Below are 56,812 nucleotides of genomic sequence, written 5' to 3'. Positions count from 1 at the left end.
CACCTGCCAAATACTCAGGATTTCTTCCAAGCTGACCTTGATCGAGCTGACCTTGCACAGCAAATAGCCAGTGCGGAAAGCAGCCCAGATAAATAAGATGAAGACACCCCGGTGATACCGGGGTGTTTTTTATACACATCGACTGTTTATCAAACATAACGATTTCATTTCGTTTGTAAATTGAAATTCAATCATTCTATTCGTAATAAAATATGATAGAATATCAACAGAAGAAAGGTGGTCATACGGTGTCAAACGATTATAGCATTCCAAACTTAACATTAGATGAAAGAGATAAACAAATTTTATCCCTATTACACGAGGACGGGCGTATGTCCTATACAGATCTCGGGAAACAAGTCGGTCTTTCACGTGTTGCCGTGCAAGTCCGAATTCAGCAGCTCATTGAAGCAGGTGTCATTGAACGATTTACCGCTGTGATTAACCCCGCGAAGATCGGCATTCATGTTTCTGTCTTCTTTAATGTAGAGGTTGAGCCGAAATTTTTAGAAATGGTAGCCCTTCAGCTTGAGCAGGAAACAGCTGTCACAAGCCTTTACCATATGACAGGACCAAGCAAGCTGCATATGCATGGCATTTTTCAAAATGAACAGGAAATGGAGACATTCCTCACAAAGAAGCTATATCCGCTTGAAGGCGTCGTCAGTGTCGACTGCCAGATGCTCATTAAACGATACAAAAGCCGAATGGGCATGAAATTGTAGACAGGAGTTGAACCATTTGCAATCATATATCGAACTCATCATCGCAATGGTACGAACCGGTATTCTCGGCTTTGGCGGAGGCCCTTCCGTGATACCGCTCATTCGTCATGAAGCGGTGGTGAAATATCAATGGATCAATGATGACGAATTTGGAGAAACACTCGCCATCGCCAATGCATTACCCGGTCCGATCGCCACTAAGATGTCGGCATACCTCGGCTATCGATTAAAAGGGGCATGCGGCGCCATTGTCGCAACAGCTGCTCATATTTTACCGACATGTCTCGCCATGGTGGCACTTGTCACACTTGTCAGCGTCTTAAGCTCCTCACAAATCATTCAAAATATGATTGGCGCTGTGACACCAGTCATTGCCGTTCTATTAGGCATCATGGCATATGATTTTGGGCAAAAAACGCTGAAAGGCTTCGGAATGATCTTCGGTGTCACTCTGTTCCTTCTTGCATTTATCGGCCTTCAGGTGCTATCCATTCATCCAGGAATCATTGTCATCATCTTTTTATGCTATGGCGCCTTTCATTTCAAACTGAAACATCACTGGAATCGAACAAATAAAGAGAAAGGAGTGTCTTCATGATGCTGATTCTCTTTTTATTCTGGGCATTCTTCTTGTCCAACCTGTTAGGCTATGGCGGAGGCCCTGCATCGATCCCGCTCAATTATGAAGAAATCGTCAATCATTTTCATTGGATGACGAACGAAGGATTCTCCAATATGCTTGCTTTAGCCAATGCACTTCCAGGACCAATCGCTACGAAAATTGCGGCATATGTGGGCTATGATGTCATGGGCTGGCCAGGCTTTATCGTAGCACTGCTTGCAACTGTACTTCCCTCCGCTGTTGGATTGATTTTATTACTAAAGCTCATTGACCGCTTTCGCCAATCTCCTGTCGTAAAAGGCATGACCTTATCCGTACAGCCTGTCATTGCCATGATGATGCTTTTATTAACATGGGAAATCGGCGGAGATGCAGTGAAAGCCATTGGCTGGACTCAATCGCTCGCCATTGCTGCCATCTCATTTTTCTTTATGACCAAATTCAAGATGCACCCTGCCTTTCTCATTGTGGCTGCATTTTTATATGGCGGATTCATTCTTCCGCATTAACGTTAAAAACCGATAACATCATCTGTTATCGGTTTTCTTTTACATAAAAATAGGAGAGACGGGCCTGCGTCCAATAGAATGATATTCGACCCCTGCTCGTTCTGCTGCTTCAAGCGTATGGCAGTTTCGACCATCAAAAATGAGCGGCTGGCTCATCCATTTCTTATAGGCCGAGAGCGGAAAAGCCTGTATATCCGCCCACTCTGTTAATATACAGACCGCATTGGCATCCTTTATCGCTTCTTCAATGGTTTGAGCAAAAAAGACTTGATCAGGCAGTTCACGGGCTGCCTTGCGTACGGCAACAGGATCATAGGCCACCAGTTCCGCGCCTAATTGATGGAGCTCATGAGCAATCGGGATCGATGGCGCCTCCCTCATATCATCTGTATTTGGCTTAAAGGACAGACCAAGAAGTGCGATTCGCTTCCCTTCCAGATTAGCCCCCAGCCGCTCCTGAATACTTCGGATAAAACTGGCTTTCTGCTCATTGTTTACTTTGATCACAGCCTTTAACAGCTCAAAATCATGGGACACATGCCCTGCGATTTGGACAAGTGCATTTGTATCCTTTGGAAAACAGGAACCTCCGTAGCCAATGCCCGCCCTGAGAAACGAAGAACCGATCCGCTGATCAAGCCCCATTCCCTGTGCCACCCATTCAACATCAGCACCTGTTTTTTCACAAATCGAGGCAATTTCATTCATAAAGCTGATTTTTGTCGCTAGAAAAGCATTTGATGCGTACTTGATCATTTCTGCACTTTTACGATCTGTTTTCACAACTGGAAGGTGAAAATCAGCATACATGCCCTCTAGCTGGTCTAATACGCCTTTTGTTTCAGCCCCAATCACAAGCCGATCCGCTCTCAATGTATCTGAAATGGCGGACCCTTCCCGTAAAAATTCTGGATTAGATGCGATAGATAACGGCTCATTCCGCCCTAATTCTTGATGAATCAAACGATCGAGTTGATCACCCGTTCCTACAGGCACCGTACTTTTCACCACAAGCACCGCACCTGGCTTCGCTTTTATGCCCATCTCTTTTGCAGCCTGAAACACATACTGCAAATCGGCTTGGCCATCTGCCTGCTGCGGGGTACCGACGGCAATCATTAACACATCAGCCCTCGGGTAGACTGCCGCTCCATTGACATGAAAATGAATTCGTCCTTGCTCAAGATTCCGTTTCAGCAGCTCTTTTACCCCGGGTTCATACATCGGAGGATTTCCCTGCTTCAGCTGCATGACCTTTCGGCGGTCAATATCAATACACGTCACGTCATGTCCTGCCTCCGCTAAACACACACCCGTGACAAGCCCCACATACCCACAGCCTGCAATCGCAATATTCATGACACCATCAGCTCCCCATACCCCTATGCTTATAATGTCATCGTATGCCGGGAGTTTTCTTTCCATTCATAAAAGCATATAAAAACCCCCTGCCGAAACTAGCAGGGGGTCACCTTTATGGAACAAGACCATTTCGAATATGAGCAATCAAATTTTCAAGCATTTCTTTTGTTGTGACATCATTTGAATTTTCACCAATATCATGAGCGTACATCAAAATCTTTAAAAACTCTTCTTGATTTAAACCCTTATTATCCATGTCTGTATCCTTTCGATTCCACTAATTTCATTATTATATGCTGTAAGGTTGGTTTATGCAATACTCTAATACATCATTCGACAGCTTTTAAAATTTATGACCATTTTCATGAAAAACTTTTTTATAAATCACCATTGAGCTATAATAAAAGAATTGGAATCTTTTACTTGGTTAGGAGCGGATCAAATGCTTCAGCACAACTTCAACGAAGAAGAAGTCAAACAAACAGCCGAACAGATCAAAGAACTTCTTCCTGCGACAGATGAAAACAAACAACTCATCAAAAAAGCATTGATTACTTATAGACAGGACAGCGTATATCGTCTCAAGCAAGAGTCTGATACCGAATGGTCAGCTTATGTACATGATGTCGTGGCAGCAAGAGTCCACTTTCATGTGCTGTTTCCAGTGAGAAGCAGCTGCTCATGTCCAGCTGAAGGACTTTGTAAACACATCCTCGCTGTCTTCTTTTCGCTATACGCTCAAGTAGAGAGTGTGACCGGCTTTACAGAAAATTGGTCAGAACAGGATGAGTTACAGCGCAGCAAAGAATTGATTCGACAGCACTTCCAAGTGAAGCGCCCAGACGAACAATCACTCCAAAGCTGGCTGACTTTTTTCCAGGATGAATTTAATCTCTGGCTGAAACGGACACCGAAGCATCAGCAAACACCACAGCATTTGTATTACGGCTATTTATCGATCCTGAAAAAACACGCACCCACTTCACCTGAATTCAAGAGTTTGTATGCGATTCATACGTCCATTGATGTGTGGTTACGGCTCCATGAGCTTATTGACCTCGGCCGGCTCGATGCCGAAAAGGACTTTTATTCCATGAATCCATATGTAGAACAGCTCATGAACACCATTTTTGATTCAGTGGATCATTTGAAGACATACGCCCTTTCCTTTTCCCTCGATCCGTTTCTTGAAAACACACCAACTGCCGTTCGGACACTTCTTCAAATAAGCGGACCTTTCCAGCATGAACGAGTAGCGGTCTTTATGGAGATTTGGGGAACCATATTAAATAGAGGGAAATGGGTCAAAAAAGAAACACAATTACTCAAGAACGCTCAGCAGCAAGAACAAACGGTTGAACGTACCATCGGGCTCATGCACATGGATTATTTGCTCAAAGAAGACGAAAAGCTCTTTCAGCAATTACAGCTGCTCAATGCACATATACTGCCAAATGTGCTCAATTGGCTGATGGATCTCACCAACCGCAAGGACTGGAAACGACTCAAGCTTTGGTATAACGAGATCTCCTATGTATTAGAAGAATATTGCCAGCTGGATCTTTCCTACAGAGAACTGCGAGCAGCCGTCAGTGATTTCTTCTTTTATTTAGATGCGTACTTTAAGCAGACGAAGGATCATCATTTATATGAACGCTACCTCCAAATCTGCATGCCCTATGCTTTTACTGAATATAGTCAGCTTTTATATGCACAGCAGCGATATGCAGAATGGATTGAGATTCACAGCCTTGTTGGTTTCTCCATCAGTGAATTGGAAAAGGAACTGATCAAACAGATTGCAAAAGAGGAGCCTGAAGCGCTCATTCCATCTTACCACCGTGAAATCTCACTGCTTCTCGATCAAAAGAATCGAAGTGCCTATCGAGAGTCTGTGAAAATGCTCAAAAAACTGCGTACGCTTTATCATAAAACGAAAAAAACCGCGATTTGGGAAAGATATGTGAAGCAGCTGCAAGATTCAACGAAACGGCTGCGAGCGTTCCAAGAGGAAATGAAGAAAGGAAAATTAATTGATGACACGCCATAAACAAATTGTCATTCATGCAGAACAAACAGAAGATTTCTCTTTCACCATTTCAGCGCAAGCAGAGGACGGACACCCTGTTCCGCTTAATGAAATGAAAAGACAGCTTTTCCAATGGCACGAATCTTCTTTTTACGGAACGTTCTTAGAAGATGTGAGCTTTATTGGCACACCTGCCTTCCTGTTAAGCCCTTGGATGACCGTTGAACTGCTAGGAAAAAATTCATTTAATACCTTTAGTCACGTGACATTAACGGATGAAACCGAGCCGCTTATGAAAACAGCCTCTACCATTTACGAATTCATCGAGGATGAAGATTTCGTTCCCGATTACGAGGCATGGACAGAAGGTGTACTTCGGTTTAAAGACAAAGAAGGCATATTAGATGGCTATACGGCTGATTGGTTCTCCTTTGCTGTACAGGATTACATTCAATATGATGATGCCCTGCAGCACAAATGGAACCGCATGACTGCACAATCGCCTGCGCTCTCATCCTTTCAAGGGCATTTTTTAGATGAGCAGGATTTTTTGGAGACGATTGGCTGGATTGATGATGAGACACCTTTCACTGTCGGCCTCCGCTTAAATGAGCCGGAATACGACGGGGATGATTGGAAAATCGAATTGTTTTTACGTGATAAGAAAAACAGCGATCTTCACTTCTTTGAAGGCATCCGATCATTAAAAAGATCCTGGCGTCCGTATGAAGAAAAAATCTCACGAGAGCTGGAGCGATTCAGTCAAATTGTTCCTTGGCTCTCTTTCACATCTGGCACGACGCTCATGTCAGAAGAAGAAGCATGGCTCTTCCTATCTGAAGCAAGTGAAACACTTGTGAATATGGGGATTGAGATTCTGCTCCCATCATGGTGGCAAATCGTAAAGGAAAGCACGATGATGCTAAAAGCAAGGATTTCCTCAACACCACGAGGCGAATCGCATGTCGGAATGGATGCCTTAATGGACTTTAATTGGCGCTTTGCGACTAACGGCATCGAGCTGACAGAAGATGAGTTCAACGAGCTTGTTCAAAGTAAACGCCGCCTTGTCAATATTCGCGGGCAATGGATAAAAATAGATCCGACCTTCATCCAGCAAATGAAAAAATGGATGGAGCGTGCCGAAAATGAAGGACTTCACATGTCTGATATCTTGTCACGTGAACTGGCAGATCAAGAGGCATCCTCCGAAGCCATCCCAGAGCTTTTAGATAGTTCGTCATTTGCCCATATTCAATTTGAACTTTCATCTCAATTAAGAGGGCTGGTCCATCAGTTAAATGATACACATGAGCTGCCTTCTTACAAAATGAGTGAGTCCTTTAAAGGCACACTGCGTCCGTATCAGCAGCACGGTGTGAACTGGCTTTTATTTTTAAGATCTCATGGGTTCGGGGCTTGTTTAGCAGATGATATGGGACTTGGAAAAACAATTCAAATGATCGCATATTTCACCTATTTGAAGGAGCAGCAGCAAACGACCGCTCCATCTCTCATCATTGCGCCGACCTCTGTTTTAGGAAACTGGCAACGAGAGCTTGAAACATTTGCACCACATTTGAGTGTCGCCTTGCATTACGGGCCATCACGTCCACAAGGGGAGAACTTTACAAAAGCTTACGAGTCAACAGATATTGTCCTGACGTCTTACGGGCTCTCACATTCTGATCGCGATGAATTAACATCAGCAAAGTGGAATACCATTTGTTTAGACGAAGCCCAGAACATCAAGAATGCCCATACGAAACAATCGAGAGCGATTAGGCAATTAAAAGGGCTGCATCACATTGCCCTCAGCGGAACACCGATGGAGAACCGCTTGACGGAGCTTTGGTCCATTTTCGACTTCGTCAACAAAGGGTATCTCGGCAGCCTGACCAGCTTTCATAAGAAATTCGTTCTTCCGATTGAAAAAGATCGTGAAGAAAAAAGAATTGATCAGCTGCAGCAGCTGATCAAGCCTTTCTTATTAAGACGAACAAAACAAGATGAAGAGGTCGCTCTGAATCTGCCTGAGAAACTAGAAGAAAAAGAATTCATCCCACTATCCGCTGAGCAGGCTTCTTTATATGAGCAGCTCGTCAAGGATACATTTGAACATATGGCTTCATTAACAGGGATGCAGAGGAAAGCCATTATTTTAAGTATGCTCGGCAGACTCAAACAGATTTGCGATCACCCTGCTCTCTATTTAAAAGAAAGCGGGACAGATGTGAAGCTGCTGAAACGTTCATTAAAAATGGATAAATTAGCAGAGCTGTTAAAAGCGATACATGAACAAGGTGAAAGCTGCCTCATCTTTACGCAGTATATTGAAATGGGCAACATGATCAAGCAGCTAGCGGAGAAGATGTTTGGAGAACCTGTTCAATTTTTAAATGGCAGCTTATCAAAACAGGAGCGGGACAAAATGGTGGAACGCTTCCAGAAGAAAGAGTTCAACATCTTAATTCTTTCTTTAAAAGCAGGAGGAACAGGGCTTAACTTAACCGCCGCAAATCATGTCATTCACTACGATAGATGGTGGAATCCTGCTGTGGAAAACCAAGCGACAGACCGTGCTTATCGTATTGGACAAAAACGATTTGTTCACGTCCATAAGATGATTACAACCGGCACAATCGAGGAGAAAATCGATCAAATGCTCGAAACAAAACAAACATTAAATGATCAAATTATCCAAAGTGAAAGCTGGATTACAGAGCTATCGACGAACGAACTAGAAGATTTATTCACATTAAGTGCGGCAGCTCAATCATCTTAATCACAGCAAAAGAGGACTTTTCTCAAGCTTGATGAAAAGTCCTCTTTTTTAATTTCAATTCATGATAGAAGATTGTTAAATTTGCAGCTTTTTCAATGCAGATTTCACGTTCATATACGTATTCAAATCACGGAAGTCCTCTTTCATTTCTCCCATTTTCATCGCAAGATTTGGTTTAATTCCTGTCACAATCAGTTCAGTGCCAGTCATTAAAATCAAATCGTTCAGCTTAAAGATCGCATCTGCCACAAATGAATCCACCTCTAATAAACCAGACAGATCCACAATAAAATAATCATCCTTGGATTGAGAGATATAGGTGGAGACCGTTGAGATGATTTTATCAAATCTTGGCGCTGTTAACGTACCAATGATCGGTAACACAGAGATACCATCCTTCACCGGAACAATAGGGACAGAAATATTGAGCACTTCATCAATCGATTGCTCAAGAAGCTCCTGCTGTTCCTTCTCTTTCGTAACATCTTTTTGCAGACCAACGAAATAAAGACGTTTTCCTTCATTCTCATCAATCCAAAGAGGAGCCACACTTAACTCGTTCCAAAACATTTGTCCAGATTTTTTGTGATTTTTCAGCTGAACAGTGACAGCCTCTTTGTTCTCAATGGCTGTTCTAATTTGCTTTAAAGCGATTTGCTCAGTTTCATCTCCTTGAAGGAAACGACAATTCTTCCCTAGTACTTCTGCTTCTTGATAGCCTGTCATATCTAAAAAGCCCTTGTTCACATATATTAAAGGATTATCAGGTAAAGACGGGTCCGTCACCGTCAGGCCAACCTGAGTATAGTCTAAGGCTTCCTTGATTAAATGAAGATTTTCGGACTTATAAGATTCCAGCGCCATTCGTTTACTCTCCTTAATTTCCTTACAAGCGGGTTATATTCATATTTAAATTATATGATGTTCCACAGCAGGTGTAAATAGAAGTAGTTCTGAATTCCTCTTTTGTAGAATGCGCTTTATCCTATGTGATTTATACAAATACATCCGATTCGTCTATTTCAAAAGATGTCGAATCATATGCGCCACACCATGTTCATCATTTGTTAACGTGACGTGATCAGCTATTTCTTTTATATCCTTTCTTGCATTACCCATCGCAACCCCAAGACCAGCTGCTTGAAGCATCGATTCGTCATTTAAACTGTCTCCTACAGCTGCTGTCTGGCTTAAAGGGACACCAAGCCTTTCTGCCAGCCTTGTTAATGCCTGCCCTTTAGACGCATCCTTTGAACCAATCTCAAAGTTATGATCAGCCGAACTGACCACAGTTAACTCTGAATCATGTCCAAATGTATCCCATCCGGCTTTCAGTCTATCTTGAAAGAAAGAGAAGCCTAAAATGTTGTAAAATGAAAGCTTTTGATCCTCACGAAACAATTCTTCATATGTATCAATATAGGCAAAACCCGACTGGCTGTATTGAACTTCTGCCGCTTGCTTTAGAACACTTTGATCCGTTTCTGGATTTGCACTTTTTAAACGATCCATTTCGATCGCAAGAAGCTCTCTGCCATGATTCGGTGTGAAAATGGCCTCATTCGTAAAGACTTCATAGTAATAGTCACGTTCCTCAAGCCATGATAATATGTGTTTGGCCTTTTCTTCTTGTAAATCAGCTGAGTGATACACTTGTCCACTTGGATCATGAATCACAGCTCCATTTGCACTAATCACCCACGTATTCATACCAAGCTGATCAAAAATAGACTTCACATCAAAATACGCTCTTCCTGTTGAAACGACAACCTCAATCCCGTTCACTGCTGCTTCCTTTAATGCCTGCTCGTTTTCCTGACTCACTTTGTGTTCACTGTTCAATAAAGTACCGTCTAAATCCGTTGCGATTAATTGAATGTTTGTCATCGTTCTCTCCTTTTTTGTCTGCATTTTCAATTGATATACCATTGATCATATCCATCATCATTATGAAATGAGTATCCACTATTCGCAAGGGATGATCGGCTTATCAATGAATAAAAGGGTACCCGGCCATGAAACATGACCGGATACACATAAGGGGATGATAGGGGACACATGACCTATACAAAGAAGCATCGGTTCTATTACGCAGTGTTCATTTGCACTAGGCAACGTCTATCAGCTTTAGCTAGAGGGGGGCTATTAGGTGCTAGACGTTTACCTTTTGATTTAAGACTGGCCTCCTTTCCTGTCAACTGCCCCTAGTCTACTGAGAAAAGTCGTATGTGACAAAACATGAAAATGACAAAATCGCCCTTCAAATTCTCTATTCCCTCTTTAATTTTTGTTTTTTACCGCTTGAGTATAAAACATCATCTTGTTTTGTTTGACGAAATACTTATTTTTCATAAATTGATAAAAAATATCTGAGTGAATCCAATTACTAGAAGGCATGTGAATATAATCAGATCCGTCCCACGCAAACCAATAAAAACAAAGCCGCCCGTCATGAATCGACAATTGAAATTCAAAGCAGTCCATTTGATCCTCTGTGACGTATTGAAAAGTGAGAGACTCGCCTTCTTCCATGTACACATCGCAAAATGAAAGAATGTCTCCCCATGAATATACTCGCATATTGCTTTTTTCCTTCTTCTCGCCAATATGTATTTTTCGCAGTTGATAGGACTCCATAAAACATCTCCTTTCACTTATATACAGCTAGTTCTGAGTAGGCAGCGGTTTCATTTATACAGATGTTGTATGCTATAATGATACTTACGAATAATGAACGTTGTGAGGTGATAAATATGAAAACCTTTAGGCTGATTGATCTCAAAATCGAACTTGATCCAAAGCAAGATAAAATGTCCAGCATTCCCCTTCGTGACGGTTTAATCATTAATAAAGAAGACGGTGAAAATCACTGGATGATCGAGGCACTCATTCCAAAGAAGCATAGACAAGTGTTTGAGGTGCTCTTTCAGCAGCACACAGAAGTGAAGATTCTCGTGACGATCACAAAAGAAAACAACCGCCCTGTTCATCTATCTGTCCAAGTCAAAAACATCGTTGCCTTAGAAGAAAACATTTCTGTGTTACTCGATGGTAAAATGATTACAAATCGTTACAGAACAGAAACCGAAGAAGTATTAAAAGACCTCGTCAAAGAGGGGCTTTCAGGAGAAAAACTGCTGGATGCTTTTAAACAAAACACATAAAAAAGAGCGGATCAGCCGCTCTCAGATTGTTGATGACAAAGGGCTAAAATGAACTTTATTTTAGCCTTTTGTTCTTTTCAGCGTGATAGAAAGCCCTTGAAGTCTAGGAAGGACGAGTATCGGAGCGAAGCGAATGAACGATTCGTGAGCACCGGCACGCAGGACTGCGGGCGAATGCGAGGGTTTGTCTACACGCTGAGAGCGGGGTTAGCCGCTTTTTTTCTATTGCACATCTTTAGATTGGCTTTGATTTTTCAATAGATCTCTAATTTCAGTTAGTAAAACTTCTGTTTGATCTGGTGTTTCCACAACCTCTTCTTCCTCTACCTTTTTCCGTTTTAATTTATTCAAATAACGTATAAAGATAAAAATGGAAAACGAGATAATCAAGAAATCAACCACTGTTTGAATGAAGTTACCATACAAAATTTGAGCATCTCCGATTTTAATGGCTAAATCGCTAAAATCATGCCCCCCAATAATAATACCGACAAGCGGCATGATCAAATCATTCACAAGAGAAGTGACAATTTTGCCAAATGCTCCCCCAATGATGACACCTACAGCCAAGTCAATGACATTCCCCTTGACTGCAAACTCTCTAAATTCTTTCAGCATCCTTTATCACCTTCATCTTTTTTTGTCTAATATGACGTTTTTTTGTCAAAAATGCAAGTCCTGATCCTTTCAGACTGAGCTTTCCCATATAAAAAGCGGTTCATGCAAGATGAACCGCCAGGCAAATCATGATACTTTAGGACCGATAGAAAATGTAAGTTCTGCTTCACATGCAACTTCGCCATCTACTGTAGCTACCGCTTTTCCTTTTGCGACAGGACCACGGAGACGCGTCACTTCAACCTCTAAACGAAGCTGATCTCCAGGCTTGACCTGTCTTTTGAATCGGCAGCCGTCAATCCCTGCGAATAAACCAATCTTCCCTTTGTTTTCTTCTTTGCCTAACATAATCACTCCAAAAACCTGTGCGAGTGCTTCCACAATAAGTACACCCGGCATGACTGGATATCCTGGGAAATGACCGTTAAAGAATTCTTCATTGACTGTGACATTTTTAATCCCAACCGCTTTTTTCTCACCTTCAACCTCTAAAATACGGTCGACCAATAAGAATGGGTAACGGTGTGGAATAATCTCTTGAATTTGCTGAGCATCAAGCATATCTTGATCTCTCCTTCTTTTCTATATGGCTGATCTTCATTTGATTCCTATCAAAGTATATTATGAATGCTGTCATTTTTCAATATCCACTCCACATTTATGGTAAAAAATAGAATCTACCATTACCAATTGTCATCAAATATAATCCACACTACACTCATTGTTTTTTCACAAATATGGTAATATATATTACATCATTGATTGAATAAGAGGGTAAAAATGAATTTTATGAGCGATAAATCCATTAAAAAACTTCTCCATTCGTGGTATACAATGCTAAAGCATCGACATTTTTCGAAGGCTGAAGATATCAAAACAACTCTATCAAAACATAAACGTAAATTATCAAAGAAACTGGAGCTTTATTTACATTATCAACTCATGCTATTCCGTCATCAGCTCTGGATGAATCAGACAGAGGACTTAGAAAAACTCAAACATGAACTGATGCTCCATAAGGATCAAATGAACGAAGAACTGCAATATTATTTTTACTTCTTTCTCGGACTATACGAATCTTTAAACAGCGATCAAAATGACGCCATTCATTATCTTGAAAAGGCAGAAGGACGCCTTCCCTTACTAAACGATGAGCTGGAGGAAGCAGAATTCCATTTTCGTACAAGTGGTGTTTATTATAACAACCGCTACTCGTTGTTATCGATTCGTCATATTCAAAAAGCCATGGATATCTTCGCCAAGCACGGGGATATCCATAGCATTTATCGTTGTAAAATTGTGCTCGCCCTTAACTTTAGCGACCAAAAGAAATATGAGGAAGCAGAAGCTATTTTCATTGAGATTATCGAATACGTGAAAATGATTGATGACCAAGAACTGCTTGGAATCGTTTATTATGATGCTGGTTTTATTCAATCAAGACAAAACCGCCATAAGGTAGCACTAGAATACTTTAAAAAAGCGCTTCGTCTCCCAGCATACCGGAAGTCCGCGCACTCCTACGTATCGTGTCTCTACGAAACTGTGCGTTCCTGTTTTAAAGAAAATTTAACAGATGAAGGAATGAAATATATACAAAAAGGGCTAAAAGAAGCGGTTGCTTCTCAGTTTGATATATTAAGAATCAAGTTCCAAATCCTATTCCTTCTCTACAGCGAAACGCCCAAAGCAGATGAGCAGATTGCCACGCTCGTCACATGTCTTGAACGAAAAGAAGCCTGGATTGATCTTGAGGATCTACTTGCAGATGTCTCAGATTTTTATAAAAAAAAGGGCGACTTTGAGAGAGCCGCCTTTTTTATCATGAGAGGCTGACATCAGCCTGCTGATTATCTAATCGTATTCACTAATCCCAGCATCTGATCACCCATCGTAATGGTTCTTGAGTTCATCTGATAAGAGCGCTGTGTTGTCATTAAATCAGTTAATTCTTTAGACATGTCCACATTTGAGGTTTCAAGTGCACCTTGCTGAAGCTGAATGGCTTGGCGGTTTGCCCCATTCAGTGCCGTTAATGCGCCTTGATAATTACCGTCTACTGAGAACAAATTCTCTCCTTCAGAGATGAGTGCTGAAGAATTATTGACTTGTACAACGCCTAGATTCACCTGCTGATTCGGTTGATTATCTCTAGAAATAGCCGTGAGCCGTCCATTTTTATCAATGGAAATATCACGAAAATTAGCATTTAAGACGATCGCATTTCCGTTTTCATCAAGAATCGGATGGCCTTCACTTGTAACCAGCTGAACTTGGTTACGGTTATTGCCTGGCTGTAAATAAAGAGAACCGTCTCTTGTGTAACGGATATTACCGCCGGCATTGACCTGCAAATACTGCGATGGCGCCCCAAATGCAACATCAAGATCACGGCCTGTTTCTTTAATAGAGCCTTGCAATGAGTTAATGGATGCATTGACCATTGTACCAGTTCCAAGCCGTAGCCCAGCAGGTGTCAGACGACTGTTTGCCACCTGCTCATTTTTTTCATCTACCTGATTAAACTGCTGTCTGACCAGCTCTGAGAATCGGGTGTTTTTTGCACGATATCCTGTTGTTTCACTGTTGGCAATGTTGTTACTGATGATATCAAGCTGCTTTTGCACCTCGTTCATCGACACAGCTGCATTAATCATCGTTCTAAGCATGAGAATCCTCCTTTCCCTTTCATTTCTTGATTAGTATACTCTTCCGATTTCATTCACAGCTTTTTCTAAGCTTTTATCATACGCCTGAACAACTTTTTGGTTTGTTTCGAATGCTCGATAGGCTGTTGTCATTTCTGTATATGATTTTGTCACATCAACGTTCGACAGCTCTGATACACCTTGACTTAACGTATAGGACATTTGACCGTTATTTACTTCACTTGGCAGGGGCTGGTTATCAGCCGTACGGTATAAATCATTTCCTTCACGCGCAAGATTTCTTGTGTCCATTGCGACACGTACATCGATTTGCCCGAGATTTTGTCCATTTTCACTTACAGTACCATCTGCGTTCACTTTGAAATTCTCACTCTGAACTGTAATCGGCTGACCCGTCACTGAAAGAAGGGCACGGCCACCAATGGTCAACTGATTTTGTGCGTTCAATGTAATGGAACTACTTTTCGTATAACGAACGCCTTCTGGTGTGTTGACGGCATAAAACAGCGCTGATTTTTGATTTGTCTCCGGGTTGATTGGCACATTATTTTCTACTAATGCGACATCAGTTGTTTGATCCGTTGTTTTTAATGTTCCTTGTGTAAATTGAGGGATCAGTTCCTGCATATATGTCCCAGTATTAATTCCACCAATCGGCGTTTGTTGCGGGACATTAAAGCCTTTGCCTGAGGATGCTTGGAAACGTCCTGATTCCATTCGGCTCAGCAGCATCTCTGGAAACGCCCGCATTGCCCCTTCATCAGCTTTATACCCTGGTGTATTTGCATTTGCGATATTATTTGAAAGCATTTCTGTCCGCCGCTCTTGAGCGATCATGGCAGATGTTGCGGTGTATAGTCCTTTTAACACGTGCTCACCTCATTAAGATTCTTTCACATGACCTCAACACAATCTTCTATGAAATATATCGGCATATTTGCAGGGTTCTTTAATAAAAATCCCCCATTCTTTCTAAAAAGAATGAGGGAAATCATTAGCTGAGTTTACGCTTTGGCAGCTTGTCCATATTATCAAGCATCACGCCAGTACCAACTGCTACACAGTCCATAGGATTTTCAGCAACGAAAACTGGTACTTTCAGCTCTTCTGCGAGCAATTGATCAAGCCCGTTTAGAAGACCTCCGCCACCTGTAATGATGACTCCGCGATCGATGATATCAGCTGATAATTCGGGCGGTGTTCTCTCAAGAACTTGCTTCGCTGCCTGAACAATCGCAGATACAGATTCACGTAATGCTTCTTCTACTTCTTTGCTTGTGACGGTAATCGTTCTTGGTAATCCTGTCACCATGTCTCGTCCACGAATCGAAATCTCTTCGTTACGTGCGTCTGGGAATACCGTTGCAACTTGGATCTTAATATCCTCTGATGTACGCTCACCAATCAACAGCTTGTACTCTTTTTTAATGTAATTCAAAATTTCCAGATCAAATTTGTCTCCAGCCATTTTAATAGAAGAGGCGGTTACAATGTCACCCATAGAGATGACAGCAATATCTGTCGTTCCGCCTCCAATATCTACGACCATGTTTCCACTTGGCTGAAAAATGTCCATACCAGCACCAATTGCTGCTACTTTTGGCTCTTCTTCAAGAAATACATGCTTACCGCCGCTTTTTTCAGCAGCTTCTTTGATCGCCTTTTGCTCAACAGATGTAATGTTTGTTGGGCAGCAGATGAGCATACGAGGCTTAGAGAACAGCCCTTTCACATTTAATTTGTTAATAAAATGCTTGAGCATTGCTTCCGTTACTTCAAAATCAGCAATTACGCCATCTTTTAATGGTCGAATCGCAACAATATTCCCAGGCGTACGTCCAACCATACGTCTAGCCTCTTCTCCAACAGCCAGTACTTTCCCGCTATTTTTGTCAAGTGCTACTACAGATGGTTCATTCAACACAATTCCTTTTCCTTTGACATGAATCAGTACATTGGCAGTACCAAGATCAATTCCAATATCCCTAGCAAACATCTATATATATCCTCCTTGAAAATCTGTTTCCATAGCAAATACCACATTCTGCCCTAATTATATATTCTATCATAATTTGCAGAAAAAAAGATATTTCTTTACAAAAATCTTTACAAAATTTGTGGTTAGAAACTACCGATATGAGGAAGATATATATATCATGTTTATGAACAAAGAACTAAGCTTACTGTTTCACAGGCTCGCCTTCTAAAATTTCTTCTTTTTTATACTTTAACTTGGTGGCTTCTCCTCCTCGCAAGTGGCGGATTGATTTATGATAATCCAGTATCTCCTTCACTTCATTAGCCAGATCTGGATTAATTTCTGGCAGTCTTTCTGTTAGATCCTTGTGTACAGTACTTTTAGAGACTCCAAATTCTTTCGCAATAACACGAACGGTTTTCTTTGTCTCCACGATATACTTTCCTATCTTGATTGTTCGCTCTTTGATGTAATCGTGCACACCACTCGACCTCCCTAAAATGGATGTGAGAAGTGTGAAATGAGATCCGTATGAAGATTATCCATTTTTAGCATCGCTTGTTCGTCGTAATTTCTCATCCATTAGGTAGTAAATGCCAAACACGATCCCTCACCTCAAACACTCTCTTTGTCAGGTTTGTAACAGTGTATTAGCATTGCATAGGGAATATGCTAAAAATGAAGATGGGACAAGGGATTTATCAGAAAAGGCAAAATAAAAAATTCATTTCGGGTGGCGAAAATTTTCACTTTACAAGCATGGATCAAGCACGTAAAATAGAAAAGGTGAATTTATTTACCTAGATAAATATTTAATAAAGGTGAGCATATGGATACGTTAAACAGAGAGTGTTTACATCAAATACATCAAAGCGCCAGGCTGCTGTCTAAAAAGGCGAACGAAGCGCTTGCTGCTTATGACTTGTACATGTCCCAGTGGACTGTACTTTTTTGTTTGGATACATTCGGCCCGAAAACACAAAAAGACATTTGGACATATTTGAACGTCGAAGCACCAACCATTACCAGAACCGTCACCCGTCTAGAAGCAAACGGCTGGGTGAAGCGCGTACAAGGAAAAGACAAACGTGAAAATCTCATCGTGATGACAGATGATGCAAAAGCTCGATTTGAAGAAATTAAGCACACGATAGAACAATTTGAAGAAGAATGTCTTTCAGACTTTACCTACGAAGAAAAACAACTCCTCCATACCCTTTTACACAAATTATCAACTGAATAGGAAGTGACATACATCATGAACGAACGAATTTGGACGAGAGACTTTATCATGATTGTCCTGGTGAATTTATTTACATTCACCTCTTTTTATGCCCTTTTGACATTGTTGCCCATTTACACAATGGATGAACTAAATGGAACAGAATCACAGGGCGGACTCCTTGTGACGGTCTTCTTATTATCCGCCATTGTGACGAGACCGTTTTCCGGAGCCATTATTGAGAAATTCGGCAAAAAACGCATGGCAATTTTCTCTTCAACGGCTTTTGCCTTACTCACTTATTTATACATTCCGATTGATCAATTCCAACCGCTGCTCATGCTGCGTTTTGTACAAGGAATCTTTTTTAGCATTTTGACGACAGTAGCGAGTGCCATTGCTGCCGATATGATCCCGAAAAACAAACGCGGGGAAGGCTTAGGATACTTTGTGATGTCAATGAACCTCGCAGTGGTCATTGGTCCGTTTATCGCACTGAATCAAGTAGGAAAAGTAGGATTCCATTCCTTATACCTTCTCTTTTCCATCATCGTGACCATCGGAGCAGCTTTTACTATCATGATTAGACAGCCAGAGCCCGAAAACGGAGGAAGCGTCGTCTTTCGATTCACTTTTTCTCACCTGTTTGAAAAAGGTGCATTAAAAACAGCGGCAGTCGGAATCATTATTTCCTTCTGTTATTCGCCAATCATTTCATTTATTTCAGTCTATGCCAATTCACTTCATCTAATGGATGCAAGCAGTTATTTTTTCATTGTTTTTGCGGCTGCGATGCTTGGATCACGTCCGTTTACAGGCAGACTTTTTGACCGAGTAGGACCTCACATTGTGATCTATCCATCCATTGCCCTTTTTGCAATAGGTTTATGGATGCTGACGGCTACACATTCAGCGACAATGCTTCTTTTATCAGGCGCTGTGATTGGCCTTGGCTATGGATCTTTGGTGCCTTGTTTGCAAACACTAGCGATTCAGCACTCTCCAGCTCACCGTACGGGCTATGCAACGGCCACTTTCTTTACACTATATGATACTGGCATTGCTGCTGGTTCATTTGTATTTGGTCTTCTTGTCAGCTTCACAGACTTCTCAAATGTGTATCTCATTGCAGGCATCGTTGTCTTGCTAAGCATGGGCGTTTTTTACTGGAGCGAACGAAAACCCCAAGAAGCAAAAGCACAAAAGGTCTCACTATCAGAATAGGATTCTGTTTTAAACTTCACCGGAAACATGCTAAAATATAGGATATTTCAAATAAAGCATACAGGCTTGTTTGAAAAATAGTTGGCGTTAAGCGAAGGTATAGGTGATGTTTTGAATTACGAATTGTTTAAAGTCATACACGGGATGGCTCATCATTCTGAGTTTTTAGATCAGGCCATGATTTTCATTACGAAAAGGGCCATTCTTGTGTATGCCCTTGTCTTATTGATATGCTGGTTTTTAGGTAATCACAAATTTAAGAAACATGTCTTCTTCTCCGGTGTAACAGGCATCGTGGCACTCATCGTCAATTTTGCTATTACACTGTTTTATTATGAAGAGCGGCCGTTTGTGGCGCATAAAGTCGACACACTCATCCCGCACTCAGCAGATGCTTCCTTCCCAAGTGACCATACAACAGGCGCACTGGCTCTTTCATTAGCCATTAGATCCCGTAATAAAAAGCTCGGCAACATTTTGCTCGTCTTTGGATTACTTACAGGGTTCTCCCGCATCTGGGTCGGGCACCATTATCCACTTGATGTCTTAGGCAGCTTGGTCGTATCGATTGTGGTTGTCTTTATCATGAATAAATTATGGAAGTTCTTTGACTCTCCAATTGATCGCATCGTGACGTTCTATGAGACAATGATGGGGAAAATATTCAGAAGGAAGCAAAAGGATCAGGGCTCTGACCTGTCCAATTCTTAAGCGGCTTGCGATAAAGTGATGAAGATTCTTCTTCCACTTTATCCGGCCGCTTTTTTTATTGGCTGTCTCCCTCTGACCATATTTGAAAAATAAAGACTTACGCCAATGCCAATAAGAGAAATGATGATTAACGTCCACCCTAACTGCTCAAAATGGGAACCAGCGATTTCCTCACCAAACAGCATGCCAAGCACGGCAGATGACAGAATGGAACCAAGGTACCGGCATGTTTGAAAAAGCCCGGAGGATGTACCAATCATTTGCTGAGGACTCGCTTTTAGCATTGCAGCTTGAAGCGCCACATTCCCAATGCCGTAACTGAGTCCAAGTAACGCAAGAACCACTCCTTTCCCCCATAAGGGCGCAGGAATAAAAAAGAATGTCATCGCAGAAGCTCCACCCAGCATCAATACTGTGCTTGCTAAAATCGGATGTCGTTCATCCCCGCGATCCACCCACTTTCCTGTCAGCGGCGACACAATGATGCTCACCCCAGACATACACAGCATAAAAAGACCCGTCATCTCCACACGCCAGCCTAATTCATCTTGGAAATAACTCGGCAAACCAAAAAAGAGACAATAGAAAAAAATATTTAAGATGATAAATTGCACATACACAAATGACAGCCGCTTCTCCTTGCGAAACATCCGAATTTGAATAAACGGTTCATCCACCTGATATTCCCACCAGATAAAAGCACCTGCACTCAGGAGACAAAGAATGCCCTGTACATACTGAATACCATCTGCAAGTGATAATAAAAATGAAAGCAGGAGTACAATACAAGCTGTAAAAAGAAGCATCCCTGGCAAATCGAGCTTTCGTACAGTCTCTCCTATGCGGAGCTTTCTCTTCTTCTGCTCCTTCGGAAACAAAGATAGCCCAAGAAAGAAACTAATCAGAATAAAAGGCAGATTCACTAAAAAGATAGCCGGCCAGCCGCCGATTGTCATCAAAAACCCGCCAAGCGTCGGTCCGAGTGCTGTCATCGCTGAAGCAAAAATGGACAATACCGCTAATGCCGATCCCTGTCTTTCCTTAATATGATCCCGAATGAGTCCAACACCCGAAGGATAAATGGCACTACTTCCAATCGCCTGCAACAGCCGGATCACAATCAGCACCGCAAAAGTCGGGGCAAAAGGGGCACAAATGGCCGAAATGGCCACGAGAGCCAACCCAAATAAAAATAATGTTCTCCGGCTCATCACATGATCCCCAATCCGGCCGCTCACCGGCTGCGTCACCGCACTGGCTAAATAAAAAGTTGAAATGAGCCAGGATACGGTCGTAAACGACAAACCAAACTCATGCTGAATTTGATGCAAGGCCAAAGAAATCATCGAGGAATTCAGTGGATTTAACATCGTTCCAAAGGCAATAGCGGTCAAAAAGACCTTTCGGTTGTCTCTCCACTTGTTCATACACCGACCCCCCTCTTTGTTATATGCCATGTTCTTTGCCTATCCTTCCGTTATTATGAGATTCATTTCCCTTTTTTACCCTTATCAATTCAAGTTCTCTCTTGGAACAGCAAGACATACATTTTAAAAAGGGAGCACATTAAAAAAGCACATACAAAATTGAGAATATGAGGAAGAGATGGTAATATTCATTTCGTGTTTGAAAGCCTACTTTCTCCTTATAGGAGAACGGCTGAAAAGGAGGAGAAGCATATTATTAAAAAAAGACGGTTTTGGGTCCCAGCCCTTTTTTCGGTTGCAGTATTACTTCTGTCTTCGTGTGGTTCAGATGAAACAAATGGGAACGGAGATAAACGTAATTCTACAGCGAAAGGGTCGCCGATTTTGGAAGATGGAAAATTTGTTTTTGCAGCATCAGGGGAATTTCACCCATTCAGTTACATGGATGGAAACGAGATGTCCGGCTTTGATATCGATGTAGGCAACGCGATTAGCGACAAGCTCGGTCTCGAGCCTGTACAGAAAAAATATAAATTCGCAGGTATTGTCGAAGGCGTGAAAGCAGGGAAATTTGATGCGGCAGTTGCGAGTCATACCATCAATGAGGAACGAAAAAAACACGTCCTTTTTTCTAAACCCTACTACTATTCCGGTCCGCAAATCTTCACAAGACCTGGAGCAGACATTCAAAGTGCTGATGACTTAAAAGACAAAGAAATCGCTGTATCAAAAGGCTCGTCCTACGCTGATATTGCGAAAGAACATAGCGGGCAGGAACCAAAATATTACGACAGTGATGTGGTCGCTTTAGAAGCACTAGCCAACGGAAAACACGATGCGGTCGTGACTGATTTTGCCACAGGTGCAGAAGCCATGAAGAAAAAATTAAAAATCGAAGCGCAGGAAAGACTCGGACAAAGTGAGCAAGCAATCGCTGTGTCAAAAGAGAATAAACAGCTCATAGAAGAGATCAACGATGCGATTGATGCACTAAAAAAAGACGGAACATTAAGACAAATTAGCGAAAAGTATTTTGACGAAGATATTACCGTTAAACAGGATTAAAACCACGATTGTGCGCCCTTTTCCAGGCGCACTTTCTTCAAATGGAGATGATTATTTTGCCTACCCTATCACACTTTTTTCAGACGCTGATTGATTCTAGAGGCATTTTCTTAGAGGGGATGCTGCTCACCTTACAACTAACTGTGATCAGCATCTTCATCGGTATGTTCATTGGGCTCTTCTTTGCTTTACTGAAAATATCCCGCGTCGCGATTTTCGGATATATCGCCAATGCCTATATCTTCCTTGTACGCGGAACACCACTGATTGTGCAAATCTTTATCCTATATTTTGGACTCACGGAATTAAATATACCTGACTTCTGGGCTGCTTCCATTGCGCTTGCCTTTCATAATGGTGCTTATATAGCAGAGATATTCAGAGGCGCCATCCAATCAATCGACCAAGGTCAAAAAGAGGCAGGACGTTCTCTTGGAATGGGCCGCTTTTTAACCATGAGACGTATCATTCTCCCGCAAGCGATGCGGCGCGCCCTTCCCCCTCTCGGTAATCAGTTCATTATCGGGTTAAAAGACTCATCACTTGCCGCCTTTATCAGCGTCAATGAACTATTTAACGTAGCCACCACTCAAGGCTCCAACAGCTTTGACAATATGACGTATTTACTTGTTGTGGCTGTCTATTACTTAGTTCTTGTCCTGCTGTTAACATTCGCTGTCCAAACCTTTGAGAAGAAACTTTCAGTCAGTGACCATTAGGAGGAGAAGCATGACAGAATCAAAGGAAATCATTCGTGTTGAAAAACTCAATAAATACTTCGGGAATCTTCATGTCTTAAAGGATATCGATCTCACCGTGTATGAAAATGATGTCGTCGTCTTAATTGGGGCAAGCGGCTCTGGAAAAAGCACCTTGCTCCGCTGTATGAACTTTTTAGAAATAAAAAATGACGGTCAGATCATCATTGATGGCAGCCCTGTTCAACCAAAGCGTGATCAACTAAACGAAATGAGACAAAAAATAGGCATGGTGTTTCAGCATTTTAATCTCTTTCCGCACAAAACTGTGCTTGAAAACATCATCGAAGCGCCTTTGATGGTGAAGAAAACAAAGAAAGCACAGGCCATCGCTGAAGCCAAAGTCTTGTTAGAAAAAGTCGGACTTGCGGATAAAGCCAAGGTGTATCCTTCTAAACTATCAGGCGGCCAAAAGCAGCGTGTTGCCATTGCACGGTCTCTCGCCATGAAACCTGATGTCATGTTATTTGACGAGCCTACGTCTGCCCTTGACCCAGAGCTTGTAGGCGAGGTGCTGCAAACCATGAAAAGCCTCGCAAAAGAAGGCATGACAATGGTCATAGTTACACATGAAATGGGCTTTGCAAAAGAAGTCGCCGATCGTGTCGTCTATATGCACGAAGGACGTATCGTCGAAGAAGGGATCCCATCGGAATTGTTCGATTCCCCTCAAGAGGAGCGAACCAAACTGTTTCTCAGCTCCATTTTATAGGTCAAACGACCTTTATTTTTCGTGATCAACGCACGTTTTTTCTCATTTTTTACGAACGTTTCATCCATTTATATTGAACATAACCAAAAAACATGTTAGATAAACTTACATGTATATGTTATATGTGACTTTTCTCTCTATAATGAAGAATTAAGAAATCAATTAATTCTGAATGATTCGGGGGAATGCAGCATGCAAATGGGTGATACAGTATTTATGTTCTTCTGCACACTACTCGTGTGGTTAATGACACCGGGTTTAGCTTTATTCTACGGGGGACTTGTGAGAAGTAAAAACGTGTTAAGTACAACAATGCACAGCTTAACATCACTGGCCATCGTCTCGATCGTCTGGATCGTGTTTGGCTATTCCTTGGCTTTTGCGCCAGGCAATGCATGGATCGGGGGCTTTGAATGGGTTGGGTTAAAAGGCGTGGGCTTTGAGCCTGGTTCATATAGCGATACCATCCCACATTCATTGTTCATGATGTTCCAAATGACCTTTGCCGTCTTAACAACAGCCATCATCTCAGGTGCCTTTGCCGAACGTATTCGTTACTCGGCAGTGATCGTGTTTACACTCCTTTGGGTCACATTTGTATACGCGCCAGTCGCACACTGGGTATGGGGCGGTGGTTGGATTGGAGAAATGGGCGCGCTTGACTTCGCTGGAGGAAACGTGGTTCACATCTCATCCGGTGTTGCCGGTCTAATCATTGCAATTGTTCTTGGGAAGCGAAAAGAAGCAGCAAGTTCTTCCCCGCATAACTTGATCTACACACTTCTTGGCGGAGCTGTCATCTGGTTTGGCTGGTTTGGTTTTAACGTTGGGAGCGCCCTGACGTTAGACAGCGTCGCCATGTTTGCCTTTATTAACACCAATACAGCAGCTGCCGCAGGAATCATCGGCTGGCTATTAGTCGAGTGGATGATCAACAAAAAACCAACAATGCTTGGCGCCATCTCTGGAGCCATTGCAGGTCTTGTCGCCATTACACCTGCCGCAGGCTTTGTTACTCCATTTGCTTCTATTATTATAGGAATCATTGGCGGGATCGTCTGTTTCTGGGGAGTCTTCTCCCTCAAAGCCAAATTCGGCTATGATGATGCCCTTGATGCATTCGGCCTTCATGGAATTGGTGGTACTTGGGGAGGCATTGCAACAGGACTTTTCGCAACAACCTCTGTCAATGATGGCGGAGCCAATGGCTTATTTTACGGAGATCCAAGCTTACTTTGGAAGCAAGTTGTCGCCATTGTTGCCACTTACGCCTTTGTTGCTGTTGTAACATACGTGATCATCAAAGTCGTCAATATCTTCTTCAAGATTCGAGCAACCGAAGAAGAAGAATCAGTGGGTCTTGATTTAACCATGCACGGCGAAAAAGCATATCAAGATTAAAGAAAAAGGGGTGTCTCGATGAGCAAAATGTATAAAGTGGAGATTGTCACACGTCCAGCTAATTTTGAAACATTAAAGGTGGAGCTTGGAAAGATTGGTGTCACCTCTATTACCTTTTCAAATGTGCACGGCTGCGGCTTACAAAAGGGACATACAGAGCTATACCGCGGCGTTAAAAAGGAAAGCAACGTGTACGAACGATTAAAGATCGAAATCGTCCTGAGCAAGGTACCTGTCGAACAGGTCGTTGAAACAGCACAAAAAGTACTTCGCACAGGCGAACCAGGGGATGGGAAAATATTTATATATGAAATAGAAAATACAATTAACATCCGAACAGGTGAAGAAGGACCTGCCGCCTTATAGTACATCCTCCGCCGCTTGGCGGAGGATCTTTTTAAGACAGAAAAAAACTCTGTGTAGTCATCTACACAGAGGATCTTGCAAGACATTAAGATTGTTTTGTTTCTTCTAACTGACTGCTGTCTTTAGAGGAATCTGAAGACTTTTCTTGATCAGAGGATTTCCCCTTCTCATCAGACTTTTCTTCAGATTTTTCTCCAGCAGGCTCTTTGGCCTTATCTTCAGCAGCAGGTTCCTTCGTTTTTTCATCAGCCTTTGGCTGAGCAGGTTCTTTTGCTTCTTCCGTCACTTCTTGTGCTGCTTTTTCAATAGTAGAAACGGGCTTATCAATGAAGCTAAGTGGATTGAGCGCTAAACCTTCCATACGAATTTCAAAATGGACATGGTTACCGCTTTCAGCACCATAAAGATTTTTACCTGAAGCACCGATGACATCATTCTGCTTCACTTCATCGCCTTCTTTTACACTCACTTGCGACAACGATTGATAAACAGTTGACAATCCATCTTCATGTTCAATTTCAACGACATGACCGAGAACTGGATCTTTTTTCGCTTGAACCACTGTTCCACTAAGAGCAGCTGTGACATCAAACACTTTGCCATCTTTATCTGCAAGATCAATACCTTTGCTTAAGGTATAGGTGTTATTATAGTTTACAAGTGCTGCTTCTTTTTCTTTTTGATCAGCATCTGCTTCATAGAACTTTTTCACGACAGAAACATTATCAGAATTCTGGACCGGCATTGCAACATTTTCAATTGGCTTTCCAACTTCAACGGCATCATCACGCTGTTCTTGTCCTGCTTGATTTCCATCAGATAGTTGATCTTTCACATCTTTTGATACAGCTTGATACCAAAGAACTGCTGTTAACACGACCGCTGCGCTGACCAAGTAAATAGCAGGGAATACCCAGCGCTTACGGAAAAATTGCTGAACTTTTGTGATTTTGGAAGTACGTTTCTTTTCTTCCTCTCTCATTTTTCATCACCTCAGCAACATTCTGAACACTTTTCAAAAAATATATACACACGAAATCATTTTTCTTTTTATTTTGCGCAATCGCATCGATAATATGTATGATGAATGAAAAAAAGATGGGGGACTTTATTGTGAAAACTTTCAACCGCATTGCAACAGAAGATGACCTCAAAGCGATCGTCGATATCTACAATTCAACCATTGCTTCAAGAGAAGCGACCGCCGATACAGAACCTGTTACAGTTGAAGACCGCAGGCAATGGTTTTTGAATCATTCAGAGAAAAGACCTCTCTATGTAAAAACAGATGAAGAAGGAAATATCTATGGCTGGCTCAGCTTTGAAACATTTTACGGGAGACCTGCATACAACGGAACCGTTGAATTGAGTATTTATTTGAACCAAGACTATCGAGGAAAAGGCTTAGGATCGCTTTTCTTACAAGAGGCCATTGAATTGGCGCCCTCATTAGGCATCCGAACGTTGCTTGCCTTTATTTTCGGGCACAACGAAGCCAGCATTCGACTATTTAAAAAACACAGCTTTGAGACTTGGGGACACCTGCCACGCATCGCAGAAATGGACGGCAGCAGGTACGATTTAGATATACTAGGAAAAGAATTATAAAACCAGTATCTCTAACCATTCAGATTGTTGACAAAGGGCTAAAATGATGTGTATTTTAGCCCTTTGTCTTCTCTTCAGCGTGATAGAAAACCTTTGAAATCTAGGACGCAGCGGAGCGAATTTGACATTCGTAAGCTCCGGCACGCAGGACTGCGGGCGAATGCGAGGGTTTGTCTACACGTTGCAGCGTCTCTAAATCAAAGAGACGCTTTTTTATGAAACGTGCAACAGCTGTTCAAACTGTTTCGCATTTTGAAGAGATTTTCTTTGCAGGATGATTCCGTGTTCATCAATGAGAATCGCTTGCGGGACAACAGTTACCCCATACAGCTCCATGATTTGTGAAGAGCGCATATAAACGGCTTGATCCGGCAGCAATTGAAGAAGCGACGCATCATCCGCTTGTTCATCTCCATTAATAAATATGAACTGAGCATCATCACTAGAGATTTGCTGCTGCATATCAGCCAAAATGCTTTTGCACGTCATACAAGTAGAATTCACAAATAACAGCATCACGGCTCTCCCGCTTTGCAAATATTCCTTTAAAATCACCTTTTCCCCTAAATGCGTATAGTTTCGAAATAGCGGGGCCGGATCACCCACTTCTGCTTCCTTCAACTCAATCCCATCAAGGGTTTTTATTTTATTCATAAATTTCCCGATAAAACGGGCAAGCAGAAACACCACAGCCAGCTGAGCAATGACAATCAATAACACAATGATTAATAAAATATCTGTCATTTCATTTTATCTCCTTCTATAATTGATCCAAATTGATTGATCCACTTTCGCTTGAATAACATGATTTCTTGACTGACCGCTATGATGAAACAGACAGCCACTGCAATTAGAAAACAAATGATTTTGAAGTGCCATGGAATCGTCACTACATAGGAATGCACATAAAATAACCCCAGTACAAGAGCCAGCATCAGCACATTTCGAATCACAATCCCCCAATGAAGGCGTTCATTTTCAAGAAGACCTCCACAGCCGCACGAAATATCACGATGCCCTCTCAATAAATTGAACGTGACCGCTCCAGTATAGATACATAAAAGTGCTGTAAGACCAATCGCAGGTACGAGAGACATGTTCCAAATGAACAAATGAACAGTACAAACCAGTTCAACAGACAAAAATAAATAAAACATTGGTGCTGCGAAAGATGGAGGCATCAGCCGATAAGCATTCATCTGCTGCACATGCTCCGTCTGTTTTCTCACTTTATCCAGCCATGCACCTGCAAAAATGATTCCTAGTAGATAGACACCTATGAAATAAAAGACACTCACCTTACACCATCTCCTTTTGTTGAAATAGTTGAGATTGTGCCTCGTAAAGCCTTTTGTACTCTCCGTTTAGCGTCATAAGCTCATCATGGTTCCCCTCTTCGACGAAAGCACCATCTTTCATAACGATAATACGGTCTGCTAAGCGGGCCGCTCCCATACGATGTGTAATAAACAAAACACCTTGATCCTGCGTATGATCGAATAACTTTCGAATGAGTGAAATCTCCGACAGTGGGTCGAGAGCAGAAGTTGGTTCATCTAAAATGATAAAATCACTCTCTCTAAAAAAGGTTCTCGCCATCGCAAGCTTTTGCCATTGTCCACCAGACAGTTCATGGCCTTCTTCAAAAAAGCGGCCAAGCTGCGCATCATACGTTTCTTCCATTTGATTGATTCTTTTTTCTATACCTGCTTGCCGCGCAGCTAAAATCATTCGCTCTTCCTCATCTATATCGTCGATACGGCCAAACCCAATGTTTTCTTTCACAGTGAATTCGTACTTCATAAAATCTTGAAAAAGAACAGACATTCTAGCATGATATGACCTTTTATGAATGGTGGAAATAGACTCACCATTGACTTTCTGCATATTCGGCTGATCTGGATCGTATAAGCCGGTCAAACATTTGATCAAGGTGGTTTTACCTGATCCGTTATCCCCGACTAATGCTATACGTTCACCTTTATTGATATGAAAATGTATATGCTCAATAGCAGGCGTTTTCATATTCGGATAAGTAAAAGAGAGATTTTCTAGTGTGATGGACTGAATATGCTCGATCCTCCGAAGCGATGCTGCACTTTCTGACTGTTCATGAATTTCCTCTTCTCTCTTTTGAAAAGTTCTCATTTCATCAACATAAAGACTCGTTTCATATAAACTAGAGAATTCCCTCGTTAAATCTTGAAAACCACTTTGAATGTTTTGTACAGCTTGCAGCACAGCGACAAACGTCCCCGCCGCGATTTTTTTTTGGAAAATAAGAAAGACAATAAAAAGACCGCAGCACACATAGGCAAAGGTCATGAGCAATCCGCCCGCCATCTCCCAGCGGACTTGTCGTTTAAGCAATTTATATTTCTCATCTGCACTTTTTACATAATGACCTTTCCATTTTTGAAGAAGATAATTCCCTATTCCATATAAACGTATTTCCTTCAGAGAATCTCTTTGTGCTACAAGATCGGACACATACATTTCTCTTCGATCATTGGCAGTTAACATGCGGTTTAATTGATAACGCGCACCTCCAAAAAAAAGTTCAATCCACAAGACAGGCAGGGTAAACACGATCAGAATGACCGCCAAGCCCCAGTGGATACCGACCATGTAAATGAGAAGTGATACAACAGTAATCAACGCGCTCATGATTGTGAAAATACTCCTGACCATACTCAGAACGTGCTGATGACTGTTCATCACACGTTGACTTTCATTATAAAAAGACGGGTGTTCAAACGTAATAAACGGAAGCCTTATCGCCTTCTGAAGCAATTCACCCTTCAAATGCAAACCAATCAGATTTGTCGCTTTCTGCTGACTAAGCTGAAGAATGAACTGAAGCCCATATCCTAAAACCACAATGACCATTTGCAACCCAAATAACCACAAAACCTTTTGGATGTCTCCTGAAGAAGTCATAAATAAAATAATTTCATTAATCAATGTTTGAATAATCCAGACGCTAGCCAAGGGCATAAAACCAACGATCACTTGGACCAACAAGGTTAAAAGAAGATAAGAACGACTTCTTTTCCAAGTATAGGAGATTGCATATAAACAATGGTTTACTGTACTCATCAAATGCTCCACCTTACACCATTTAGTATAATTGACATATTTTTGATAATTGTATTATGATAGCTTTGCGTAACTTCACTCTGAGAGGACGATATACGATGAATTCAATCTTACTTTTACAGCTCACTCTTATTCTTTGCAGTCTTTTATTAACTGTCGGAGTCATCACTTATTTAAAACATCAGATGAAGCTGATCATCTTACCTATTCAACATGTTGGACAAAAACTTGTGCATCCGCTTCTCGAACAACCATCACCCATTCATATGAATGATCTGCTGCAAACAAATCAAATGCAGCAATTACTTATTTTCACTGACACAGCATGTCCGCACTGCATCCCGTCACTTGAACAATTCCTAGAAACGAAAGAACAGCGTAAATTAAACGTCTCATTTAGTATCTTGTTAAAGAATGGGCAAGAAAAGGATCAAGAATTATATCGTGATAACCAAACCAACATGCGAATTATCCCGGTAGATGAGCAATTGATAGAGGCATTCCAGATTCAAGAGTTTCCATATTACATCATGGTAGAAGACGATGAAACAATCTCATATGCGGCACCTTTTCCGGATGGTCTTTATTCAAGGTTGCCTGCAAAATAAAGATAAATGAGGCATGTGAAGAGTATCAAACACACGCCTCATTATTTATTATTGTGGATTTGGCTGAACATCCTTATCTTTTTCCCCTGTAGCGATTTCACTAGCTTCACCTGAAGCTGATGCTTGTTCCTCAGCTTGTTCAAACTCACTGCGAGCTTCATTTGAAATGTCTACTTGATCACCGTGCTGATTCACAGTAACGGACGAAGAAGACCCCTCTTTTTGAACCTCTTCCTCTAGTTCCTTTAATTTAGAAACATGAAGCTCTAAATCTTTTCCTTGCTGAACTAAAGTCAGTTGTTGAAATAATGCCTTTCTCTCTTCTGGAGAATGGTCGCCTTGAACAATTTGCGCAGCTTGGGTTAAAAAAGAATTTGATGTCTGGCCCGCTTGACGACTGTTCGACGTCTGCATAGCATCTGTTAAGAATGAAATTGAAGATATGCTCATGCGTTCACATCCTATTAAATAAGATACCTAGATTTAGCAGCCGCATCTAACGCGTTCTTGGCTAGTACAAATCTCACCTGTGTCACGATCCACGTAGTAACGGAAAGTTCCAACACCTTGAAGGAAACAAGTTGGTGCTGATTTGCAAGAAGTTACTAATTTTTGCAAAATGCATCTAGCAGCTGCAGGTTGAACATTGGTCATTTTGTTTAAAAAACGATCTAACATATGAATTCCACCTTCCAATTTTTATGGTAATACAACACAATAATAACCAATCTAAAGACAACTAACAACATATTTTGATATTTTTACTAATTATTTTTAACTACTATCCTTATTTATGACATAATTTGTCGTTAAAAATCATAGTAAATGTTACTTTTTTCTTATTTGAAAATAATTTATTTATCCATAAATAGTAAAGTGAAGATAGAAACATTTTTAATTGTTCAACATTCACTCTTCCTAAAGTACTACTTGCTCAAGTATGATAAAGAGTGAATACATAAAGGAGTGAACACGATTGCAACAAACTGAAAAAATCATTCAATCTCTTCATTCAATAGCAAAGTGGGGAAAAGTTGGTAGTATCTTTCTCTATATTTCAGGTGGACTTTCGATCCTTATTGGGTTTTGGCTTGTTCTTCCTGCTGCCCTTGGCGTTTTCCTCATTATGATGGGGATACATGTACAAAAATCTGTGAAAGCAGCTGAACAATTGATTCAAGCTCCTGATACTTCTTACGAAGACTTGTTAGAACAATATGCTAAGATGATGAAAATGCAGACACTGTTCGCCATTTCAAGTATTGCCGCAGTCATTCTCTCATTCATCGCCATCATTTTGATGCTTGTACTAGGAGGACTAGCCTTTCTCCAAGAGATCCCTAGTGATGTCCAGCAGTACGAAGGTGATTACGAACAAGAACTCGGTGACTTTTATTAAAGGATGGGGGTATCAATTAAAATTCGATACCCCTTTGTTTTGTGATTTGGCATTGATCATTTGATACTAAGCTTGACAATCAGCCTTTATCATTTTAAAATACAAATCGTAACTATTACGAATTAAAGGAGGATCATATCACTTATGCGTGTGAAAATCACCTTAGCCTGTACTGAAACAGGTGACAGAAACTATATCACTACAAAAAATAAACGAACAAATCCAGACCGATTGGAATTAAAAAAATATTCTCCTCGATTAAAGAAATATACCCTTCATAGAGAAACAAAATAATTTTTTAAGTTTTAAATCGTAATGATTACTTTTAAGTGAGGCGGAAAACAAAATGAGCATTTTCAAAAGGACAGAAACAAATGAATAAACGAATACCTGTTACAGTATTAAGCGGCTTTTTAGGAGCGGGAAAAACAACGATATTAAATCATGTTCTTCAAAATCGTAAAGGATTAAAAGTAGCTGTTATTGTAAATGACATGAGTGAAATTAATATTGATGCGGAATTAGTCAAGCAAGGCGGCGAGCTCTCTCGATCAGATGAGAAACTTGTTGAACTATCTAATGGTTGTATTTGCTGCACATTGAGAGAGGATTTATTAATCGAAGTAGAACGCCTTTGTAAGGCTGGTAATATCGATTATATCGTCATTGAGTCAACAGGTATTAGTGAACCAATCCCTGTCGCTCAAACTTTTTCTTACATTGATGAAGAAATGGGCATAGACTTGACACGCTTTTGCCGGCTAGACACGATGGTAACAGTGGTAGATGCAAACCGTTTCTGGACTGATTTCCAATCTGGAGAAAGTCTATTAGATCGTAAAGAAGCCGTTTCCGATGATGATGAACGTGAAATTTCCGATTTACTCATTGATCAAATTGAATTTTGTGACGTGCTGATTATCAATAAATGTGATCTTGTATCACCATCAGAACTAGATCGACTTGAGCACGTGCTAACCACACTTCAACCAGAAGCAACTATCATAAGAACCACAAAAGGTAAAGTACAGCCAAGCGACATTTTGAATACTGGTTTATTCGACTTTGAAAAATCAAGTGCTTCTGCTGGCTGGATAAAAGAAATCAACGCTGGACATTCTCAGCATACGCCGGAAACAGAAGAATACCAAATCTCATCATTTGTTTATGAAAGAAGACTCCCTTTTCATACCGGCAGGCTGAATAATTGGTTAGATCAGATGCCTGAGCAGATTGTTCGCGCTAAAGGATTTACATGGCTTGCCACACATAATGATTTAACCATTTTAATTTCACAAGCCGGAAAATCCGTGGCAATTGAACCTATTGCATACTGGATTGATGCCTTGTCCGAGCAAGAAAAAGCACGGATTTTAAATCAGGAACCAGAGCTTCTTGATGAGTGGGACGCAGAGTTTGGCGATCGACATACTAAACTGGTTTTTATCGGTGTGGACTTACCTAAAGCAGATATCATTCGCACACTTGATCAATGCTTACTCACTCCTGAGGAATTTGATCAAGATTGGACAACGTTTGAAGACCCCTTTCAATGGAAAATACACAATTAAACCAGGAGGGTTTTAAATGGCAAAGAAATCAAAGATTGCTAAAGAAAAAAAGCGGCAGCAGCTTGTTTTGAAATATGCGGAATTAAGGAAAGAGTTAAAAGAAAAAGGTGACTATGAAGCTTTGCAGAAATTACCTAGAGATTCCTCTCCCACTCGCTTAAAAAACCGCTGTGAATTAACGGGCCGTCCTAGAGGTTACTTACGGAAGTTCAAAATGTCTAGGATTGCTTTTCGTGAGCTTGCCTATAAAGGCCATATCCCAGGAGTGAAAAAATCGAGCTGGTAAAGATTGATTCGATGTTATCACAGCTCCTGTAAAAGTAAAGCAGCGCAGTATGATTGAAAATCTATTTTCCACACTTATCTTACGGTTTTTGAGGCACAAAATAGCATTTTAAAAAACAGCAGAACCCTCTGCTGTTTTTTATGGTGATTGCGTTTATATGATGAATCAGCCTGTTTTCAAAAAAAGATTTTCAACAGTGATTATGCCATTTCCTCTTCTTTTCAAAAATACATGATCATGATACTTTGTTGTCACTACCCACCGATGTATGACATCTCAACTTTTTTCTGATCTTTCTTTTGCTCTCTCTCGGCTGAATATTGATCATGTCTATTTGACCATAGCTCCTTCAATATTTTCGTTATACCTTCATCATTTTCTGTCGTACGAATGATCCGTTTCAGATCAAAACCCGATGATGCAAAGAGACATGTGAACAATTCACCGCGTGCAGATAGCCTTGCTCTATTACATGATCCACAAAAAGCATCTGAGACAGAAGAAATAATGCCAATCTCTCCTGAACCATCTTCGTAAAAAAAGCGATTGGCAACTTCCCCCGCATATCGAGGGGGTTCTGGTTTGATAGGATATTTTGAATCAATCAGATCAATTATCTCTTTTTTCGTCATCACATGCTCTAGATTCCATTTATTTGTATTGCCGACATCCATAAATTCAATAAATCTCAGAATGTGTCCTTCTTTTTTAAAATAGTCTGCCATTGGTAAGATATCCTGATCATTCACACCTTTTTGGACAACCATATTGATCTTAATAGCAAGTCCAGCCTTTTTTGCAGCCTTAATTCCATCAAACACTTTTTGGATGGAAATATGCCTTCCATTCATTTGCTTAAAACGTTCGGGATTTAATGAATCCAAACTAATAGTAACTCTCTGAAGACCTGCTTTCTTTAACTTATCAGCATATAAAGGTAAAAGCGTTCCATTGGTTGTCATAGCGATGTCTTCGATTCCTGGGATTTTTGCGAGCTTTTCTATTAAGATGGACAAATCTTTACGCATTAAAGGTTCACCGCCCGTGATGCGTAATTTCACCACACCTAAGTCCTTTGCAAAAAGGGTAGCAAGTCGTTCAATTTCTTCGAAACTAAGCAGCTCTTCTTTATTCAAAAAAGGAAAATCTGGTCCAAAGATTTCAGCAGGCATACAGTACGTACATCTAAAGTTACAGCGATCGGTTACCGAGATTCTTAAATCGCGCAATGATCGATGTCTTTTATCCAAAATACTGACCATACTTTGCCTCCTATTCTGTAATACGCTGGTGATGAGTATAGATATTAAAAGATCCTCCTCTGACGAATCCAACTGTCGTGATATTTAATTCTTCTGCCATTTTAAGCGCTAGCTCTGTAGGTGCTGATTTTGATATCACAATAGATACTCCTAGTTTCGCTGCCTTCAACAGAACTTCCGACGATATCCGGCCGCTAAACACAAGGATTTTATCTCTAAGTGGGATTCGGTGAAGTAAACAATATCCAAAGATTTTATCCAAAGCATTATGTCTTCCTATATCAGTTCTAGTGATGAATAGCTTCTCTGTGTCACACAGTCCAGCATTATGCACACCACCAGTATGTCGAAATAATTGGCTTTCGTCTTGTAAACACTTCATTAAGTGCATACAGGTTTCAGCAGAAATGTTAATTTGATCAATGGCTGTTTTTGCAGTCTTCACATCTTGGAGAAAATAAAAGTGTCTCCCTTTCCCACAGCAAGAACCAATCACTCGTTTTGTAAAGTCTGATGAATGAAAACGACTTGAGTGGATTAAATCAACATATGCAAAGCCCATACTTTCATCTATTGTAAACCTTTTAATCTCATTTTCAAATCGAATGACTCCTTCTGAAGCTAAAAAGCCGATAACCAATTCTTTCAAATGCTCTGGTGAACAAACGAGTGTCACAAACTCTTCTCCATTCACCATCACAGTTAAAGGAAATTCTTCTACAACTTCATCTGTTTTGCAGGTAAATTTTCCTTCACGATATTGGTGTATGACTCGTTTCGTTTTAACAGAAGGATTCATTGTATGATCTTCCTTTCAACACAAATTTAGTTATATGAACCAATCAAATTGTGATATTATTTTAAAAAGTCATAAAAATGTAACATATTTCTATCTTATCAAACTTTTTGATTGCTTTATATGGGGGGAACACAATGAACAAATCAAAAAATCGTTGGCTCATTGCGACAAGTGCTGTGGGAATCCATTTATCTATTGGGTCTGTTTATGCATGGAGTGTTTTTACGAATCCTTTACATCAAACCTTTCAGTGGTCATTAACAGAAATAAGCCTCACCTTCAGCATTGCTATTTTATTTTTAGGTTTATCTGCTGCTTTCATGGGACATTTCGTTGAAAAGTATGGCCCAAGGGCATCGGGGCTCTTCTCAGCTATTTTCTTTGGCATTGGAATGACTGGGTCAGGGTTCGCTGTCCACATGTCTTCACTGCCTCTCCTCTATTTATTTTATGGTGTACTTGCTGGAATAGGATTAGGTGTAGGCTATATTGCACCTGTATCAACATTAGTCAAATGGTTTCCGGACCGAAGAGGACTTGCAACCGGTTTAGCCATTATGGGTTTTGGATTTGCTTCACTTATCTGCAGCCCAATTATTCAATTTCTCATTGAAAAAGTTGATATCGCAAATACCTTTTATATTCTTGGACTCTCCTATTTTACGATCATGGTGATCTCATCTCTTTATTTATCACCACCAACGCCCGATGACGTCAAACAATTTGACGTGTTGAAAACAAGTCAAAGAAAATTCCCTCAAGATTTATCACAGCTCACAGCAAATGAAGCGATCAAAACACGGCGTTTTTATTATTTGTGGCTCATGCTCTTTATTAATATCACGTGCGGAATTGCCATTATTTCAGTAGCGTCGCCTCTTGCTCAAGAAAGTGTTGGATTCACTGCAGGCGCTGCAGCTACTCTTGTTGGTGTTTTAGGTGCTTTTAATGGGCTAGGACGAATTGGCTGGGCATCCTTCTCTGATTATATCGGAAGGCCAAATACGTATACGATTTTCTTTAGTATACAGCTCATCGCTTTTCCCTTACTTCCCTACTTAAAAGAACCACTTATCTTTTCAATCGTGATGGCGATCATTTATACGTGCTATGGAGGAGGGTTTGCCTCAATTCCAGCCTATATTGGAGATTTGTTTGGTACGAAACAACTTGGTGCAATACACGGTTATATTCTGACCGCTTGGGCCGCTGCTGGTTTAGCAGGACCTTTATTTTCATCCTTTATTCGAGATATAACAGGCAATTACACACAAAGTCTCATGGTGTTCTCTGGCTTATTTTTCATTGCTTTTATCCTATCTCTTCTCATTCGGAAGGATATTCAACAGCTTAGAAAATCAAACCTTACTGCTACTTCTTCTGTCACAGCCCGTCCTTAATTTGAATTTGACAGAATCACAATCTACAGGTAATTTTTAGATATGAAAACGCTTTACAAAGTAATAGGAGGGTGATGATATCATGGGGAAAACACAACACAAGGGGCCTGTTAAACTCAACAAAAAACCCTCACCAAAGCTATGGGCCTCTTTTGCTCCTATGGGGCTTGGAAAAGTGAAACCTAAGCACATTCGGGATACGATGAAGGTGGCTTGGGAAAACAAAGATAACCTCCCTTACGCGTACCGTATTTTAACGCAGGGCGTTTGTGACGGCTGCGCCCTTGGTGTATCAGGTTTATACGATCAGACACTTGCAGGACCCCATATATGCACAACAAGGCTAAATGTGCTTCGCCTTAACACAATGCCAGCTATTGACCCAAAATGGTTCGAAGATATTCATCAGCTAAAAAAAATGGATAGTACCTCTCTGCGTAAGCTTGGGCGTATTCCTTATCCACTGATCCGAAAAAAAGGGCAAAATGCCTTTACACGTATTTCTTGGGATGATGCATTAGATCAAATCGCTGCTAAAATCAAATCAATTGACAAACGACAGCTCGCTTTCTACTTAACAGCCAGAGGAATTACAAATGAAGTTTATTATACCGCTGCGAAGGCTGCACGATTTATAGGAACAAATCATATCGATAATGCTTCCCGCATTTGCCATTCACCGAGCAAAACCGCTCTTAAACGTTCCCTTGGCATAGGTGCTTCTAGCTGTAATTACAGTGATTGGATCGGAACGGATGTATTGGTTTTTTGGGGATCAGTCGCAGCAAACAATCAGCCTGTTTCCACTAAATATATGTACGCTGCTAAAAAGAAAGGAACTAAAATTATTGTCATTAATCCGTATAAAGAGCCTGCGATGGAAAAGTACTGGGTTCCCTCTATTCCAGAAAGTGCTTTATTCGGAACAAAAATAGCTGATGATTTTTACCAAGTCAATATAGGCGGCGATATTGCGTTTATGAACGGCGTCATCAAACATTGGTTTGATATGGAGCAGCATGCTCCTCACTCCGCTCTTGACCATGAATTTATTCAAGCCCATACAACTGGCATAAAGGATTTAAAGCAACATGTCGAACAGTTGAAGTGGGAGGACCTAGAAGCATCGTCAGGCTTGTCAAAAGAAAGAATGAAGGAATTCGCAGTCCTCCTTGCCAATGCCAATTCTGGCGTTTTTATTTGGAGTATGGGTCTTACCCAGCATCGATTTGCAACAGATAATATATCGCAAGTCGCAAACCTTGCCATGTTACGTGGATTTATTGGCAGAAAACATTGTGGCGTCATGCCGATTCGCGGACATAGTGGTGTCCAGGGTTCAGGCGAAATGGGCGCCGATCCATTTGTTTTGCCAGGCAGTGATTTTGATGAAGAGAATATTGAAAGAATTGAGAAGATATGGGGATTTGACATTCCGAAATGGCATGGTGATACCATCGGTCAATCGTTTGAAAAGATGGCTCTCCCAAAAGAACACCCACAAAAACTCAACATGCTGTTTACTAGCGGTGGAAACTTTTTAGAAACGATGCCAAATCCAGAAGCGATCGAAAAAGCATTATCTGGGCTCGAACTCCGTGTCCATCAAGATATCATTTTGAATACCTCTACACTGGTAGAGGCAGAAGAGACGGTGATTGTTCTGCCTGCTATGACAAGGTATGAACAGCCAGGCGGCGGTACGTCAACCAGTACGGAACGCATGGTATATTTCAGTCCGGAAATTGAAGGACCTCGTATTGAAGAAGCCAGAGCAGAATGGGACATTTATATTGATCTTGCGAAAAGGGTCCGACCAGAGGATGCCGAGCTGATTCATTTTGAACATGCTGAAGACATTCGCCGCGAGATTGCCATCGCAAATCGAAACTATGATGGCATACAGCATTTGCGTCATAAAGGAGACGTTTTCCAATGGGGAGGCGCATGGCTTTGCGAAGATGGTGCATGTCCAACACCGGACGGCAAGGGACACCTTCTTCCTGCCCAGCTGCCTCAATACCGGAAAACTGAGGGGCATTTCAATATTACGACAAGACGAGGTAAACAATTTAACTCTATGATCTACAGTGAAAAGGATGCCTTTAATGGCGGAAAGCGTCATTCTATCTTGATGAATGAAGAAGATGCAAAAGAGCTTTACGTCCAAGAAGGTGATCCAGTTGTTCTTTTTAATCAATATGGGTCCTATCAAGGAGCTGCTCAATTCGGGGAATTGAAGCGGGGAAATATCGCTGTTTATTGGCCTGAAGGGAACGTTTTAATTCCTAAAGGTGTTTATGAGAGCTATTCACAGATTCCAGAATATAATACGACTGCGATATTAGAAAAAGCCGAAACCTTTCATGCAAGAAAAGATCAGCACTACGTGGAGAAACGAATTGATGAATTAGAAACGACTTTAAATTGATCTCCAACTAAAAAACAGCTGGGGGGTGTTTTCCCCAGCTGCCATTCACATCCTACTGACCAAAAGTGCTCGCTTCTTGTTGAAGAATCTGTTTCAATTCTTCTGCATTTGCTGCCGGTTGATATTGTCCACCACCAGCTTTTGCAACAGATTTTAGACTTTTTGCTTCTTTTTCATTCACATCGAAGCCAATGATATTGACGATTGTATCAATACCGTCTTCATGTAATTCCTTTGCTGCTTGAGAAGGGCTTCCACCACATGTTTCTTCACCATCGCTGACAACATATACGATATTTTTCCCTTCAGCCTGGTGATCTTCAAAATCTTGTTTCGTATCAGTTAATGCTTTTGCTAGTGGTGTCCAGCCTGTTGGACCATACACATTCAGCGCTTGCTGAAATCTTGTTTGCTCATATGTTCCAAATCCATAAACGGCTTCAGAACTTGCACATGAAACGGCTTTTCCTGCATTTTTATTGGTCCCTTCATGACCAAATACACGAAGCAGGACTTGCGTATCTTCTGATAAAATACTTGCGAAGCTTTGAATAGAACGTTTTGCGATATCGATTTTCTTTTCTCCCTCAACCGATTGTGCCATGCTGCCGCTTAAATCGAGTAATATGACCACATGAGCAGGCTCCTGTTTTGTCACAGCATGAGCTGGTGAAGAAAGAAGCAGGACAAGACTAGCCAAAATGGTTAATACAATATTGCGTTTCATTCATAAAAACCTCCCTTTTTACATTTGTACAGAAAAAGAGAAACGAAAGCATACATCAATCGTTTCCCTTTTGTTCAACAAGTTATTCGTGTAGTTTTAATGATTCTGCCGTTAAGATAGAACCCATTTCTTTACCAGTACTTGTTTGGTAGTAGTGACCTTTACCAGCTTTGGCTACTTGCTTTAATTGGCCTTCATAGCCATCGTTAAAGTCTAATCCGATGACATTGACAACAGTAGATCCTTTTGATTGATGCAATTCTTTTGCTACCTTCACAGGATCTCCGCCACAAGTTTCTTCACCATCAGTAATTAAATACACAATATGTTTTGTTCCCTCATGAAGCTGCTTATCCGTTTGCTTTGCACTTTCAAGGGCACGTGCAATCGGTGTCCAGCCGTTTGGTCCAAGTCCGTTTAAAGAGTTTTCAAAGCTTTGCTTTTCGTAAGGCTGTACGCCGTAAACTCCTCTAATGACTTCACATGATTGAGCTTTACCTGAATTTTTGTTGTTTCCTTCAGAACCAAACAAGCTCATACGAATTTTAGCGTCTTTCGGAAGTGACTGGGCAAATTTAAATACCTCTTGTTTTGCGAGATCAAATTTGCGCTCTCCATCTACTTTTCTTGCCATGCTTCCACTTGCATCAAGTAAAATTGTGACTCTTACATCATTCTTATGTTTTTTGGCTGCTGTTGCTTCTGCAAACACTGGTGAAGAGATTGACATGGATAATGTCAATACAGCTAAGGCTACGAGTGTAAATACTTTTTTCAACATACTTTTCATTCCTCCTTATGTATTTAATTGAAACATCTTAATCGTAAATTATTCTTTCTTGGAATGGTATAGGACTCGATCCCTTTTTCTCTTTCATCGAAATCACTAAAATTCTGTCAGATGTCTAGATATTTTCACCTAACGCATCATTTATCCCTTCGTTTTCTCTGTCTTTCGAGGGACTTTGTATCGGCCATCGGTTCTTGTCAGGACATAAATGTTTAAGATTTCCTGACCTGCATCTTAAGTCGCAATTTGACACATTCTGTTCAAACCTCTTTGAACAAACAAAAAGATGCCCCGTTTCTGAGGCACCTTTTCTTTTATTTTTTAGCCATATACGTGTTGAGAAAACGATCAGCTGATTCAATTTGAATCCCTTTATAATAATGTTTCACAATGGCTTCTACTTTTTTGCCTGACTGCGCCATATAATGCGCACCATATTGGCTCATCCCTACACCATGGCCGTATCCTTTTGTCGTGATCACAATTTGCTGGCCCTTTCTTTCCCATGTAAAATCTGCAGAGTGAAGTCCCAGTGATTCTCGAATGTCTCTGCCTGTCAGTGTTTTACCGTTTATCACGGCTTTTGCTACTTGGTTTCCTGGTGTCCGCTCTACAATCTCTCCTACCTGAGCCTGCTGACTGAGGGTCACACCTAGTTTTTGCTGAAATTCACTAACCGTGATGGTCTTCGTGTTTTGAAATTTTGGTGATTTTTCGTCCCATTTACTTGAGACACTTTTCAAATAAGGGATTTCGTTTTTCCAATAGGCTTCTGCATTTTCAGTTTTCCCATTACTTGTAGAAAAGAAAGAAGCATCAATTGGTTTTTCGTCATAGGTCAGCACTTTCCCTTGTGTGCTGGCGACAGCTTCTGTGACCTTTTTTAATTTCCAGTTGTACGCTTTCCCCCAAATTTTCTTGAGTTCCTGCTTATTTTTGTAGACTTGGAACATTTGTGTGTCATCTACAAGAGAGCCCTTTGGTGATTTGACGGTCTTATCGATGATCATTTGTCTGACGATATACGTTCTAGCAGCGAGTGCCTGTGCCTTGAGCGCCTCCATTTCAAAATCAGCTGGCATTTCAGAAGCTACGACACCGATCACATACTCTTCTAGAGGAATGTTTTCTACCTGCTGATGAGTTGAACGATAGACGGGAATGGAGACGGGCGATTGCTTCAATTTGACTGAACCTTTCACTTCTTTTTTAACTGATGGTTCTGCTGCTACGTGTTGGCTAGCCGCGGGTTTCCCTTGGAATGTCGGCAACACGAGTAAGGTTGGAATCATTAAAATGATGATGCATATTCCTGCGATTGTCCATATCATTGGTTTCATATTTGGCTGCCCCCATTTGTCATTGAATCTCTTTTATCCTATGGGCAAGGACAAGCTAATATGACAGCTTCTTTCATTCATTGGACAAGACTTTCGATCATGCCAACATGCTCTTCACCAATTGATTTTACTGTTCGTCTTTATGAATAAAATTTAAAACGATTGGATACACTAATGATAAGCTTTTGAAAATGAAGCATTCTATGATTCTAAAAAAAAATCAGTATGCCCCAATGGACACACTGATTTCTTTATCATTACGCGTTCAGATCTGACACAACTTGTTCTTGTGTAACATCAGCTGATTCATCGTTTACTCTTTCAATATCTGCACCGATTGCTGCAAGTTTTTGGTGGAAGTTCACATATCCACGGTCAATATGCTTCAATTCAGTGACACGTGTATGACCTTCTGCCACTAATCCAGCAAGTACAAGTGCTGCTCCTGCTCTTAAGTCAGTCGCTGAAACTTCAGCACCTTGAAGTTGAACCGGCCCATTGATAATCACAGAGCGACCCTCAATTTTAATATCGCCATTCATGCGGCGGAATTCTTCAGCATGCATAAAACGGTTTTCAAACACAGTTTCTGTGATCATGCTTGTTCCGTTCGCACGAAGCAATAGCGCCATCATCTGAGACTGCATATCCGTTGGGAACCCAGGATGCGGCATTGTTTTTAGATCGATTGGCTTGAGCTCAGATGGTCCAATCACTCTTAAACCTTCTTCTTCTTCAATGATCTGAATACCCATTTCTTCCATTTTTGCAACAAGTGATGTCATGTGCTCTGGCACTGCGCCTTTTACAAGAACATTTCCTTCTGTAATGGCTGCTGCCACCATGAAAGTACCCGCTTCAATTCTGTCAGGGATGATGTTGTGTTTTGCACCGTGAAGTGTTGCCACACCTTCAATTTTGATTGTACCAGTACCAGCCCCGCGAACCTTACCGCCCATGGCATTGATGTAGTTTGCCAAATCAACAATTTCAGGTTCTTTTGCTACGTTTTCTAAAATCGTTGTTCCTTCAGCTAGTGCTGCTGCCATGATGATGTTTTCAGTTGCACCCACACTTGGGAAATCCAAATAGATTTTTGCACCTTTTAAACGGCCTTCTACTTCAGCCTCGATGAAACCATTGCCTACTTGAATTTTAGCTCCCATTGCTTCGAAGCCTTTTAAATGCTGATCAATTGGTCTTGAACCAATCGCACAGCCTCCAGGTAATGCGACTCTTGCATGACCTGTTCTTGCTAAAAGTGGTCCCATGACGAGCACAGATGCTCGCATTTTACGCACATACTCAAACGGAGCCTCAGTTTCTAGTGCATGAGATGCATCTACTGATACTTCGTTATTTTCAAAATGTACTTCTGCTCCTAAATGACGTAACACTTCATTGATTGTATATACATCGGAGAGCGTAGGTACATCACAAATTACGCTTTTTTCTGTACTTGCTAACAAAGATGCAGCGATAACTGGTAAAACGGCATTTTTTGCGCCTTCTACTTTAACTGTGCCGTTTAACTTTTGACCGCCGCGGACGATGATTTTTTCCAAGGTCTTCCCCTCCGCGTCCCAAATTCTCTATATTAATATTCAGTCGTTACGATTGGTGTGCCAACCGTAATCGTATGATTTTCGTTCATTTCCGAACTTCTGATGGCAATTTGAACATTCATTTTATCATTTGAAGTCATAATGAACTGTTCCCACTTATCTGTGTAAGCGGAAAGCGACACAAAATTAGACTCAACGAGATACTCAACTGGTTTTGCTTGAAATTCTTTTGCTAACATTTCAGCTTTTTTTTGCAAAACAACATCCATCATACCATTTACATGACCATCGAGACAAGTAAAAATCACAAATTTTTCTTGTAATATGCTTTTTGCATGACGTACGAACTGATCATATGTATGCTCCCAGGTATTCAGTGGGCGAGCACCTTTTTGCTCATATAATAAATACGACTTTTGGTTTGATTTTGTGTCGGTCTTCACGAGTAAAATTTTCGATAAGGTATCATTTTTTTCATCTTTGTACATTCCTGTGACTTTGGTGACATGTTTCTCTTTTTTTTCGGTCCACTCATACTGTCGTAGTTCGTCTTTCAAACGTTTCACTTTTTTTGAAAATTGTTCGGATGAAATGTCTACATTTTTTTTGGCATGAAGGGTCCAGCCATCGACTTCGATTTGCTGGTTTTTCAGACCTTCTGCTATTTGAGCGAGTGGGGAAGATTCTTCCGCACGAACACCTTGAATCATCAGAACAAAAAAAAGAATAAACGCAAATAATGGCCAGCCTTTCAAATAATTTCTCACTTGTCATTCCCCCTTGCTACCAGTGTTGCCGCAAGGGGTTAAATGCATACGTGGAAAAGTCAACAAAGGCCATGCTTTTGACACTTCTTTTTACGTTCCCGCAGAAGGCTTTAACCAAACCTTTTATGTTAGAACATATAAGGAATTTGTCTGGAGAAATTTAAATAATCAAGGAAGAAATTGCTGACCGCAGATGCGATAGCAATGGTGATGAGCATCATCAGCAATCTTGCCTGAATGATTTTCCCTTTTTTAATCAGTGGATCAATATTTACGGCAAGCAATGCCCACCACGTAATGGCAATAAAAAATAGGTGGATCACAATACTCACAATTGCTTGTTGTCCTACGTCTTCCATACAGCTGAATCCTCCTTTTATTTATTTCTGTAAAGGAAAACTCCCTTTCATTATATCCTCGAAAATCGGAAAGATGAATCATTTGGAAAAAAGAGCTACATTTAGTGTGAATCCCCTCTTATACTGTTGCCTAGGAGATGATATACTGCGTGTGGAAGGAGCTGATCAGTTTGAAAGATTCTTTTCCTGACTTTGTTGATTTGTACGGAGAATTGGTTCCCTCATTTGATCATGAATGGGAGGCCATTGCTTTCTACTTTGATTATAGACAGACACAGCTAGAAGAATTAGCACAATTGTGTCATTTTCATAACATTTCTTTGGATTACTCAGAGGAAAGCCTGTATCAGTTAGAATCTTTATACTTTGATGCGTTTACCCAGCAGCTTTTTGCTGAGTGGAAAATGCCCATTGATGCATTAGAAGCAATGATGAGTGTGTATATAGGAGAGGTTGTCCTCCGTCATCATTCAGATGCTGACTGGGTGGTGCGGCCTTATATGGACTCTCCGCATCAATATACGCTTGGTTTGCGCCGGCACAATAAAACGTGGCATAGTACGCAGTTTTGCGAGCACTTATATCTTGAAAAACAGGATTCTCACCCTTATGTGTCAATGTACCAATCCCTCATGTCATTCTAAAAAAAATCCTTCTTATCATTGTGATAAGAAGGATTTTCTGTTTTATTTCCCTGCTACATTTAAACGGTTTAACGCCCGTTTTAATGCGAGTTCCGCCCGGCGTACATCACTTTCATTCGGGTGGTTCAAATGCTCTTCAGCACGCTGTTTCGCTGATTTCGCACGATCTACATCAACTTTGTCTGATGTTTCAGCGGCCTGAGCAAGAATGGTTACTTTTTCAGGGCGAACTTCAACAAATCCGCCACTTACTGCAACCAATTCAGTTGATCCACTATGTTTTAAGCGAACTGCACCGATTTTTAGCGGAGCAACCATTGGAACGTGGCCAGCTAAAATACCAAGCTCACCGCTTTCTGCTCTGACACTGACCATTTCCACATCCGCTTCATACACTGGGCCGTCGGGAGTAACGATATTGACTTGAACGGTCTTCATGCTTTTACCCTCCTAAGGACCAGATTAGGCCTCTACACCCATCTCTTTGGCTTTTTCAACCACTTCTTCAATGCGTCCAACTAAGCGGAATGCATCTTCTGGAAGGTGATCGTATTTACCAGATAAGATTTCCTTGAAGCCTTTAACAGTTTCTTTCAATGGCACGTAAGAACCTTTTTGGCCAGTGAACTGTTCTGCTACGTGGAAGTTTTGAGATAGGAAGAATTGAACACGACGTGCTCTGTGTACCACAAGCTTATCGTCCTCAGATAATTCATCCATACCTAAAATGGCAATGATATCTTGTAGCTCTTTATAACGTTGCAATGTTTGCTGAACTTCACGCGCAATCGCATAATGCTCTTCGCCAACAATCTCAGGTGCAAGTGCACGAGATGTTGATGCAAGTGGATCAACCGCTGGGTAAATACCCATTTCTGTCAGCTTACGCTCAAGGTTCGTCGTTGCATCAAGGTGAGCGAACGTTGTGGCTGGAGCTGGATCCGTATAGTCATCCGCAGGTACATAGATCGCTTGAATCGATGTAACCGATCCTACGTTTGTAGACGTGATACGCTCTTGCAGCTGACCCATTTCTGTTGCAAGTGTCGGCTGATAACCTACCGCTGAAGGCATACGTCCAAGAAGGGCTGATACTTCAGAACCTGCTTGTGTAAAACGATAGATGTTATCGATGAAGAACAATACGTCTTGACCTTGTTCATCACGGAAATGCTCTGCCATTGTCAAACCAGTTAAGGCAACACGCATACGTGCACCTGGTGGCTCGTTCATTTGACCGAAGACCATCGCTGTTTTTTCGATAACGCCAGAATCTTTCATTTCGTAGTAAAGGTCGTTTCCTTCACGTGTACGCTCTCCAACACCAGCGAATACAGAAATACCGCCGTGTTCTTGTGCGATGTTGTTGATTAATTCTTGAATCAGAACGGTTTTACCTACACCGGCTCCACCGAATAGACCGATCTTTCCACCCTTGATATAAGGAGCTAGAAGGTCAACAACTTTGATACCTGTTTCAAGAATTTCAACTTCTGTAGAAAGTTGATCAAAAGAAGGCGCTTGTCTGTGGATTGGATCTCTCTGAGCTTCCACACCAAGTGGCTCATCTAAGTCAATGTTATCTCCCAGTACGTTGAATACACGTCCAAGTGTTACGTTACCAACTGGTACTGAAATTGGTGATCCAACGTCTACAGCTTCCATGCCGCGCTTAACACCGTCTGTTGATGCCATTGCGATGGTTCTCACTGTATCATCACCTAAATGTAGTGCTACTTCTAAAGTTAAGTCGATATCAACTTCACTTTCGCTTTCCGCTTTATGCGAAACTTTGATCGCATTATAAATCTCAGGCAAGTGACCATCTTCAAAACGAACGTCTACGACTGGTCCCATGATCTGACTGATGCGTCCTGTTTTCATTGCATTCCCTCCTGACAATTATTTCTATTCTAAGGCAGCTGCTCCGCCGACAATTTCTGTAATCTCTTGTGTAATCGCTGCTTGACGAGCACGGTTATAAGAGAGTGTCAGGTTGTCGATCAATTCTTTCGCGTTGTCTGTTGCACTCTTCATTGCTGTCATTCTTGCAGCATGTTCACTGGCTTTGCTGTCAAGAAGCGCACCGAAAATCAAACTCTCTGCATATTGAGGAAGGAGAACTTCTAGAATTTCTTCTTCAGAAGGCTCAAACTCATAAGATGCGGAACGTTTATTTGGTGTCGCTGCGGCCGAAAGGTCCGTTAGCGGCAATAATTTTTTCTCTGTTACTTCTTGTGAAATGGCACTGACAAAATGGTTGTAGAACATGTAAAGTTCATCAAACGCTCCATCAGAGAACATTTGAACTGTACTGCTTGCTAATTCTTTAATATCAGCAAACGCTACTTCATCACCAAGCCCTGTTACTTCAGAAATAACTGGAATACCGCGCTTTTTGAAGAAGTCGCGTCCGATTTTACCAATGACAATCACCGCATATTCATCAGCGGATTGATGACGAGATTGAATGGTTTGGTAAGCGGCACGCAAAATCGAGCTGTTAAAAGGTCCTGCAAGCCCTCGATCAGATGTAATGACGAGATACCCTGTTTTTTTGACAGGTCTTGAAAGAAGCATTGGGTGCTTAGCACTTGTTCCAGTTGCTATTGCTGCAACGACTTCTTGGATTTTCTCCATGTAAGGAACAAAAGACTTCGCATTGTTTTCAGCACGATTCAGTTTCGCAGCTGATACCATTTGCATCGCTTTTGTGATCTGACTCGATTTTTTCGTTGACGTGATCCTTGACTTAATATCGCGTAATGAGGCCAAAGATTTCACCACCTTTTTTCAGGAATCCGTGTTCATTTACGTGAAAAGAGAGAAAAAGAGAATCTTTTTCTCTCGGAAAGATTACTAATTAGTTGCTTGGCGCAAACGTACGTTTAAAGCCTTCGATTGCTGTATTCCACTCTTCATCAGCAGGCATGTTTCCTGTTTGAGAGATTGTATCGAACAAGTCTTTATGGTTTTCTTCAATGTACATGAATAACTCAGCTTCAAAACGTTTGACATCAGCAATTGCCACATCGTCTAAGTATCCTTTTGTCAGTGCATAAAGAATCGCTACTTGTTTTTCAACTTTAAGCGGTTTGTTCAAGTCTTGTTTTAAGACTTCAACTGTTCTTGCACCACGGTTTAATTTCGCTTGAGTCGCTTGGTCTAGATCAGATCCAAACTGAGCGAATGCTTCAAGCTCACGATATGAAGCAAGGTCCAAACGAAGTGTACCTGCTACCTTTTTCATCGCTTTGATTTGTGCAGAACCACCTACACGGGATACAGACAATCCTGCGTTTACTGCTGGACGTACGCCTGAGAAGAAGAGATCAGATTGTAAGAAGATCTGTCCATCTGTGATCGAAATCACGTTTGTTGGGATATATGCAGAGATATCACCAGCCTGCGTTTCTACGAAAGGCAATGCTGTGATAGAACCGCCACCCTTTTCGTCACTAAGCTTCGCTGCACGTTCTAATAAACGAGAGTGAAGGTAGAAAACATCACCAGGGAATGCCTCACGACCTGGAGGACGACGAAGCAATAATGAAAGCTCACGGTAAGCTGCCGCTTGTTTAGAAAGGTCATCATATACAACAAGTACGTGCTTGCCGTTATACATGAATTCCTCCCCCATCGTTACACCTGCATATGGAGCAAGGTAAAGAAGTGGAGCTGGCTGTGATGCAGAAGCTGTCACAACGATTGTGTAATCAAGCGCACCATGCTTACGTAGTGTTTCAACAACGCCACGAACTGTTGATTCTTTTTGTCCGATCGCTACATAGATACAGATCATGTTTTGATCTTTTTGGTTTAGGATCGTATCAATTGCAACAGATGTTTTACCTGTTTGACGGTCACCAATGATCAATTCACGCTGTCCACGTCCGATTGGAATCAAGGCATCAATCGCTTTAATTCCTGTTTGAAGCGGCTCATGTACAGATTTACGATCCATAACGCCTGGTGCTTCACTTTCGATTGGACGTGTTTTGCTTGTTAAGATTGGACCTAGTCCATCAACAGGCTGACCAAGTGGGTTCACAATACGACCGATTAACTCTTCACCTACTGGAACCTCCATGATACGACCTGTACGTTTTACGTCATCACCTTCGCGGATATCTTTGTAAGGTCCTAAAATAACGATACCTACGTTAGACTCCTCAAGGTTTTGAGCCATACCCATTACACCGTTAGAGAACTCAACCAGTTCTCCTGCCATAATGTTGTCAAGGCCATGTACACGCGCGATACCGTCCCCTACTTGAATGACTGTACCGACATCTTTTACTTCGATTTCAGATTGATAGTTTTGGATTTGCTGCTTTATCAGCGCGCTAATCTCTTCAGCTTTGATACTCACTAAGGTTTCACCCCTTCTAACGATTTTCGCCTGCAAGCTGACGTTCAATGCGGGAAAGCTTTCCGCTGACACTGCCGTCATAAATGCGGTTTCCGATACGGATTTTCACTCCGCCTATTAGATCCTTGTCAATCACATTTTCAACACGCAGTGATGTGACTCCGGCTTTTTTGGCAAATACTTCAGATAATGATTGAATTTCAGCCCCGCTAAGCGGTTTAACTGAATACACGATCGCATCGTCTATTTGTTTCGTACGGTTTGCAAGTTTCACAAACTCAGACGTCATTTCAGGAAAAATATTCGTGCGTCCGCGGTCAATCAGTAAATACATTGTGTGCAATACATAAGTTGAAACACCTTTGAAAGCTTCTGCAATCAAATGTTTCTTTTTGTCTGCCGTAATCTTCGGATGAACAAGAAAGTCGTTCAGTTCTTGATCAGCCTTTAGCACTTTTTTGATCTCATTCAGCTCTTTTTCAGTTTCGTCTACTGCCGAAGAAGCAAGAACGATGTCAAAAAGAGCAGAAGCGTAACGCTTAGAGACAATAGTTACGCTCATCGGCTTTCGCCTGCCTCTTTAAGATACTCTTGGATCAATTTCTCTTGTGCTTGCTCATCAAGTTCTTTTTCAATCACTTTAGAAGCAATTAGCACAGATAGTGATGCAACCTGCTCACGCAGCGCAGCCACAGCTTGTTCTTTTTCTTTCACGATTTCAGTTCTAGCAGATTCTTTCAAGCGCTCTGACTCTTGACGTGCTGCTTGAATGATTTCTTCTTTTTGTTTCTCACCAAGCTTTTTCGCATTTTCGATGAGTGTATGTGATTCTTCACGTGCTTCTTTCAATAAAACACGTTGTTCTTCAAGAAGATTTTCAGCTTGAACATGCTTTTGTTCAGCACTTGAAATTTCATTTCCTATATAATCTTCACGCTGCTTCATAATACCTAATAAAGGTTTAAGCGCAAATTTCTTTAAAAGTGCAAGCAGGATGAGCATAGCGATCAGCTGGAATAACATATCCCCGGCGTTGAAACTTAAGCCTCCTGCTCCTAAAACCACTGGTAACTGAGACATTTAGTACGGCAACTCCCTTCTTCAAATAATATGTTAAGAAACAAAACATAAAGGAATGGCGAAGTTTCGAACTAATCTGATCTTCGCCATTAAAATTCATATTAGAACGCTTCTCACATATTAACCAAAGAATGCCAAGAATGCGATAACGACAGCGATAATTGGAAGTGCCTCAACTAAAGCGACCCCGATGAACATAAGTGTTCTTAGTTCTCTACCAGCTTCTGGCTGACGGGCGATTCCTTCAACTGTTTTAGATACGATTAGACCGTTACCAATACCTGCTCCTAGTGCTCCTAAACCGATTGCAATTGCTGCTGCTATTAAATTCATTAAAAAGCTCCTCCTTTAAAATAACGTCCTTTTTGGACTCTCAATTTTTTTAGTGTTCGTCGCTGACTTTATGGGATATGTACACCATTGTCAGCATGGTGAAGATAAATGCCTGGATTGTTCCGACAAACAAACTGAATGCCTGCCATACAATCATCGGCACGATGGCACCTAATGTACCAACGATACCAAGCGCAATGTTTTGCGTGTAGAAATTGGTCGCAAGTCCTGCAAGTAAACCAAGAAGAATCTCTCCAGCGAAAATATTTCCGTAAAGACGCAAACCAAGTGTTAGCGTGTTTGCAAATTCTTCAATAAGTTTCAATGGTACTAAAAGCGGAATTGGTCTAAAGTAGTCTTTCGTATATTCCTTGACTCCTTTTGCCTTGACACCGTAGTAATGTGTTAATCCCATGACCATAATCGCTAGTGTCATTGTGATTGCTGGGTCTGCTGTTGGTGATTTCCACCACAAGTTGTGATCGACCGTAATCGAGAATGGCAGTCCAAGCATGTTTGAAACAAATATGTACATGAGTAATGTAACGCCAAGCGCTAGAAATGGGGCTCCTGTTTTCATGTCCATCGAACTACCTATGATATTTCGAACAAAATCAACAATCCATTCCATGAAGTTCTGCGCCTTTGTCGGACGAATAGACAGAACACGAGTAGTCAGCACCGCTATGAGAAGAACGATGATACTAGCAATCGTAATCATGAGAACATTGGATAAGTTGAACGTTAACCCTAAAAATTCTGTAGTTTTTGAACTGTGACCCAAAGAGTATTCACCTCTCTTCCATAGTAGAACGTTTAAGTTGAATGAAGGAATCTATCATAATGACAGGATATATTGTCATTAATCCTATAACAACACCTGCCAGATGAACTTCATTAGGGTAACGCCAAGCAATCGCTACTGCGAGAATCGCGTTGGCCCACCTGGCTGTACTTCCCATTGAACGAATGGATTTTCCTTTTTTAACCGCCCGATCAAAAGCGTGCATTCTCCGTATAAGTAGGAATAAATTAAAGAAAGCAAAAATTGTGCCGATAATGAAACCGAGGAACAGTGGTTTAAAACCAGGCATGGCATAGCCAAACACAAAAATTGCCAATAGATACAACATGTATTTACTCTGTCTGCGGAAAATCGCGTTTGGATCGTTCATTCATCTGACTCCCGATGAAAAATATTGTAAAAAAGGTGATAAATGGTGATGAAAACTGCGTAGAAGACGCTGATGATAAGACGTCCTGTTCGAAAAAAATCAATCACCCATCGGTCTAATTACACAATCAGACTTGGAATCTTTAGATCTATGGGATGCTGCTTCATTCGCTGATACAAACCCTGATAATTAAAGGGTTCACAATGAGGATTAGTAGAGTGCTATAGGCTATGAAAACCTTACCATAATACCCTCGTTTAGCATACAATAGCGTCTATGATGTGTCAATCCGTTGAAAGTTAAAAAACTTTTCTATAATGATAGAGCACACAAAATGTTCACAATTTCATCAAACTTTAGGAGACACGTGACATTCATTGAAAAAAACAGCTAATGTTCAGTATACATTGATTTTTCTAAGAACGATATCAACCGTTTGTCATATTTTTCAAAAAACCCACATGCACGTTTGCATGTGGGTTTCATTTGAACATTCTTATTTTGTTCCATACATACGGTCACCAGCATCACCAAGGCCTGGGATGATGTAACCTTTTTCGTTTAATTTCTCATCTAATGCTGCAATGTAGATATCCACATCTGGATGATGTTTTTGCATTTCTTCTACACCTTCAGGGGCAGCAATCAGACACATGAAGCGGATGTTTTTCGCACCGCGTTTTTTCAAGCTGTTTAACGCTTCGACTGCTGAGCCGCCAGTTGCAAGCATTGGGTCTACGACGATAAATTCACGCTCTTCCACATCAGATGGAAGCTTCACATAATATTCAACAGGCTTTAATGTTTTCGGATCACGGTATAAACCGACATGTCCCACTTTAGCAGCTGGAATGAGCTTCAAAATCCCGTCTACCATTCCAAGACCTGCTCTTAAAATTGGCACAACACCGAGTTTTTTCCCTGAGATCACGTTTGATTTAGCTACTTGTACAGGTGTTTCTACATCTACCTCTTCAAGCGGTAAGTCTCTTGTGATTTCGAATGCCATTAATGTGGCGACTTCATCCACTAGCTCTCTAAATTCTTTTGTTCCTGTATGAACGTCACGAATATATGTAAGTTTGTGCTGAATTAGCGGGTGATCAAATACATAAACCTTTGCCATTGCTTGCTACAACTCCTTCTCTGTCATCTTCCGGTGAACTTTGCACACTTCCTACAATTCTACATAAAAAGACATCATCTTTCAATATGATTCGCAAATCCTACAAAAAAAACCCACATGCCAAAAATAGGCAAATGGGTCTGCTTTTTAATAATCTAATTCATTATATAGAGGGAAGCGGGCAGTGAGATCAGACACACGCTTTTTCGCCTCTTCTAATTTCGCTTCATCTTCATGATGTTTCAGAGCAAGCGCAATAATGGAACCAACTTCTTTCATCGCTTCTTGATCGAACCCGCGGCTTGTCACTGCTGCTGTACCTACACGTACACCACTTGTGACAAATGGTTTCTCTGGATCATAAGGAATCGCATTTTTGTTCACTGTGATGCCGATTTCATCTAGAACATTTTCTGCAATTTTCCCTGTGATGCCAAGAGTACGCAAGTCGATGAGAACTAGATGGTTATCTGTTCCACCAGATACAAGCTGAATATCCTCAGATAAAAGTGTTTCAGCTAGTTGTTTTGCGTTATCAATCACGTTTTGTGCATATGTTTTGAAATCTCCGTTCAATACTTCACCGAAAGAAACAGCTTTTGCAGAGATGACATGCATCAGTGGTCCACCTTGAATACCAGGGAAGATCGATTTGTCGATCTTTTTACCAAACTCTTCACGGCATAGAATCATTCCGCCGCGAGGTCCGCGTAAGGTTTTGTGTGTTGTCGTTGTCACAAAATCTGCGTAAGGAACTGGATTTGGATGAAGACCTGCTGCAACAAGACCCGCAATGTGAGCCATGTCGACCATAAAGTAAGCACCGACTTCATCAGCAATTTCACGGAACTTTTTGAAATCAATTTGACGCGGGTATGCACTTGCACCCGCAACGATTAGCTTCGGCTTATGCTCACGTGCTTTTTCAAGTACATCTTGATAGTCGATATGCTGTGTTTCTTTATCTACACCATATTCTACAAAGTTGTATTGTACACCGCTAAAATTTACAGGGCTTCCGTGTGTTAAATGCCCACCATGTGATAAGTTCATGCCTAGCACTGTATCGCCATGCTCAAGAATTGTAAAGTATACGGCCATATTCGCTTGAGCACCTGAGTGAGGCTGTACGTTCACATACTCAGCGCCAAAAATTTCTTTTGCGCGATCACGTGCGATATCTTCTACAACGTCTACATGTTCACAGCCGCCATAGTAGCGTTTACCAGGGTAGCCCTCAGCATATTTGTTTGTTAAAACTGAGCCCTGTGCTTCCATGACTGCTTCGCTTACGAAGTTTTCTGATGCAATTAATTCGATTTTGTCCTGCTGGCGTTTCCGCTCTAGTTGAATTGCTTTGAATACTTGTGCGTCTTGCTCAGGTAAATGTTTCATCAGCGAAATCCTCTCCAATCTATTTCCATTCGATGTTTTCACCATCTCATTGTACACGGTTTTTGAGTAAAATGTAAAAGTTTTTTTTGGAAAATGGACTTCTTTTTTATGAAAAACCGAATATTAAAGGGGTGAAGCGTCTTCATCATTCAACATTATATTAGAAATATAATCGAGCTATGATCTTGTATAAACTGCTCGTTCTCCGCCAATCAGCTTCGGACGTGTTTTCGCAAACGTCACGTGCGCTTGTCCTAATTGATGTCGACTAAGACGGACAGGAACGGCTACTCGCTTTAAGTGCATTCCAATCAATGTATCGCCGATATCAATTCCTGCATGCGCCGTAATGGATTCAACTAACACAGGGTGTTCCATTTGCTGATACGCATGAGCCGCCATAGAACCCCCCGCCTTACGAACAGGTACTGCGGCCACAATTTCTAGGTTCAGCCGGAAAGCCACTTCTTCTTCAACGACGAGGGCACGATTGAGATGCTCGCAGCACTGGAAGGCCAGCTCAATACCAGTCTCTCTTCTTAGCTGGTCCAGCTCTTGATAGATGGCCTCCGCAATTTGCTCGCTTCCTGCTGTACCAATATGTTCGCCAGCCACTTCCGACGTACTGCAGCCAATCACTAAAATTTGGCCAGCACGCAGTTCGACTGCTTGATGAAACTCTTTTAACATTTCAAGCCAATCTTGACCAATGTTCATGTTAAGCGCTCCTTATAGGTGCTTTTCTTCGTAATCAGCGATTTTACCAATCCGCGTAGCATGACGTCCTGCCATAAATTCTGTCGTCAGCCAAATGTGTGCGATCTCACGTGCTAGTCCCGGTCCAATGACACGTTCTCCCATCGCAAGAACATTTGTATCATTATGTTCTCTCGTTGCTTTCGCACTAAATGTATCATGTGCCAGCGCACAGCGAATGCCTTTCACTTTGTTTGCTGAGATGCTCATGCCGATGCCTGTCCCGCAAATTAAAATACCACGATCGACTTCTCCGTTTGCCACCATATTGGCTACAGGAAAAGCATAATCTGGGTAGTCTACAGATCCTGATCCACATTCACAACCCATATCAATGTATTCAATCTTCAATTCATCCATCAGTTGCTTGATTTCTTCACGAATATTCGTTCCGCCGTGATCGGATGCAATGGCTACTTTCATCGGGCTATTCCTCCTAAGGGTGAGTTGATCTGTCATGTCTTACATTCATTCTTTATTCACAGTTATATTTTAACCTCTGCCTAGTCATTTGCAAACAAAAGCAGAAAAACCGTTTTCGCAACGGTTTTACAGGTTGTCCATTTATGAGGA

The 56,812-nt window shown here is 41.3% G+C and carries 63 protein-coding genes and 1 pseudogene (2 of these 64 cut by a window edge); 25 read left to right on the top strand and 39 right to left on the bottom strand.

From position 1 onward, the window contains the following. From budA to chrA, 4 genes are all read left to right on the top strand, one after another. Positions 1-96 carry the 3' end of an acetolactate decarboxylase gene (budA, locus tag R0K30_RS07350; protein ID WP_410609844.1) on the top strand. It extends 675 nt beyond the left edge of the window, so only the last 96 of its 771 coding nucleotides appear in the window; its start codon lies beyond the left edge, outside the window; it ends in the stop codon at positions 94-96. 152 nt (positions 97-248) lie between these two features. Further along, positions 249-725, top strand: coding sequence for a chromate efflux transcriptional regulator ChrS (gene chrS, locus R0K30_RS07345; RefSeq protein WP_099726460.1), 477 nt, complete (start codon positions 249-251; stop codon positions 723-725). A 16-nt stretch (positions 726-741) separates the two neighbouring features. Beyond that, on the top strand, positions 742-1,323 hold the full coding sequence (gene chrB / locus R0K30_RS07340; protein WP_099726461.1) for a chromate efflux transporter ChrB: 582 nt from the start codon (positions 742-744) through the stop codon (positions 1,321-1,323). Next, positions 1,323-1,856, top strand: a complete 534-nt coding sequence (chrA, locus tag R0K30_RS07335) for a chromate efflux transporter ChrA (protein ID WP_099726561.1) — start codon at positions 1,323-1,325, stop codon at positions 1,854-1,856. Before chrB ends, chrA begins: the two co-directional genes overlap by 1 nt. Positions 1,857-1,895: 39 nt before the next feature. Here chrA and R0K30_RS07330 read toward each other — a convergent pair whose 3' ends face one another. Then, complete coding sequence (locus tag R0K30_RS07330; RefSeq protein WP_099726462.1) at positions 1,896-3,215, bottom strand: UDP-glucose dehydrogenase family protein; 1,320 nt, start codon at positions 3,213-3,215, stop codon at positions 1,896-1,898. Between the two features lie 115 nt (positions 3,216-3,330). Then, complete coding sequence (locus R0K30_RS07325) at positions 3,331-3,474, bottom strand: YwzD family small protein (RefSeq protein ID WP_410609841.1); 144 nt, start codon at positions 3,472-3,474, stop codon at positions 3,331-3,333. 186 nt (positions 3,475-3,660) lie between these two features. On the opposite strand from R0K30_RS07325, the gene R0K30_RS07320 reads away from it, so the two are divergent. Next, complete coding sequence (locus R0K30_RS07320; protein ID WP_410609839.1) at positions 3,661-5,268, top strand: SWIM zinc finger family protein; 1,608 nt, start codon at positions 3,661-3,663, stop codon at positions 5,266-5,268. Beyond that, the gene (locus tag R0K30_RS07315; protein WP_410609837.1) at positions 5,255-8,032 is read left to right on the top strand and encodes a DEAD/DEAH box helicase; all 2,778 of its coding nucleotides are present in this window, start codon (positions 5,255-5,257) and stop codon (positions 8,030-8,032) included. The genes R0K30_RS07320 and R0K30_RS07315 overlap by 14 nt, the downstream gene beginning before the upstream one ends. 75 nt (positions 8,033-8,107) lie before the next feature. On the opposite strand, the gene ytvA is transcribed toward R0K30_RS07315, so the two are convergent. The 3 genes from ytvA to R0K30_RS07300 all read right to left on the bottom strand — a co-directional run bounded on the left by ytvA (position 8,108) and on the right by R0K30_RS07300 (position 10,669). Further along, on the bottom strand, positions 8,108-8,896 hold the full coding sequence (gene ytvA, locus R0K30_RS07310) for a YtvA family blue-light photoreceptor (protein ID WP_099726465.1): 789 nt from the start codon (positions 8,894-8,896) through the stop codon (positions 8,108-8,110). Between the two features lie 153 nt (positions 8,897-9,049). Continuing rightward, complete coding sequence (locus R0K30_RS07305; protein WP_410610102.1) at positions 9,050-9,910, bottom strand: Cof-type HAD-IIB family hydrolase; 861 nt, start codon at positions 9,908-9,910, stop codon at positions 9,050-9,052. 402 nt (positions 9,911-10,312) lie between these two features. Then, on the bottom strand, positions 10,313-10,669 hold the full coding sequence (locus tag R0K30_RS07300) for a hypothetical protein (protein WP_099726467.1): 357 nt from the start codon (positions 10,667-10,669) through the stop codon (positions 10,313-10,315). 116 nt (positions 10,670-10,785) lie between these two features. Between R0K30_RS07300 and R0K30_RS07295 the strand changes: the two genes are divergently transcribed. Next, the gene (locus R0K30_RS07295) at positions 10,786-11,196 is read left to right on the top strand and encodes a YwpF-like family protein (RefSeq protein WP_003215215.1); all 411 of its coding nucleotides are present in this window, start codon (positions 10,786-10,788) and stop codon (positions 11,194-11,196) included. A gap of 222 nt (positions 11,197-11,418) precedes the next feature. Here the strand turns inward: R0K30_RS07295 and mscL are convergent, their stop codons facing one another. Together mscL and fabZ are read right to left on the bottom strand one after the other, a co-directional pair. Beyond that, the gene (gene mscL, locus R0K30_RS07290; protein ID WP_230030635.1) at positions 11,419-11,814 is read right to left on the bottom strand and encodes a large conductance mechanosensitive channel protein MscL; all 396 of its coding nucleotides are present in this window, start codon (positions 11,812-11,814) and stop codon (positions 11,419-11,421) included. 126 nt (positions 11,815-11,940) lie between these two features. Beyond that, positions 11,941-12,375, bottom strand: a complete 435-nt coding sequence (gene fabZ, locus R0K30_RS07285; RefSeq protein ID WP_099726469.1) for a 3-hydroxyacyl-ACP dehydratase FabZ — start codon at positions 12,373-12,375, stop codon at positions 11,941-11,943. A 219-nt stretch (positions 12,376-12,594) separates the two neighbouring features. On the opposite strand from fabZ, the gene R0K30_RS07280 reads away from it, so the two are divergent. Then, entirely contained in the window at positions 12,595-13,650 is a 1,056-nt protein-coding gene (locus R0K30_RS07280) for a tetratricopeptide repeat protein (RefSeq protein WP_099726470.1), read from the top strand. Positions 13,651-13,664: 14 nt separating this feature from the next. Here R0K30_RS07280 and R0K30_RS07275 read toward each other — a convergent pair whose 3' ends face one another. From R0K30_RS07275 to spoIIID, 4 genes are all read right to left on the bottom strand, one after another. After that, positions 13,665-14,483 (bottom strand): flagellar hook-basal body protein, encoded by an 819-nt coding sequence (locus tag R0K30_RS07275; protein WP_099726471.1) that lies wholly within the window; start codon positions 14,481-14,483, stop codon positions 13,665-13,667. Between the two features lie 30 nt (positions 14,484-14,513). Then, positions 14,514-15,353 (bottom strand): flagellar hook-basal body protein, encoded by an 840-nt coding sequence (locus tag R0K30_RS07270; RefSeq protein WP_410609833.1) that lies wholly within the window; start codon positions 15,351-15,353, stop codon positions 14,514-14,516. Positions 15,354-15,477: 124 nt separating this feature from the next. Next, positions 15,478-16,479, bottom strand: coding sequence for a cell shape-determining protein Mbl (gene mbl / locus R0K30_RS07265; protein ID WP_034318394.1), 1,002 nt, complete (start codon positions 16,477-16,479; stop codon positions 15,478-15,480). Positions 16,480-16,663: 184 nt separating this feature from the next. Then, complete coding sequence (spoIIID, locus tag R0K30_RS07260; RefSeq protein WP_008343327.1) at positions 16,664-16,942, bottom strand: sporulation transcriptional regulator SpoIIID; 279 nt, start codon at positions 16,940-16,942, stop codon at positions 16,664-16,666. A 348-nt stretch (positions 16,943-17,290) separates the two neighbouring features. On the opposite strand from spoIIID, the gene R0K30_RS07255 reads away from it, so the two are divergent. From R0K30_RS07255 to R0K30_RS07245, 3 genes are all read left to right on the top strand, one after another. Further along, the gene (locus R0K30_RS07255) at positions 17,291-17,704 is read left to right on the top strand and encodes a MarR family winged helix-turn-helix transcriptional regulator (RefSeq protein WP_099726473.1); all 414 of its coding nucleotides are present in this window, start codon (positions 17,291-17,293) and stop codon (positions 17,702-17,704) included. 15 nt (positions 17,705-17,719) lie between these two features. Then, a complete protein-coding gene (locus R0K30_RS07250) occupies positions 17,720-18,907 on the top strand; it encodes an MFS transporter (protein ID WP_410609830.1) in 1,188 nt (395 codons plus the stop codon). Positions 18,908-19,018: 111 nt separating this feature from the next. Beyond that, positions 19,019-19,618 carry an undecaprenyl-diphosphatase gene (locus R0K30_RS07245; RefSeq protein WP_410609828.1) on the top strand — a complete coding sequence of 200 codons (600 nt, stop codon included), beginning with the start codon at positions 19,019-19,021 and terminating at the stop codon, positions 19,616-19,618. Between the two features lie 38 nt (positions 19,619-19,656). Here R0K30_RS07245 and R0K30_RS07240 read toward each other — a convergent pair whose 3' ends face one another. Continuing rightward, entirely contained in the window at positions 19,657-21,045 is a 1,389-nt protein-coding gene (locus R0K30_RS07240; RefSeq protein ID WP_230030632.1) for an MFS transporter, read from the bottom strand. 178 nt (positions 21,046-21,223) lie between these two features. Here R0K30_RS07240 and R0K30_RS07235 point away from each other — a divergent pair. The 5 genes and pseudogenes from R0K30_RS07235 to R0K30_RS07215 all read left to right on the top strand — a co-directional run bounded on the left by R0K30_RS07235 (position 21,224) and on the right by R0K30_RS07215 (position 25,347). Then, positions 21,224-22,110, top strand: a pseudogene (locus R0K30_RS07235) (transporter substrate-binding domain-containing protein). A 41-nt stretch (positions 22,111-22,151) separates the two neighbouring features. Continuing rightward, a complete protein-coding gene (locus tag R0K30_RS07230) occupies positions 22,152-22,829 on the top strand; it encodes an amino acid ABC transporter permease (RefSeq protein WP_099726477.1) in 678 nt (225 codons plus the stop codon). Between the two features lie 10 nt (positions 22,830-22,839). Then, a complete protein-coding gene (locus R0K30_RS07225) occupies positions 22,840-23,580 on the top strand; it encodes an amino acid ABC transporter ATP-binding protein (RefSeq protein WP_099726478.1) in 741 nt (246 codons plus the stop codon). A 192-nt stretch (positions 23,581-23,772) separates the two neighbouring features. Further along, positions 23,773-24,981 (top strand): ammonium transporter, encoded by a 1,209-nt coding sequence (locus tag R0K30_RS07220; RefSeq protein ID WP_099726479.1) that lies wholly within the window; start codon positions 23,773-23,775, stop codon positions 24,979-24,981. An 18-nt stretch (positions 24,982-24,999) separates the two neighbouring features. Continuing rightward, a complete protein-coding gene (locus tag R0K30_RS07215; RefSeq protein WP_007497589.1) occupies positions 25,000-25,347 on the top strand; it encodes a P-II family nitrogen regulator in 348 nt (115 codons plus the stop codon). An 85-nt stretch (positions 25,348-25,432) separates the two neighbouring features. Here the strand turns inward: R0K30_RS07215 and spoIIQ are convergent, their stop codons facing one another. After that, positions 25,433-26,329, bottom strand: coding sequence for a stage II sporulation protein SpoIIQ (gene spoIIQ / locus R0K30_RS07210; RefSeq protein ID WP_099726480.1), 897 nt, complete (start codon positions 26,327-26,329; stop codon positions 25,433-25,435). Positions 26,330-26,445: 116 nt separating this feature from the next. On the opposite strand from spoIIQ, the gene R0K30_RS07205 reads away from it, so the two are divergent. Continuing rightward, on the top strand, positions 26,446-26,955 hold the full coding sequence (locus tag R0K30_RS07205; protein ID WP_410609823.1) for a GNAT family N-acetyltransferase: 510 nt from the start codon (positions 26,446-26,448) through the stop codon (positions 26,953-26,955). 213 nt (positions 26,956-27,168) lie between these two features. Here the strand turns inward: R0K30_RS07205 and R0K30_RS07200 are convergent, their stop codons facing one another. From R0K30_RS07200 to R0K30_RS07190, 3 genes are read right to left on the bottom strand one after another with little or no spacing between them, the layout of a single operon-like run. Then, the gene (locus R0K30_RS07200; RefSeq protein WP_256499068.1) at positions 27,169-27,699 is read right to left on the bottom strand and encodes a TlpA family protein disulfide reductase; all 531 of its coding nucleotides are present in this window, start codon (positions 27,697-27,699) and stop codon (positions 27,169-27,171) included. Further along, positions 27,696-28,253, bottom strand: coding sequence for a MauE/DoxX family redox-associated membrane protein (locus R0K30_RS07195; RefSeq protein WP_256499069.1), 558 nt, complete (start codon positions 28,251-28,253; stop codon positions 27,696-27,698). The genes R0K30_RS07200 and R0K30_RS07195 overlap by 4 nt, the downstream gene beginning before the upstream one ends. 1 nt (position 28,254) lies before the next feature. Then, positions 28,255-30,054: an ABC transporter ATP-binding protein gene (locus tag R0K30_RS07190; protein ID WP_256499070.1), complete on the bottom strand. Its 1,800-nt coding sequence runs from the start codon at positions 30,052-30,054 to the stop codon at positions 28,255-28,257. A gap of 98 nt (positions 30,055-30,152) precedes the next feature. Between R0K30_RS07190 and R0K30_RS07185 the strand changes: the two genes are divergently transcribed. Then, positions 30,153-30,662, top strand: a complete 510-nt coding sequence (locus R0K30_RS07185) for a thiol:disulfide interchange protein (RefSeq protein WP_256499071.1) — start codon at positions 30,153-30,155, stop codon at positions 30,660-30,662. Between the two features lie 48 nt (positions 30,663-30,710). Here R0K30_RS07185 and R0K30_RS07180 read toward each other — a convergent pair whose 3' ends face one another. Further along, on the bottom strand, positions 30,711-31,112 hold the full coding sequence (locus R0K30_RS07180; RefSeq protein ID WP_099726485.1) for a hypothetical protein: 402 nt from the start codon (positions 31,110-31,112) through the stop codon (positions 30,711-30,713). 526 nt (positions 31,113-31,638) lie between these two features. Here R0K30_RS07180 and R0K30_RS07175 point away from each other — a divergent pair. From R0K30_RS07175 to rpsN, 4 genes are all read left to right on the top strand, one after another. Beyond that, complete coding sequence (locus R0K30_RS07175; protein WP_099726486.1) at positions 31,639-32,061, top strand: DUF5362 family protein; 423 nt, start codon at positions 31,639-31,641, stop codon at positions 32,059-32,061. A 144-nt stretch (positions 32,062-32,205) separates the two neighbouring features. Further along, positions 32,206-32,355, top strand: a complete 150-nt coding sequence (rpmG, locus tag R0K30_RS07170) for a 50S ribosomal protein L33 (RefSeq protein WP_003214771.1) — start codon at positions 32,206-32,208, stop codon at positions 32,353-32,355. 80 nt (positions 32,356-32,435) lie between these two features. Next, positions 32,436-33,632: a GTP-binding protein gene (locus R0K30_RS07165; RefSeq protein WP_230030626.1), complete on the top strand. Its 1,197-nt coding sequence runs from the start codon at positions 32,436-32,438 to the stop codon at positions 33,630-33,632. 16 nt (positions 33,633-33,648) lie between these two features. Then, entirely contained in the window at positions 33,649-33,918 is a 270-nt protein-coding gene (gene rpsN / locus R0K30_RS07160) for a 30S ribosomal protein S14 (RefSeq protein ID WP_099726488.1), read from the top strand. Positions 33,919-34,172: 254 nt separating this feature from the next. On the opposite strand, the gene moaA is transcribed toward rpsN, so the two are convergent. Both moaA and fdhD read right to left on the bottom strand, forming a co-directional pair. Further along, entirely contained in the window at positions 34,173-35,180 is a 1,008-nt protein-coding gene (gene moaA / locus R0K30_RS07155; RefSeq protein ID WP_410609818.1) for a GTP 3',8-cyclase MoaA, read from the bottom strand. A 10-nt stretch (positions 35,181-35,190) separates the two neighbouring features. Continuing rightward, a complete protein-coding gene (gene fdhD / locus R0K30_RS07150; protein WP_410609816.1) occupies positions 35,191-35,979 on the bottom strand; it encodes a formate dehydrogenase accessory sulfurtransferase FdhD in 789 nt (262 codons plus the stop codon). Positions 35,980-36,113: 134 nt separating this feature from the next. Here fdhD and R0K30_RS07145 point away from each other — a divergent pair, with 134 nt between their 5' ends. After that, positions 36,114-37,379: an L-lactate MFS transporter gene (locus tag R0K30_RS07145; protein ID WP_410609814.1), complete on the top strand. Its 1,266-nt coding sequence runs from the start codon at positions 36,114-36,116 to the stop codon at positions 37,377-37,379. A gap of 82 nt (positions 37,380-37,461) precedes the next feature. Then, positions 37,462-39,810 (top strand): FdhF/YdeP family oxidoreductase, encoded by a 2,349-nt coding sequence (locus tag R0K30_RS07140; protein ID WP_410609812.1) that lies wholly within the window; start codon positions 37,462-37,464, stop codon positions 39,808-39,810. Positions 39,811-39,862: 52 nt separating this feature from the next. On the opposite strand, the gene R0K30_RS07135 is transcribed toward R0K30_RS07140, so the two are convergent. The 6 genes from R0K30_RS07135 to R0K30_RS07110 all read right to left on the bottom strand — a co-directional run bounded on the left by R0K30_RS07135 (position 39,863) and on the right by R0K30_RS07110 (position 45,358). Further along, positions 39,863-40,537 (bottom strand): VWA domain-containing protein, encoded by a 675-nt coding sequence (locus tag R0K30_RS07135; RefSeq protein ID WP_410609810.1) that lies wholly within the window; start codon positions 40,535-40,537, stop codon positions 39,863-39,865. An 82-nt stretch (positions 40,538-40,619) separates the two neighbouring features. Then, positions 40,620-41,318 carry a VWA domain-containing protein gene (locus R0K30_RS07130; protein WP_410609808.1) on the bottom strand — a complete coding sequence of 233 codons (699 nt, stop codon included), beginning with the start codon at positions 41,316-41,318 and terminating at the stop codon, positions 40,620-40,622. 323 nt (positions 41,319-41,641) lie between these two features. Continuing rightward, the gene (spoIID, locus tag R0K30_RS07125) at positions 41,642-42,667 is read right to left on the bottom strand and encodes a stage II sporulation protein D (RefSeq protein WP_367307917.1); all 1,026 of its coding nucleotides are present in this window, start codon (positions 42,665-42,667) and stop codon (positions 41,642-41,644) included. Positions 42,668-42,924: 257 nt separating this feature from the next. Then, positions 42,925-44,232 carry a UDP-N-acetylglucosamine 1-carboxyvinyltransferase gene (gene murA / locus R0K30_RS07120; protein WP_230030619.1) on the bottom strand — a complete coding sequence of 436 codons (1,308 nt, stop codon included), beginning with the start codon at positions 44,230-44,232 and terminating at the stop codon, positions 42,925-42,927. Between the two features lie 32 nt (positions 44,233-44,264). After that, positions 44,265-44,999, bottom strand: coding sequence for a YwmB family TATA-box binding protein (locus R0K30_RS07115; RefSeq protein ID WP_230030618.1), 735 nt, complete (start codon positions 44,997-44,999; stop codon positions 44,265-44,267). Positions 45,000-45,127: 128 nt separating this feature from the next. Next, positions 45,128-45,358, bottom strand: a complete 231-nt coding sequence (locus R0K30_RS07110) for a DUF1146 family protein (protein ID WP_025208130.1) — start codon at positions 45,356-45,358, stop codon at positions 45,128-45,130. 137 nt (positions 45,359-45,495) lie between these two features. Here R0K30_RS07110 and R0K30_RS07105 point away from each other — a divergent pair, with 137 nt between their 5' ends. Next, positions 45,496-46,002, top strand: coding sequence for a hypothetical protein (locus tag R0K30_RS07105; protein WP_370461108.1), 507 nt, complete (start codon positions 45,496-45,498; stop codon positions 46,000-46,002). A gap of 42 nt (positions 46,003-46,044) precedes the next feature. Here R0K30_RS07105 and R0K30_RS07100 read toward each other — a convergent pair whose 3' ends face one another. The 14 genes from R0K30_RS07100 to R0K30_RS07035 form a co-directional block, all read right to left on the bottom strand. Next, on the bottom strand, positions 46,045-46,440 hold the full coding sequence (locus R0K30_RS07100; protein ID WP_008343393.1) for a F0F1 ATP synthase subunit epsilon: 396 nt from the start codon (positions 46,438-46,440) through the stop codon (positions 46,045-46,047). A 24-nt stretch (positions 46,441-46,464) separates the two neighbouring features. Then, complete coding sequence (gene atpD / locus R0K30_RS07095) at positions 46,465-47,886, bottom strand: F0F1 ATP synthase subunit beta (protein WP_099726498.1); 1,422 nt, start codon at positions 47,884-47,886, stop codon at positions 46,465-46,467. A gap of 24 nt (positions 47,887-47,910) precedes the next feature. Then, positions 47,911-48,777 carry a F0F1 ATP synthase subunit gamma gene (locus R0K30_RS07090; RefSeq protein ID WP_099726499.1) on the bottom strand — a complete coding sequence of 289 codons (867 nt, stop codon included), beginning with the start codon at positions 48,775-48,777 and terminating at the stop codon, positions 47,911-47,913. Positions 48,778-48,865: 88 nt separating this feature from the next. Continuing rightward, positions 48,866-50,374, bottom strand: coding sequence for a F0F1 ATP synthase subunit alpha (gene atpA / locus R0K30_RS07085; RefSeq protein WP_099726500.1), 1,509 nt, complete (start codon positions 50,372-50,374; stop codon positions 48,866-48,868). 16 nt (positions 50,375-50,390) lie between these two features. After that, positions 50,391-50,936 (bottom strand): F0F1 ATP synthase subunit delta, encoded by a 546-nt coding sequence (locus tag R0K30_RS07080; protein ID WP_099726501.1) that lies wholly within the window; start codon positions 50,934-50,936, stop codon positions 50,391-50,393. Beyond that, a complete protein-coding gene (gene atpF, locus R0K30_RS07075; RefSeq protein ID WP_099726502.1) occupies positions 50,933-51,454 on the bottom strand; it encodes a F0F1 ATP synthase subunit B in 522 nt (173 codons plus the stop codon). The genes R0K30_RS07080 and atpF overlap by 4 nt, the downstream gene beginning before the upstream one ends. Before the next feature lie 120 nt (positions 51,455-51,574). Beyond that, entirely contained in the window at positions 51,575-51,787 is a 213-nt protein-coding gene (gene atpE, locus R0K30_RS07070; RefSeq protein ID WP_003214968.1) for a F0F1 ATP synthase subunit C, read from the bottom strand. A 49-nt stretch (positions 51,788-51,836) separates the two neighbouring features. After that, positions 51,837-52,571, bottom strand: a complete 735-nt coding sequence (gene atpB, locus R0K30_RS07065) for a F0F1 ATP synthase subunit A (RefSeq protein WP_003215198.1) — start codon at positions 52,569-52,571, stop codon at positions 51,837-51,839. Positions 52,572-52,578: 7 nt separating this feature from the next. Next, positions 52,579-52,962: an ATP synthase subunit I gene (locus tag R0K30_RS07060; RefSeq protein ID WP_099726503.1), complete on the bottom strand. Its 384-nt coding sequence runs from the start codon at positions 52,960-52,962 to the stop codon at positions 52,579-52,581. Between the two features lie 496 nt (positions 52,963-53,458). Continuing rightward, positions 53,459-54,088, bottom strand: a complete 630-nt coding sequence (gene upp / locus R0K30_RS07055; protein WP_003214553.1) for a uracil phosphoribosyltransferase — start codon at positions 54,086-54,088, stop codon at positions 53,459-53,461. A 147-nt stretch (positions 54,089-54,235) separates the two neighbouring features. After that, positions 54,236-55,483 carry a serine hydroxymethyltransferase gene (gene glyA / locus R0K30_RS07050; protein WP_105927222.1) on the bottom strand — a complete coding sequence of 416 codons (1,248 nt, stop codon included), beginning with the start codon at positions 55,481-55,483 and terminating at the stop codon, positions 54,236-54,238. 177 nt (positions 55,484-55,660) lie between these two features. Beyond that, positions 55,661-56,200 carry a TIGR01440 family protein gene (locus R0K30_RS07045; RefSeq protein WP_034318309.1) on the bottom strand — a complete coding sequence of 180 codons (540 nt, stop codon included), beginning with the start codon at positions 56,198-56,200 and terminating at the stop codon, positions 55,661-55,663. 12 nt (positions 56,201-56,212) lie between these two features. Next, complete coding sequence (gene rpiB / locus R0K30_RS07040; protein ID WP_099726505.1) at positions 56,213-56,662, bottom strand: ribose 5-phosphate isomerase B; 450 nt, start codon at positions 56,660-56,662, stop codon at positions 56,213-56,215. A 141-nt stretch (positions 56,663-56,803) separates the two neighbouring features. Next, positions 56,804-56,812: the final stretch of a low molecular weight protein arginine phosphatase gene (locus R0K30_RS07035; protein WP_099726506.1), read on the bottom strand. The gene runs 450 nt beyond the window's last position; 9 of the gene's 459 nt are visible here — the last part of the coding sequence; its start codon lies off the right edge, out of view; its stop codon occupies positions 56,804-56,806.

The sequence above is a fragment of the Bacillus sp. SIMBA_154 genome, from assembly GCF_046536015.1.
GTDB classification, from domain to species: Bacteria; Bacillota; Bacilli; order Bacillales; family Bacillaceae; genus Bacillus; species Bacillus pumilus_P.
The sequence above is the reverse complement of the archived record's forward strand: the minus strand, read 5'-3'. Positions and strand labels throughout refer to the sequence as shown.

Bases quoted from the DNA above. Each gene is read 5' to 3' on its own strand.
- R0K30_RS07165 (WP_230030626.1), top strand. From the start codon at position 32,436: ATGAATAAACGAATACCTGTTACAGTATTAAGCGGCTTTTTAGGAGCG.
- R0K30_RS07320 (WP_410609839.1), top strand. From the start codon at position 3,661: ATGCTTCAGCACAACTTCAACGAAGAAGAAGTCAAACAAACAGCCGAA.
- atpE (WP_003214968.1), bottom strand. From the start codon at position 51,787: ATGAATTTAATAGCAGCAGCAATTGCAATCGGTTTAGGAGCACTAGGA.
- R0K30_RS07275 (WP_099726471.1), bottom strand. From the start codon at position 14,483: ATGCTTAGAACGATGATTAATGCAGCTGTGTCGATGAACGAGGTGCAA.
- R0K30_RS07240 (WP_230030632.1), bottom strand. From the start codon at position 21,045: ATGAACAAGTGGAGAGACAACCGAAAGGTCTTTTTGACCGCTATTGCC.
- R0K30_RS07080 (WP_099726501.1), bottom strand. From the start codon at position 50,936: ATGAGCGTAACTATTGTCTCTAAGCGTTACGCTTCTGCTCTTTTTGAC.
- R0K30_RS07100 (WP_008343393.1), bottom strand. From the start codon at position 46,440: ATGAAGACCGTTCAAGTCAATATCGTTACTCCCGACGGCCCAGTGTAT.
- R0K30_RS07280 (WP_099726470.1), top strand. From the start codon at position 12,595: ATGAATTTTATGAGCGATAAATCCATTAAAAAACTTCTCCATTCGTGG.
- R0K30_RS07135 (WP_410609810.1), bottom strand. From the start codon at position 40,537: ATGAAACGCAATATTGTATTAACCATTTTGGCTAGTCTTGTCCTGCTT.
- R0K30_RS07255 (WP_099726473.1), top strand. From the start codon at position 17,291: ATGGATACGTTAAACAGAGAGTGTTTACATCAAATACATCAAAGCGCC.
- spoIID (WP_367307917.1), bottom strand. From the start codon at position 42,667: ATGAAACCAATGATATGGACAATCGCAGGAATATGCATCATCATTTTA.
- R0K30_RS07130 (WP_410609808.1), bottom strand. From the start codon at position 41,318: ATGTTGAAAAAAGTATTTACACTCGTAGCCTTAGCTGTATTGACATTA.
- ytvA (WP_099726465.1), bottom strand. From the start codon at position 8,896: ATGGCGCTGGAATCTTATAAGTCCGAAAATCTTCATTTAATCAAGGAA.
- R0K30_RS07105 (WP_370461108.1), top strand. From the start codon at position 45,496: ATGATATACTGCGTGTGGAAGGAGCTGATCAGTTTGAAAGATTCTTTT.
- mscL (WP_230030635.1), bottom strand. From the start codon at position 11,814: ATGCTGAAAGAATTTAGAGAGTTTGCAGTCAAGGGGAATGTCATTGAC.
- chrA (WP_099726561.1), top strand. From the start codon at position 1,323: ATGCTGATTCTCTTTTTATTCTGGGCATTCTTCTTGTCCAACCTGTTA.
- atpF (WP_099726502.1), bottom strand. From the start codon at position 51,454: ATGTCTCAGTTACCAGTGGTTTTAGGAGCAGGAGGCTTAAGTTTCAAC.
- rpmG (WP_003214771.1), top strand. From the start codon at position 32,206: ATGCGTGTGAAAATCACCTTAGCCTGTACTGAAACAGGTGACAGAAAC.
- R0K30_RS07205 (WP_410609823.1), top strand. From the start codon at position 26,446: ATGGGGGACTTTATTGTGAAAACTTTCAACCGCATTGCAACAGAAGAT.
- mbl (WP_034318394.1), bottom strand. From the start codon at position 16,479: ATGTTTGCTAGGGATATTGGAATTGATCTTGGTACTGCCAATGTACTG.
- fabZ (WP_099726469.1), bottom strand. From the start codon at position 12,375: ATGCTTGATGCTCAGCAAATTCAAGAGATTATTCCACACCGTTACCCA.
- R0K30_RS07145 (WP_410609814.1), top strand. From the start codon at position 36,114: ATGAACAAATCAAAAAATCGTTGGCTCATTGCGACAAGTGCTGTGGGA.
- R0K30_RS07300 (WP_099726467.1), bottom strand. From the start codon at position 10,669: ATGGAGTCCTATCAACTGCGAAAAATACATATTGGCGAGAAGAAGGAA.
- R0K30_RS07060 (WP_099726503.1), bottom strand. From the start codon at position 52,962: ATGAACGATCCAAACGCGATTTTCCGCAGACAGAGTAAATACATGTTG.
- fdhD (WP_410609816.1), bottom strand. From the start codon at position 35,979: ATGAATCCTTCTGTTAAAACGAAACGAGTCATACACCAATATCGTGAA.
- R0K30_RS07220 (WP_099726479.1), top strand. From the start codon at position 23,773: ATGCAAATGGGTGATACAGTATTTATGTTCTTCTGCACACTACTCGTG.
- rpsN (WP_099726488.1), top strand. From the start codon at position 33,649: ATGGCAAAGAAATCAAAGATTGCTAAAGAAAAAAAGCGGCAGCAGCTT.
- R0K30_RS07330 (WP_099726462.1), bottom strand. From the start codon at position 3,215: ATGAATATTGCGATTGCAGGCTGTGGGTATGTGGGGCTTGTCACGGGT.
- atpD (WP_099726498.1), bottom strand. From the start codon at position 47,886: ATGAAAACAGGACGCATCAGTCAGATCATGGGACCAGTCGTAGACGTT.
- R0K30_RS07180 (WP_099726485.1), bottom strand. From the start codon at position 31,112: ATGAGCATATCTTCAATTTCATTCTTAACAGATGCTATGCAGACGTCG.
- spoIIQ (WP_099726480.1), bottom strand. From the start codon at position 26,329: ATGAGAGAGGAAGAAAAGAAACGTACTTCCAAAATCACAAAAGTTCAG.
- R0K30_RS07295 (WP_003215215.1), top strand. From the start codon at position 10,786: ATGAAAACCTTTAGGCTGATTGATCTCAAAATCGAACTTGATCCAAAG.
- R0K30_RS07045 (WP_034318309.1), bottom strand. From the start codon at position 56,200: ATGAACATTGGTCAAGATTGGCTTGAAATGTTAAAAGAGTTTCATCAA.
- R0K30_RS07315 (WP_410609837.1), top strand. From the start codon at position 5,255: ATGACACGCCATAAACAAATTGTCATTCATGCAGAACAAACAGAAGAT.
- R0K30_RS07225 (WP_099726478.1), top strand. From the start codon at position 22,840: ATGACAGAATCAAAGGAAATCATTCGTGTTGAAAAACTCAATAAATAC.
- R0K30_RS07185 (WP_256499071.1), top strand. From the start codon at position 30,153: ATGAATTCAATCTTACTTTTACAGCTCACTCTTATTCTTTGCAGTCTT.
- glyA (WP_105927222.1), bottom strand. From the start codon at position 55,483: ATGAAACATTTACCTGAGCAAGACGCACAAGTATTCAAAGCAATTCAA.
- R0K30_RS07250 (WP_410609830.1), top strand. From the start codon at position 17,720: ATGAACGAACGAATTTGGACGAGAGACTTTATCATGATTGTCCTGGTG.
- upp (WP_003214553.1), bottom strand. From the start codon at position 54,088: ATGGCAAAGGTTTATGTATTTGATCACCCGCTAATTCAGCACAAACTT.
- R0K30_RS07200 (WP_256499068.1), bottom strand. From the start codon at position 27,699: ATGACAGATATTTTATTAATCATTGTGTTATTGATTGTCATTGCTCAG.
- R0K30_RS07140 (WP_410609812.1), top strand. From the start codon at position 37,462: ATGGGGAAAACACAACACAAGGGGCCTGTTAAACTCAACAAAAAACCC.
- R0K30_RS07110 (WP_025208130.1), bottom strand. From the start codon at position 45,358: ATGGAAGACGTAGGACAACAAGCAATTGTGAGTATTGTGATCCACCTA.
- moaA (WP_410609818.1), bottom strand. From the start codon at position 35,180: ATGGTCAGTATTTTGGATAAAAGACATCGATCATTGCGCGATTTAAGA.
- rpiB (WP_099726505.1), bottom strand. From the start codon at position 56,662: ATGAAAGTAGCCATTGCATCCGATCACGGCGGAACGAATATTCGTGAA.
- R0K30_RS07325 (WP_410609841.1), bottom strand. From the start codon at position 3,474: ATGGATAATAAGGGTTTAAATCAAGAAGAGTTTTTAAAGATTTTGATG.
- R0K30_RS07230 (WP_099726477.1), top strand. From the start codon at position 22,152: ATGGAGATGATTATTTTGCCTACCCTATCACACTTTTTTCAGACGCTG.
- R0K30_RS07215 (WP_007497589.1), top strand. From the start codon at position 25,000: ATGAGCAAAATGTATAAAGTGGAGATTGTCACACGTCCAGCTAATTTT.
- R0K30_RS07190 (WP_256499070.1), bottom strand. From the start codon at position 30,054: ATGAGTACAGTAAACCATTGTTTATATGCAATCTCCTATACTTGGAAA.